Annotated in this window: 57 protein-coding genes, 1 tRNA gene and 1 pseudogene (1 of these 59 cut by a window edge); 28 read left to right on the top strand and 31 right to left on the bottom strand. The window is 62.8% G+C overall.

The window, feature by feature from the left end; genetic code table 11:
- The 6 genes from NKH37_RS30905 to NKH37_RS30880 form a co-directional block, all read right to left on the bottom strand.
- On the bottom strand, positions 1-265 hold the 5' end (the start) of the coding sequence (locus NKH37_RS30905; protein WP_352962090.1) for an NAD(P)-binding domain-containing protein. The gene continues 1,517 nt to the left of window position 1, outside the view; only the first 265 of its 1,782 coding nucleotides appear in the window; the start codon lies at positions 263-265; its stop codon lies beyond the left edge, outside the window.
- A 139-nt stretch (positions 266-404) separates the two neighbouring features.
- Positions 405-2,438: an aldo/keto reductase gene (locus NKH37_RS30900; RefSeq protein ID WP_353042185.1), complete on the bottom strand. Its 2,034-nt coding sequence runs from the start codon at positions 2,436-2,438 to the stop codon at positions 405-407.
- Between the two features lie 56 nt (positions 2,439-2,494).
- Positions 2,495-3,592, bottom strand: coding sequence for an ABC transporter ATP-binding protein (locus NKH37_RS30895; RefSeq protein WP_023720570.1), 1,098 nt, complete (start codon positions 3,590-3,592; stop codon positions 2,495-2,497).
- 8 nt (positions 3,593-3,600) lie between these two features.
- Positions 3,601-4,467 (bottom strand): carbohydrate ABC transporter permease, encoded by an 867-nt coding sequence (locus NKH37_RS30890; RefSeq protein WP_352481103.1) that lies wholly within the window; start codon positions 4,465-4,467, stop codon positions 3,601-3,603.
- Positions 4,464-5,324 (bottom strand): carbohydrate ABC transporter permease, encoded by an 861-nt coding sequence (locus NKH37_RS30885; RefSeq protein WP_352481102.1) that lies wholly within the window; start codon positions 5,322-5,324, stop codon positions 4,464-4,466. The genes NKH37_RS30890 and NKH37_RS30885 overlap by 4 nt, the downstream gene beginning before the upstream one ends.
- Positions 5,325-5,585: 261 nt before the next feature.
- A complete protein-coding gene (locus NKH37_RS30880) occupies positions 5,586-6,857 on the bottom strand; it encodes an extracellular solute-binding protein (protein WP_352496003.1) in 1,272 nt (423 codons plus the stop codon).
- Positions 6,858-6,963: 106 nt separating this feature from the next.
- Here NKH37_RS30880 and NKH37_RS30875 point away from each other — a divergent pair, with 106 nt between their 5' ends.
- Positions 6,964-7,836, top strand: coding sequence for a helix-turn-helix domain-containing protein (locus NKH37_RS30875; RefSeq protein ID WP_352919584.1), 873 nt, complete (start codon positions 6,964-6,966; stop codon positions 7,834-7,836).
- Positions 7,837-7,850: 14 nt separating this feature from the next.
- Here NKH37_RS30875 and NKH37_RS30870 read toward each other — a convergent pair whose 3' ends face one another.
- From NKH37_RS30870 to NKH37_RS30860, 3 genes are all read right to left on the bottom strand, one after another.
- A complete protein-coding gene (locus NKH37_RS30870; RefSeq protein WP_353004144.1) occupies positions 7,851-9,089 on the bottom strand; it encodes a M24 family metallopeptidase in 1,239 nt (412 codons plus the stop codon).
- A gap of 316 nt (positions 9,090-9,405) precedes the next feature.
- Positions 9,406-9,744, bottom strand: a complete 339-nt coding sequence (locus tag NKH37_RS30865) for a hypothetical protein (RefSeq protein ID WP_023720576.1) — start codon at positions 9,742-9,744, stop codon at positions 9,406-9,408.
- A gap of 278 nt (positions 9,745-10,022) precedes the next feature.
- Positions 10,023-10,097, bottom strand: a tRNA-Gly gene (locus NKH37_RS30860).
- 231 nt (positions 10,098-10,328) lie between these two features.
- Between NKH37_RS30860 and NKH37_RS30855 the strand changes: the two genes are divergently transcribed.
- The 4 genes from NKH37_RS30855 (at position 10,329) to NKH37_RS30840 (ending at position 13,182) form a co-directional block, all read left to right on the top strand.
- Positions 10,329-10,826, top strand: coding sequence for a prolyl-tRNA synthetase associated domain-containing protein (locus NKH37_RS30855; protein ID WP_352516121.1), 498 nt, complete (start codon positions 10,329-10,331; stop codon positions 10,824-10,826).
- Between the two features lie 86 nt (positions 10,827-10,912).
- Positions 10,913-11,905, top strand: coding sequence for a thioredoxin (gene trxA / locus NKH37_RS30850; RefSeq protein ID WP_353004142.1), 993 nt, complete (start codon positions 10,913-10,915; stop codon positions 11,903-11,905).
- A 163-nt stretch (positions 11,906-12,068) separates the two neighbouring features.
- Positions 12,069-12,740, top strand: coding sequence for an LON peptidase substrate-binding domain-containing protein (locus NKH37_RS30845; RefSeq protein WP_023720579.1), 672 nt, complete (start codon positions 12,069-12,071; stop codon positions 12,738-12,740).
- 205 nt (positions 12,741-12,945) lie between these two features.
- Positions 12,946-13,182: a Trm112 family protein gene (locus NKH37_RS30840; protein WP_023720580.1), complete on the top strand. Its 237-nt coding sequence runs from the start codon at positions 12,946-12,948 to the stop codon at positions 13,180-13,182.
- Between the two features lie 90 nt (positions 13,183-13,272).
- Here NKH37_RS30840 and NKH37_RS30835 read toward each other — a convergent pair whose 3' ends face one another.
- From NKH37_RS30835 to NKH37_RS30820, 4 genes are all read right to left on the bottom strand, one after another.
- Positions 13,273-16,575 carry an error-prone DNA polymerase gene (locus tag NKH37_RS30835; RefSeq protein WP_353004141.1) on the bottom strand — a complete coding sequence of 1,101 codons (3,303 nt, stop codon included), beginning with the start codon at positions 16,573-16,575 and terminating at the stop codon, positions 13,273-13,275.
- Entirely contained in the window at positions 16,572-18,050 is a 1,479-nt protein-coding gene (locus NKH37_RS30830; RefSeq protein WP_353042183.1) for a DUF6504 family protein, read from the bottom strand. The genes NKH37_RS30835 and NKH37_RS30830 overlap by 4 nt, the downstream gene beginning before the upstream one ends.
- On the bottom strand, positions 17,983-19,038 hold the full coding sequence (locus NKH37_RS30825) for an ImuA family protein (RefSeq protein ID WP_352641078.1): 1,056 nt from the start codon (positions 19,036-19,038) through the stop codon (positions 17,983-17,985). The genes NKH37_RS30830 and NKH37_RS30825 overlap by 68 nt, the downstream gene beginning before the upstream one ends.
- Positions 19,039-19,319: 281 nt before the next feature.
- Positions 19,320-19,694, bottom strand: coding sequence for a hypothetical protein (locus NKH37_RS30820; RefSeq protein ID WP_353004138.1), 375 nt, complete (start codon positions 19,692-19,694; stop codon positions 19,320-19,322).
- Between the two features lie 103 nt (positions 19,695-19,797).
- On the opposite strand from NKH37_RS30820, the gene NKH37_RS30815 reads away from it, so the two are divergent.
- Positions 19,798-19,968, top strand: a complete 171-nt coding sequence (locus NKH37_RS30815; protein WP_353004136.1) for a hypothetical protein — start codon at positions 19,798-19,800, stop codon at positions 19,966-19,968.
- 400 nt (positions 19,969-20,368) lie between these two features.
- Here the strand turns inward: NKH37_RS30815 and NKH37_RS30810 are convergent, their stop codons facing one another.
- A complete protein-coding gene (locus NKH37_RS30810) occupies positions 20,369-21,328 on the bottom strand; it encodes an IS1595 family transposase (RefSeq protein WP_353004134.1) in 960 nt (319 codons plus the stop codon).
- Positions 21,329-21,489: 161 nt separating this feature from the next.
- Between NKH37_RS30810 and NKH37_RS30805 the strand changes: the two genes are divergently transcribed.
- Complete coding sequence (locus tag NKH37_RS30805) at positions 21,490-21,912, top strand: metallopeptidase family protein (RefSeq protein ID WP_023721935.1); 423 nt, start codon at positions 21,490-21,492, stop codon at positions 21,910-21,912.
- 87 nt (positions 21,913-21,999) lie between these two features.
- On the opposite strand, the gene NKH37_RS30800 is transcribed toward NKH37_RS30805, so the two are convergent.
- Positions 22,000-22,206 carry a DUF1737 domain-containing protein gene (locus NKH37_RS30800; RefSeq protein ID WP_023721934.1) on the bottom strand — a complete coding sequence of 69 codons (207 nt, stop codon included), beginning with the start codon at positions 22,204-22,206 and terminating at the stop codon, positions 22,000-22,002.
- 24 nt (positions 22,207-22,230) lie between these two features.
- Positions 22,231-23,112 (bottom strand): HpcH/HpaI aldolase/citrate lyase family protein, encoded by an 882-nt coding sequence (locus NKH37_RS30795; RefSeq protein WP_352791707.1) that lies wholly within the window; start codon positions 23,110-23,112, stop codon positions 22,231-22,233.
- Positions 23,113-23,390: 278 nt separating this feature from the next.
- Here NKH37_RS30795 and NKH37_RS30790 point away from each other — a divergent pair, with 278 nt between their 5' ends.
- The 7 genes and pseudogenes from NKH37_RS30790 to NKH37_RS30760 form a co-directional block, all read left to right on the top strand.
- Positions 23,391-24,944: a DUF4153 domain-containing protein gene (locus NKH37_RS30790; protein WP_353042181.1), complete on the top strand. Its 1,554-nt coding sequence runs from the start codon at positions 23,391-23,393 to the stop codon at positions 24,942-24,944.
- 4 nt (positions 24,945-24,948) lie between these two features.
- Complete coding sequence (locus NKH37_RS30785) at positions 24,949-25,641, top strand: response regulator transcription factor (RefSeq protein ID WP_352481091.1); 693 nt, start codon at positions 24,949-24,951, stop codon at positions 25,639-25,641.
- Positions 25,642-25,715: 74 nt separating this feature from the next.
- Positions 25,716-27,215, top strand: a complete 1,500-nt coding sequence (locus tag NKH37_RS30780; RefSeq protein ID WP_502895842.1) for an ATP-binding protein — start codon at positions 25,716-25,718, stop codon at positions 27,213-27,215.
- 31 nt (positions 27,216-27,246) lie between these two features.
- A complete protein-coding gene (locus tag NKH37_RS30775) occupies positions 27,247-28,413 on the top strand; it encodes an NAD(P)/FAD-dependent oxidoreductase (RefSeq protein ID WP_353042179.1) in 1,167 nt (388 codons plus the stop codon).
- A 211-nt stretch (positions 28,414-28,624) separates the two neighbouring features.
- Positions 28,625-29,020, top strand: coding sequence for a hypothetical protein (locus NKH37_RS30770; protein ID WP_352481088.1), 396 nt, complete (start codon positions 28,625-28,627; stop codon positions 29,018-29,020).
- 235 nt (positions 29,021-29,255) lie between these two features.
- The gene (locus NKH37_RS30765; RefSeq protein ID WP_352481087.1) at positions 29,256-30,131 is read left to right on the top strand and encodes an MBL fold metallo-hydrolase; all 876 of its coding nucleotides are present in this window, start codon (positions 29,256-29,258) and stop codon (positions 30,129-30,131) included.
- Positions 30,132-30,189: 58 nt separating this feature from the next.
- Positions 30,190-30,355, top strand: a pseudogene (locus NKH37_RS30760) (IS630 family transposase); the annotation flags it as partial.
- Positions 30,356-30,371: 16 nt separating this feature from the next.
- Here the strand turns inward: NKH37_RS30760 and NKH37_RS30755 are convergent.
- Positions 30,372-30,797 carry a GNAT family N-acetyltransferase gene (locus NKH37_RS30755; protein ID WP_352496013.1) on the bottom strand — a complete coding sequence of 142 codons (426 nt, stop codon included), beginning with the start codon at positions 30,795-30,797 and terminating at the stop codon, positions 30,372-30,374.
- A 166-nt stretch (positions 30,798-30,963) separates the two neighbouring features.
- On the opposite strand from NKH37_RS30755, the gene leuD reads away from it, so the two are divergent.
- From leuD to leuB, 5 genes are all read left to right on the top strand, one after another.
- Complete coding sequence (gene leuD / locus NKH37_RS30750) at positions 30,964-31,569, top strand: 3-isopropylmalate dehydratase small subunit (protein ID WP_023721924.1); 606 nt, start codon at positions 30,964-30,966, stop codon at positions 31,567-31,569.
- Between the two features lie 60 nt (positions 31,570-31,629).
- Entirely contained in the window at positions 31,630-32,559 is a 930-nt protein-coding gene (locus NKH37_RS30745; RefSeq protein WP_353004129.1) for an Ivy family c-type lysozyme inhibitor, read from the top strand.
- A gap of 148 nt (positions 32,560-32,707) precedes the next feature.
- Positions 32,708-33,091, top strand: a complete 384-nt coding sequence (locus NKH37_RS30740) for a RidA family protein (protein WP_023721922.1) — start codon at positions 32,708-32,710, stop codon at positions 33,089-33,091.
- 51 nt (positions 33,092-33,142) lie between these two features.
- The gene (locus NKH37_RS30735; RefSeq protein WP_353004167.1) at positions 33,143-33,493 is read left to right on the top strand and encodes a VOC family protein; all 351 of its coding nucleotides are present in this window, start codon (positions 33,143-33,145) and stop codon (positions 33,491-33,493) included.
- A gap of 140 nt (positions 33,494-33,633) precedes the next feature.
- On the top strand, positions 33,634-34,737 hold the full coding sequence (gene leuB / locus NKH37_RS30730) for a 3-isopropylmalate dehydrogenase (RefSeq protein WP_352495996.1): 1,104 nt from the start codon (positions 33,634-33,636) through the stop codon (positions 34,735-34,737).
- Positions 34,738-34,795: 58 nt separating this feature from the next.
- Here leuB and NKH37_RS30725 read toward each other — a convergent pair whose 3' ends face one another.
- A complete protein-coding gene (locus NKH37_RS30725) occupies positions 34,796-35,509 on the bottom strand; it encodes a DUF805 domain-containing protein (protein WP_353004126.1) in 714 nt (237 codons plus the stop codon).
- 88 nt (positions 35,510-35,597) lie between these two features.
- Positions 35,598-37,430: a DEAD/DEAH box helicase gene (locus NKH37_RS30720; protein WP_353004124.1), complete on the bottom strand. Its 1,833-nt coding sequence runs from the start codon at positions 37,428-37,430 to the stop codon at positions 35,598-35,600.
- A 200-nt stretch (positions 37,431-37,630) separates the two neighbouring features.
- On the opposite strand from NKH37_RS30720, the gene NKH37_RS30715 reads away from it, so the two are divergent.
- From NKH37_RS30715 to NKH37_RS30705, 3 genes are all read left to right on the top strand, one after another.
- On the top strand, positions 37,631-37,780 hold the full coding sequence (locus NKH37_RS30715) for a hypothetical protein (RefSeq protein WP_023721917.1): 150 nt from the start codon (positions 37,631-37,633) through the stop codon (positions 37,778-37,780).
- A 104-nt stretch (positions 37,781-37,884) separates the two neighbouring features.
- Positions 37,885-38,919, top strand: a complete 1,035-nt coding sequence (locus tag NKH37_RS30710) for an aspartate-semialdehyde dehydrogenase (protein WP_023721916.1) — start codon at positions 37,885-37,887, stop codon at positions 38,917-38,919.
- A gap of 159 nt (positions 38,920-39,078) precedes the next feature.
- Positions 39,079-39,462: a GNAT family N-acetyltransferase gene (locus NKH37_RS30705; protein ID WP_352516117.1), complete on the top strand. Its 384-nt coding sequence runs from the start codon at positions 39,079-39,081 to the stop codon at positions 39,460-39,462.
- Between the two features lie 3 nt (positions 39,463-39,465).
- Here the strand turns inward: NKH37_RS30705 and NKH37_RS30700 are convergent, their stop codons facing one another.
- Positions 39,466-39,873 (bottom strand): ACT domain-containing protein, encoded by a 408-nt coding sequence (locus tag NKH37_RS30700; RefSeq protein ID WP_352481080.1) that lies wholly within the window; start codon positions 39,871-39,873, stop codon positions 39,466-39,468.
- Between the two features lie 259 nt (positions 39,874-40,132).
- Between NKH37_RS30700 and NKH37_RS30695 the strand changes: the two genes are divergently transcribed.
- Together NKH37_RS30695 and NKH37_RS30690 are read left to right on the top strand one after the other, a co-directional pair.
- Positions 40,133-40,543: a DoxX family protein gene (locus NKH37_RS30695; RefSeq protein ID WP_353004122.1), complete on the top strand. Its 411-nt coding sequence runs from the start codon at positions 40,133-40,135 to the stop codon at positions 40,541-40,543.
- Between the two features lie 192 nt (positions 40,544-40,735).
- Positions 40,736-40,999, top strand: a complete 264-nt coding sequence (locus tag NKH37_RS30690; protein ID WP_023680734.1) for a YMGG-like glycine zipper-containing protein — start codon at positions 40,736-40,738, stop codon at positions 40,997-40,999.
- Between the two features lie 93 nt (positions 41,000-41,092).
- On the opposite strand, the gene rpsP is transcribed toward NKH37_RS30690, so the two are convergent.
- The 7 genes from rpsP to NKH37_RS30655 all read right to left on the bottom strand — a co-directional run bounded on the left by rpsP (position 41,093) and on the right by NKH37_RS30655 (position 48,018).
- The gene (rpsP, locus tag NKH37_RS30685) at positions 41,093-41,494 is read right to left on the bottom strand and encodes a 30S ribosomal protein S16 (protein WP_023721913.1); all 402 of its coding nucleotides are present in this window, start codon (positions 41,492-41,494) and stop codon (positions 41,093-41,095) included.
- A gap of 51 nt (positions 41,495-41,545) precedes the next feature.
- Positions 41,546-41,872 carry a chorismate mutase gene (locus NKH37_RS30680; RefSeq protein ID WP_023721912.1) on the bottom strand — a complete coding sequence of 109 codons (327 nt, stop codon included), beginning with the start codon at positions 41,870-41,872 and terminating at the stop codon, positions 41,546-41,548.
- Between the two features lie 7 nt (positions 41,873-41,879).
- Complete coding sequence (ffh, locus tag NKH37_RS30675; protein ID WP_023721911.1) at positions 41,880-43,490, bottom strand: signal recognition particle protein; 1,611 nt, start codon at positions 43,488-43,490, stop codon at positions 41,880-41,882.
- Positions 43,491-43,801: 311 nt separating this feature from the next.
- On the bottom strand, positions 43,802-44,770 hold the full coding sequence (locus NKH37_RS30670) for a CPBP family intramembrane glutamic endopeptidase (RefSeq protein WP_023721910.1): 969 nt from the start codon (positions 44,768-44,770) through the stop codon (positions 43,802-43,804).
- Between the two features lie 147 nt (positions 44,771-44,917).
- Positions 44,918-45,520 carry a DUF1236 domain-containing protein gene (locus NKH37_RS30665; RefSeq protein ID WP_023721909.1) on the bottom strand — a complete coding sequence of 201 codons (603 nt, stop codon included), beginning with the start codon at positions 45,518-45,520 and terminating at the stop codon, positions 44,918-44,920.
- A 63-nt stretch (positions 45,521-45,583) separates the two neighbouring features.
- Entirely contained in the window at positions 45,584-46,681 is a 1,098-nt protein-coding gene (locus NKH37_RS30660; RefSeq protein WP_353004119.1) for a zinc-binding metallopeptidase family protein, read from the bottom strand.
- Between the two features lie 89 nt (positions 46,682-46,770).
- Positions 46,771-48,018, bottom strand: coding sequence for a flavin monoamine oxidase family protein (locus NKH37_RS30655; protein ID WP_353004116.1), 1,248 nt, complete (start codon positions 48,016-48,018; stop codon positions 46,771-46,773).
- Positions 48,019-48,203: 185 nt separating this feature from the next.
- Here NKH37_RS30655 and NKH37_RS30650 point away from each other — a divergent pair, with 185 nt between their 5' ends.
- Positions 48,204-49,004, top strand: a complete 801-nt coding sequence (locus tag NKH37_RS30650) for a lytic murein transglycosylase (RefSeq protein ID WP_023721906.1) — start codon at positions 48,204-48,206, stop codon at positions 49,002-49,004.
- Between the two features lie 58 nt (positions 49,005-49,062).
- Here NKH37_RS30650 and NKH37_RS30645 read toward each other — a convergent pair whose 3' ends face one another.
- The gene (locus NKH37_RS30645; protein WP_352495991.1) at positions 49,063-49,557 is read right to left on the bottom strand and encodes a hypothetical protein; all 495 of its coding nucleotides are present in this window, start codon (positions 49,555-49,557) and stop codon (positions 49,063-49,065) included.
- A 13-nt stretch (positions 49,558-49,570) separates the two neighbouring features.
- Between NKH37_RS30645 and NKH37_RS30640 the strand changes: the two genes are divergently transcribed.
- The gene (locus tag NKH37_RS30640; RefSeq protein WP_352516116.1) at positions 49,571-49,951 is read left to right on the top strand and encodes a hypothetical protein; all 381 of its coding nucleotides are present in this window, start codon (positions 49,571-49,573) and stop codon (positions 49,949-49,951) included.
- A gap of 99 nt (positions 49,952-50,050) precedes the next feature.
- On the opposite strand, the gene NKH37_RS30635 is transcribed toward NKH37_RS30640, so the two are convergent.
- Positions 50,051-51,274, bottom strand: a complete 1,224-nt coding sequence (locus NKH37_RS30635; RefSeq protein ID WP_352481074.1) for an argininosuccinate synthase — start codon at positions 51,272-51,274, stop codon at positions 50,051-50,053.
- Positions 51,275-51,452: 178 nt separating this feature from the next.
- Here NKH37_RS30635 and NKH37_RS30630 point away from each other — a divergent pair, with 178 nt between their 5' ends.
- Positions 51,453-52,094 (top strand): LysE family translocator, encoded by a 642-nt coding sequence (locus NKH37_RS30630; protein ID WP_353004112.1) that lies wholly within the window; start codon positions 51,453-51,455, stop codon positions 52,092-52,094.
- On the opposite strand, the gene NKH37_RS30625 is transcribed toward NKH37_RS30630, so the two are convergent.
- Positions 52,066-52,545: a hypothetical protein gene (locus tag NKH37_RS30625; protein ID WP_353004110.1), complete on the bottom strand. Its 480-nt coding sequence runs from the start codon at positions 52,543-52,545 to the stop codon at positions 52,066-52,068. The two genes, NKH37_RS30630 and NKH37_RS30625, sit on opposite strands and share 29 nt — an antisense overlap.
- The gene (rlmN, locus tag NKH37_RS30620; protein WP_352481073.1) at positions 52,542-53,774 is read right to left on the bottom strand and encodes a dual-specificity RNA methyltransferase RlmN; all 1,233 of its coding nucleotides are present in this window, start codon (positions 53,772-53,774) and stop codon (positions 52,542-52,544) included. The genes NKH37_RS30625 and rlmN overlap by 4 nt, the downstream gene beginning before the upstream one ends.
- A 179-nt stretch (positions 53,775-53,953) precedes the next feature.
- On the opposite strand from rlmN, the gene NKH37_RS30615 reads away from it, so the two are divergent.
- Entirely contained in the window at positions 53,954-54,940 is a 987-nt protein-coding gene (locus NKH37_RS30615; RefSeq protein WP_353004109.1) for an IS5 family transposase, read from the top strand.
- Positions 54,941-55,294: the final 354 nt, after the last annotated feature.

The raw sequence follows: 55,294 nt of genomic DNA, 5'->3' as shown, positions 1-55,294 counted from the left end.
CTTCGATGGTGCCTTCGTCCGAGGTGGCTTCGCCGCTGAGCTGCCATTGAGCAGGCCTTGTGGTTGCCAGCGTCGCCGCCAGCATCTCGCGGATCGCGGCCGCCCCCTCCATCGTCTTGATGTTCCAGGTGAAGGTCAAAAGATCGCGCCAGTAGCAATCCTCGACGAACAGATTGGTTGCGGCCTCGACGTCGCCCGCTTCGAGCGCTCGCGCAAAAGAACCGAGCCAGGTGGCCGCCTGTTTCGACGGTGAAATGTCGAGCATCTGTCTTCCCTATCTTCCAGTGACGTTTGCGCTGCCGCCATTCTTACCCTGTCCCGGTTCTTTGCGGGAGAGGGTGAGGGCAGCGCAAACAGTCCGGAAGCTATGGCGCAGCGCAAGGTTGAAGCGACTGCCGCTGCTGTCAGGCCCGCGCGCGGGCCTGATCCGAACCGCTATCCAGCCATGCAAGATCGTCCGGCGAAAGTGAGATGTCGAGCGCCTGGAGGCTGTCTTCCAATTCGTCGAGCGAGCGGGGCCCGATCAGCGGGACGGACGGGAAGGGCTGCGCCAGGACGTAGGCGAGCGCGACGTGGATCGGGCTTTTGTCCAGCCGCTTGGCGAGCTCGATGGCACGGTCGCGACGGCCGAAATTCTTGTCCGAGTACCAGACCCGGACCAACTCCTCATTGTCGCGCCGGTCGCGGCCGGCGCGGTCGGTGAAGAAGCCGCGGCCCTGGCTCGACCAGGCGAAATTCGGCATCTGCCGGGCGGTAAGCCAGGTCTTCCACGCGTCGCTGGAGGAGGTGACGCAGCCTGCCCAGATCGGCACCAGCATCTCGGCCAATGAGAAATTGTTGGAAAGTGCGCCGGGCTTCTGCTTGCCGGTGCGCTCGGCATAGGCAATCGCCTCGTCCATGCGTTCCATCGTCCAGTTCGAGCCGCCGAACGGACCGCGGATGCGGCCGGCCTTGACCTCGCGGTCCATTGCATCGACGAATTCGTCGACCGGCACATCCGGATTGTCGCGATGCATGAAATAGACGTCGATATGGTCCGTCTGCAACCGCTCGAGCGACTGGGTGAGCTGCTTGCCGATGACGTCGGGATAGCAGAGCGGCGAGTGCGCGCCCTTGCCAATAACCACCGATTGCTCGCGCACGCCGCGGTTCTTCAGCCATTGGCCAAGCAGCGTCTCGGTATAGCCGGAGCCATAGACGAAGGCGGTGTCGAACAGATTGCCGCCGGCTTCGAAATAGGCGTCGAGCAGGATGGCGCCCGACGAAAAGGTGCGGAAATCCTCGAAGCCGAGCGCCAGGCATGAGGCCGGCCGCGGCAGGCCCGGGATGCCGCGCTTGGGGATCGCGGTCCCGCCGGAGCGCAGCTTCCGTCCGGAGATCGTGTTGACGCGCTTTGCCGGTTTCTCGATGTCGTATTCGAGCCCGATTGCGGATCGCCATTTATCGAGCACGCGCAGATTGCCGAGACTGTCGGCCCAGTCCATGCCGGGCCAGGCGAACTCCTGCTTCCCGCCGAGAATGGCCTCGCCGGCGGCGTCGACCTCGAACGCGTAAAGCCAGCCGTCCTCCTTGACCTCGACCACCTCGGTGTTACCCGGACGGATGATGCGGATTTCGCCGGTGCCGCCTTGCTGGCCGCCGGCATACCAGAAGTCCGCCACCTCGATGCGGCCTTTGCTGCCGAGAATGCGCAAGACATTGTCCTGAGCGAGCGAGATGCTGCAGGAGACTTCCGCGACGATGCCGCCTGGAAAATGCAACAGCGCCGACGCCCATTCGTCGACACCGGATTGGCCGAGATGCGCAGTACCCACCACTTTGTCCGGCTCGGCGAAGGGCTTTCCCGCCGCGGCGCCGGCAATCAGCCGCGCCATCGACACGGGATAGCCGCCGACATCGAGGATGCCGCCGCCGGCAAGATCCTTGGCGTAAAGCCGGTGCTCCGGCATGAAGCCCGGCATGGCGAAGCCGAAGCTGGATTTGATCATCTTGATCTCGCCGATCGCGCCGGCACCGATCAGCTCGACCAGCTTGGCCGTCTGCGGATGCAGCCGGTACATGAAGGCTTCGCCGAGAAAGGTGCCGGCCTTGCGCGCCGCATGGATCATCGCGTCGGCCTCGAAGGCGGTCAGGCCAAGCGGCTTTTCGCAAAGCACATGCTTTCCGGCCTCGGCTGCCTTGATCGCCCATTCGGCATGGCTCGGATGCGGCGTCGAAATATAGATCGCGTCGACATCCGGATCGCCAAGCAAAGCCTCGTAGCCGTCGAGGATGCGGGCGCCGGGGAAAGCCTCGGTGAGCCCGGCCTTGCCGGGATTGCGCGCCCCTAAGGCGACCAAGGTGCCGGTGCGCGAATGGGCGACGCCGCCGGCAAAGGCCTTGGCGATGTTGCCGGGCCCGAGAATGCCCCAGCGAATTTTTTCTGGTTTGGAAGTCATGTCAAATCTCCGTGGGGTGGCCGCGAGCAATCGCGATCGGACAAAAGAAAGATGGGTTAGCGAATGCGTGCGCCGGTGGCGTCGAAGAGAAGCGAGCGGTCGGCCTTGATCGACACCACCAGGTCGTCGCCGTTGGCGCGATGCCGTGAGGCCTCGCGCTCGATGATCAGTTCTTCGCGCCCGCCCCCGGTCCCGGAATTGGCATAGACATAGCTCACCGATCCCAAGTGCTCGGCGACGTCGGCCTTGAGGGTAAGGTCGCAATCGCCCTGGCCGGCGTCGAAGAAATGCTCCGGCCGCACGCCAACCACGACATCGCCGCCTATCGCAGGCAAGGCATCGGAAAGCGGCTTGCGCAGTCGCACGCCGCGATGGTTGACCAGCTCCACGATCGCCGCGCTGTTGTCGGTTCCGACCACTTTCGCCGCCAGAAAATTCATCTTCGGCGAGCCGACGAAGCCGGCAACGAAGCGGTTGGCGGGGTCGTCGTAGAGATCGAGCGGCGCGCCGATCTGCTCGATATTACCGGCGTTGAGCACGACGATCCTGTCGGCCAGCGTCATCGCCTCGGTCTGGTCGTGCGTCACATAGACCATGGTAACGCCAAGCTCCTTGTGAAGGCGCGATATCTCGACGCGCATCTGCACCCGGAGCTCGGCATCGAGATTGCTGAGCGGTTCGTCGAACAGGAACACTTGCGGCTCGCGCACGATGGCGCGGCCGATGGCGACGCGCTGGCGCTGGCCGCCCGACAATTGCCGCGGCCGCCGCTTCATCAGCTCGGCGATGCGCAGGATTTCGGAAGCCCGCTTCACCCGCCGCTCGGTATCTGCCTTGGGGTTGCCGGTCATTCTCAGGCCGAAGCTCAGATTCTGCTCAACCGTCATGTGCGGATAGAGCGCGTAGGACTGGAACACCATGGCGATGCCGCGATCGGCCGCCTCGACGTCGTTCACCACCTTGCCGCCAATGGCGATCTCGCCGTCGCTGATGTCCTCGAGCCCGGCGATCATCCGGAGCAGCGTGGACTTGCCGCAGCCGGAAGGGCCGACGAAGACGACGAATTCGCCGTCATCGATATCGATATTGGCGCCGTGGACGATCTCGAAGACGCCGAAGCGCTTGATGACGTTTTTGAGTGTGACTGCCGCCATGCTGATCCTTACTTGATAGCGCCGGCGGCGATGCCGGCGACGAAATGGCGCTGCAGAAGCACGAACACGACGAGCATTGGCGCCGTCAGCATCACCGCGCCCGCCATGATGCCGCCCCAGGACACCTTGGTGAGACCGATCAGCGTGCCGAGCGCCACGGGCGCGGTCATTGCGCCCGGCTTGGAATTGATCAGCAGCGGCCAGAGATAGTTGTTCCAGGAGGCAAGGAACAGGATGATGGCGAGCGCTGCCAGCATCGGCCGCGCCAGAGGCAGTGCGACGAACAGGAATATCCGCCATTCCTTGACGCCCTCGACCTTGGCGGCGTCGAACAGTTCGTGCGGCATCATCGAAAAGCTCTGCCGCATGAAGAGCACGCCCAGCGAATTGAACAGCGGCGGCACGATCAGCGCCACCCAGGTGTTGGCGAGCTTGAAGTCGCGCGCCACCATGATGAATTGCGGGATCAGCACGACCGCATAGGGCAGCGTGATGGTGCCGAAGATGATGGCGACGACCATGCCCTTGCCGAAGAAGTTGTAACGCGCCAGCGCCCAGCCGGCCATCGAGGTCAGCATCACCGACAGGAAGGTGTAGGTCACCGCCACCGAGACGGAGATGCCGATGGCACCGATGAAATTGGTGCCGCGCTGCAGATTGCTGACATTGTCGAGGAAATTGCCGTGCGGCAAAAGCTCGATGTCGGGGCTGAAGATGCCGTTGTCGGGCATCGTGGAAAAGACCACCATCATCCACAGCGGAAACAGCCAGACCAGCGCCAGCGGCGTCAGGAACAGATGCAGCGCGATGCTGCGGCCCAATCTGGCCTGGGAACGGCCGACCCGGGAATGGCTGATTGGGGAGCGCGAGGTCATTTCGGTTCCCTCGTCAGCCATATCTGCACCAGCGAAATGGCAATCGCCAGTCCGGCCATGGTGTAGGCGATGGCCGAAGCGTAGCCGAAATTGAGCGACCGGAAGCCCTGGCGATAAAGCAGCAGCCCGAGCGTTTCGGTGCCGCCGCCCGGCCCGCCGCGCTCGGTGATTAGGAAGGGCTCGGTGAACAGCTGCATGGTGCCGATGATCGACAGCACGGCGCAGAACACGATGATCGGCTTGAGCAGCGGCAGCGTGATGTAGAAGAACTGTTTGACCTTGCTGACCCGGTCCAGGGTCGCCGCCTCGTAAACATCCTCGGGGATGGACTGCAGGCCGGCGAGCAGGATGATGGCGTTGTAGCCGGCCCAGCGCCACGTCACCGCCATCATGATGACCGCCATCGCCGGGGTGACGTTGGTAAACCAGTCGACGTTGGGCAGGCCGATGCTGTTCAGCAATTTGTTGATGATGCCGTAGTCCAGATTGAACATCAGCCGGAAAACCGCCGAATAGGCGACCTCGCCGACCACGACCGGCGCGAAGAAGGCAAAGCGGAACAGGCCACGCGCCTTGAGCAGCGGCGAGTTCAAAAGCACCGCCATCACAATCGCTAGCGAAATCATCACCGGCACCTGGATGACAAGGATCAGCAATGTGTTCTTCAAGGCATTGAAGAAGGCCGGATCGCCGATCAGCCGGCCCCAGTTGAAGGTCGGCGCGAACCGCCACGGCACGGTGCGCGTCGCCTGGAACGAGATCAGGAAGGAATCGATGATCGGCCACAGCCAGAAGATCGAGAAGATCAGCAGATAGGGCGCAAGGAAGCGATACGCCGTGGCGTTCTGGTAGCGCATCGTTCTCCTCCTTTCTGCTTTCGCCTGCTGGGGCGCGCGGTGTTGATGTTTCAGGTGATGCGGCGCCGCAAACGGCGGCTTGTTCGAAGGCCGGTGCCGCCCCTCATCCGCCTGCCGGCACCTTCTCCCCGTAAGTGACGGGGAGAAGGGGCTGGGCCGCAACGCTGGTGACCCCCTCTCCCCGTTCTTCACGGGGAGAGGGTAAGGGTGAGGGGCAGCGCAAGCGCCCGGTAACTGACTCTGGGATCATTCCGTGTCAGATCACGACTTGACCGGCAGGCCGGTCGCCGCGGCGATCTGGCTTGCGGCATCGTCGAGCGCTGCCTTGGCGTCGGGATAGCCCCCGGCCAGATATTTGGTCTGCACCGCGCGGATGATGATTTCGGCGTCGCTCTGGAACGGCGTACCGCGGCTGGGGACGACCTTGGGCAGGGTGCCGAGGATGTCCTTCCACACGGCTTGGCCACCCCAATAGGGCAGGCCCTCGGAGACATAAGGGTCGTTGAGCGCCGAAATCAGCGACGGCACCAGGCCGAAGCCTTTCAGCATGGTGATCTGGCCCTCATTCGTCCCTAGCGTGTATTTCAGATAGGCGTAGGCGGCTTCCTTGTTCTTCGACACCGAGGTGATGGCGAGCGAGGAGCCGCCGAGATTGGCGGCGCGCGGACCGTCGGCGGTCAGGCTCGGCATCAAATAGACGCCCCATTTGCCTGTCCCATCGGGCGATTCGGTGCGCACAGTGCCTTCATACCAGCCGCCATACATCTGCGTGGCGACCTTGCCGGCGGTGTTGTTGGTGATCTTGGTGCTCCAGTCGGCAGAGGAAATGATGCCGGCGTCCTTCATCTCCTTGATCTTGGTCATGGCATCGACGCATTTGGGCTGGTTGACCGTGATCGATTGACCATCGGCGGAGAAGTAGGCGCAGCCCTGCTCGTTGGAGATCATGCGGAAGAATTCGGAATCGCCGTTGAAATCGGCGTTGGTCATCGTGACGCCGGGATTGGCGGCCTGGATCTTCTTGGCGGCAGCGATGAAATCGTCCCAGGTCTTGATCGAGGACGGATCGACGCCGGCCTTCTCGTAGAAGTCGCGTCGGTAGAACATCGCCACCGGCCCCGAATCCCACGGCATCGCATAGGCCTTGTCGTCCACCTCGAGCTCGGTGCGCTTGAAGTCGGGGAATTTTGCCTGGTCTTCCGCGGTGTAGCCGAGCGTGTGCAGGTCGACGAAGCAATCCGGGAACTGGCTCCAGTAGTTTTCCGCTTCGCCGTTCTCGATCGTCACGATGTCCGGCAGGCCCTCGCCACCGGCGGCACAGCCGGCGATCGACTTGTCGTAGGTCGGCTGGTTGCCGAGGTCCTCGACCGTGACCTTGATGTCGGGAAACTGCTTGTTGAAGCCCGCTATGGTGGCCTTCAGCGACGAAGCGGCGATATTCCAGCTCCAGATCGTGATTTCACCGGACTGCGCAAAGGCCGGGCTGGAGCCCAAGGCAAGCGCGAGCGCGGCGCAGGTCAATTTTATGCGCATTGAAATCCTCCCATTTCAGTTGCTCTCTGTTTGCGAGCGTGGCTAGACTAGGCCTCGGGAAAGCCTTGTCCGCGACAAAGGGAATAAGAAATGAGCGGAAAGTAAGATGCCGGAAAGGCCGTTTTACCAGCCTGGCGCCAGCAGCGTGGAGGGCCTGCCGCTGCTGCTGCAGATGTTTCACACCCAGCCCCTGGTGATGCTCAAGCCGCATTGGCACGCCCAGGTCGAGGTGAATTTCATCGTGCGCGGGGCCGTGCATTACCGCATGGACGGGCACGAGCTTTCGCTCTCTGCTGGCGACATGTGTCTGTTCTGGGGTGGCCTGCCGCACCAGATGGACGAAGCCTCCGACGATGCCATCTATGCCGGCGCGCATCTGCCGCTGGTGCATTTCTTCCGGCTGCATTTGCCGGTCGACGTCCGCAACAGGCTGATGACGGGCGCGACGCTGGTAACCGACGCCACCGACCGGTCGGACGACCACAATTTCGAGCGCTGGAACCGCTATGCCCGCTCCGGCGACCCGGTCAAGGCCGAGCATGCCGTCAACGAGCTTTTGCTGCGGCTGGAGCGGGTGCGCTTCGAGCCTTACCGGCTCGTGCCCGAAACTCCGGTCGAACAGGAGATAGGCAGTCCCTTCGATCAGCAATCGCTGCGCAATGTCGGGCGCATGTGCGACTTCATCGCCGAGAATTTCCTCTACGAGATCGATTGCGTCGACATTGCCGCGGCGGCCGACATCCATCCCAAATACGCCATGAGCATCTTCAAGAAATCGACCGGCATGACGCTCAACGAATATGTGAATTTGCTGCGCCTCAGCTACGCGCAGGCGCTGCTGATGCATCAGGATGCCAATGTACTGCGCGTCGCCATGGAATCGGGTTTCGGCTCGCTCAGCGCCTTCAACAAGTCGTTCCGCAAGCTTTCCGGCATGTCGCCGTCGGATTTCCGCAGGGGCGTGGCCGGCGCCAGATAAGGGGCCGGCTGGATTCAGCCTACAGTCTCCAGGCGCCTCGGCAAGCGGTTCATCGGCAGCGGCCCGTTCGCGGTGATCAGGAACTGGTCTTCGAGATTGAAGCTGGCGAGACCGTCGATGTAGAGCGGGATCTCGAATGCCAGCACCATGCCGGCTTCGATCACGACATCGCTGTCGGCCGAGATGAACGGCCATTGCTCGGAAAACACGGAATGGCCGACGCTGTGGCCGAAATGGCCGCGGCGATAGGAACGCAGGCCCTGGCGCGCCAGGCTTTCGCTGGCGGCGCGATGAACGGCGGCGAACGACTTTCCGGGCATAAGCGCGGCAAGCCCATCGGCGAAGGCGCGTTCGGCTATCGCATGCAATTCGGCCTGTTCGGGCGACGGCGGCCCGAAGGTGAAATTCCGCGACATGTCCGAAGCATAGCCGTTCACGCTGCAGACCATGTCGGCCTTCAGCGGATCGCCGGCGGCGGCGACCGCATCGGCGCTTTTTGGGCGAGCGCCCAGCGTGACGTATTCGGCCGTCGCGATTTGTTGCGATAACCCGGCGGCTGCATCGGCGATGCCTTGCCGGTAGAGCGCGACCAGATCCGACTGACGCATGCCGACCGCTGCATGCTGCTGCAGCCGCGACAGGCCGGCTTCCGACAGGACGATGCCCTGCTGCAGAAGGTCGATCTCGCTTTGCGATTTGATTGCCCGCAGCCTGTCGAGGATCGGCGAGCCGTTGACCAGGGCCGTGCCGGGCAACATCGCCTGCATCGCGGACAAATCGCTGGCCGAGACAAAATCCAGCTCGATGCCGAGCGTTGCACGCTCCAGCCCGAATTCGGCGAGCATCGTCTTCAGCTCGCGGACAGAGCGGGCAAGCTCAAAGGTCGCTGGACGTGCAAAACCGGGGGCGCGGCCAACCAGGCCGGCCTCGATGCGCTGCGCAACGGGCCGGCCGGCCGTCGCCGGCTCAAGCGACGCGGATTCGATCCAGATCGGATGCGTGCGCACCACGGCATCCGCCACCGCCGCCCGGAGCTGGGCAGCCTGGAAATCGGCAACCACTACGCCGATCGGCAGGTCGTCTCGTCTCGGGATGACCACGAAACCGGCGCCGGCCCGGCGGAACAGGCCGGCCGGGCCGATCCAGGCGCCGGTGGCATATTGGAATGCCTCAGGCTCGCAAAGCACCAATGCCTCGATATTGGCACGCTGCATCAGGTCTGTTGCGCGTTCTCGGTCGACAAAGCCGGTCACGGGATCTCCTCGCATGCAATCGAATCCGACGCCGATGCGGCGGCGTTTGGCCTCAGCGTAGCTTCAGTGCCGCTGTGGAGCAGCTTTTTTCTGGAAGCGCTGTTGACCTGCCGACCCTAAAAGCGCGTTGCGTTCGACCGGCCTCATGCGACGCGCTTCAGGTTCTTGTTTCATGCATGTCGGTGTCGCAAAACCGCTGCACAGTTTTGCGCGACATGCATCAAAGGCCTTGAGAGTTCGAACGCCAGGCGGGGAAACGAAAAAAAGCCGCGGCGAACCACGGCTTTCAACGCGACAAGTTGTCAGTTTCGAATGCTTACTCGGTTTCGTCAGAGGTGTCGTCGGCAGTGTTTGCCGCGTCTTTCGCGGCCTTCCTATCCAGCGCTGCCTGCAAGGCCAGGGTGGCCTGCGGTGAGGCCGGTGTCGTGGCAACGACCGCCATTGCATGAGCAACTCCGGTCGTCGACTTGTCCTTGGCCGCGGCCGAGGTGGCGGCTCCGTGTCCCTGCGAGCCGGCCCCAGCCGAGTTTCCGCCGTTGCCGTGGCTGCCGCCATTGCCGTTCCCGCCGCCATTGCCGCCGGGGGCAGCGAGGACCGGAGACGCGACAAGGGTGAGAGCGGCCGCCGCTGCGAATAGATAGGTGCGCGTTTTCATAATTCCTCCTTCGAGTGGCCCTCCCGCCAGGATGGGTTCCAGTGAGAAACGTGAGGACTTTCCAAAGTGGAGCCCGCTGTCCAACAAGTTCCGTTCAAATAGAGCATTCTGCAAGACGGACCTTGGTCCGAGGACGACACGCAAAAGTCCTGAATTCTATCTGCAGCGTACTTGGCGCGACCGCAGCGCCTGCTGGCAAGTGCGTCCTGTGCCGCCCAAATGCGAAAAAGCCGCGGCGGACCGCGGCTTTTCGATGCTTGATTTCCCTTGAGAGAAACTGGAGCGGGTGAAGCGATTCGAACGCTCGACCCCAACCTTGGCAAGGTTGTGCTCTACCCCTGAGCTACACCCGCTCGCGCGGCTTTCGGGCCGCAAGCCGCGCCTATATGGCTGAAGAGCGCGGCGATTGCAACAGGGAATTCGCAGGCTTTTTGCTTCGCCGGCAATGCGGACAAGCCGTCCCGCGACACGTCGCAAGGCAATCACCCCTGCATTGCGCGACGGGCTTGTCTTGGCCGCATCATTGGCCGTAAACGGCGTAGGCCGAACAAGCCGTTGAAAGCGGGCCATCAGAAGAAAGACCGATGCCGAAGACCGAAGCCGACCTTTTCGCCTTTCTTGCCGGACTCGGGATCGAGGTATCGACACAGCGGCATCCGCCGCTGTTCACTGTCGCCGATTCGCAGGTGCTGCGCGGCGAGATCGCCGGCGGCCACACCAAGAACCTGTTCCTCAAGGACAAGAAAGATAATTTCTTCCTGGTCAGCGTCGGCGAGGAGGCGGTGGTCGATCTAAAGCAGATCCATCATCTGATCGGCGCCGCGGGCCGCGTGTCTTTCGGCCGGCCGGAGATGCTGATGGAGCTTCTCGGCGTCGTCCCGGGCGCGGTCACCGTTTTCGGGCTGATCAACGACACGGAGCGAAGGGTCAAGGTCGTTCTCGACGAGGAGCTGATGAGCCATGCTGTGGTCAACGCCCACCCGCTGACCAATGAGGCGACGACTTCCATCGCCGCCACGGACCTGGTCAAATTCGTCGAGGCAACCGGACATGATGCTGTTATCTTGAAAGTCTCGGCATGATCGCCACATGGGTGACTGAAACCGGGTTCTGAAGAAGGATGTTGCGCCTGTCCCTTGGCCGGCGGCGCGACCGAAAGGGCGACGAGATGAGCGATAGCAACCCCTTTGGCCGCCCATTTGGCAGCAATGGCGGTCAGTATGCCACCACCATGCAGTATGGCGGCACCGATGCCGCGCGTGAGAAGGTCGCACTTGCGGAGGTGCCGGCCGACGTCATCAAGGACACCACGACCGCTGGATTTGCCGCCGACGTCATCCAGGAATCGCGCCGCCAGCCGGTGCTGGTCGATTTCTGGGCGCCATGGTGCGGCCCCTGCAAGCAATTGACCCCGCTGCTGGAAAAGGCGGTGAAAGCCGCCGGCGGCAAGGTCAAGCTGGTCAAGATGAACATCGACGACCATCCATCGATCGCCGGCCAGCTCGGCATCCAGTCGATACCGGCGGTCATTGCCTTCAAGGACGGCCAGCCGGTCGACGGCTTCATGGGCGCCATTCCCGAGAGCCAGATCACGCAATTCATCCAGAAGGTCGGCGGCAAGGATGGTGGCGCACCGCAAGTGGCCGAGGCGCTGGCCGCGGCCGCCGAGGCGCGCGAGGCCGGTGACGTGCAGACCGCGGCCGACATCTACGACGCTATCCTGGAACAGGCGCCGGAGACGATCGAGGCGATCGCCGGCTTGGGCGATCTGCTGTTCGAGGCCGGCGATACCGAAGGTGCCGATGCGATGCTGGCGCGGGCGCCGGAGGCAAAGAAGGATGCGCCGCAGTTCGCCGCGCTGCGCGCCAAGATGGCGCTCGCCGCGCAAGCAGCAGTGCTCGGCAATCCGGCGGAACTGGAACGGCGGCTGGCCGAAAATCCCGGGGATCACCAGGCGCGGTTCGAGCTTGCGATGATCCAGAACGCCAAGGGTGATCGCATGGCGGCGGCCGACAATCTGCTGGCGATCATCAAGGCCGACCGCTCGTGGAACGACGATGGCGCCAGAACCCAGTTGCTGCAGCTCTTCGAGGCATGGGGCATGACCGACGAGGCAACGCTGTCGGCACGGCGCAAACTGTCGTCGCTGCTGTTTTCCTGAGCCGGCGCAGACTGTTTTGTCCGGCGGGCTTGCGGTCGGCGGCGGCTGCGCCAGATTAGGTTTTCGGACGGCATTCGATTTCGGGTTTCCGGTGTCGCGCCTTGTGCCGGCCGGGAGGAGACGGGTTTGGTGCGCTTCCTGACGAAGCGATCGGAGGATTGAGGTGCAGGCGGGAAACGCGCATTACCGACTCGCTGCGGACTTACCGTCGACCATGCCGATCTTTCCGCTTGAGGGCGCATTGCTGCTGCCGGGAGGCCGCATGCCGCTCAACATCTTCGAGCCGCGCTATCTGCAGATGGTCGATGAGGCGATCGCCGGGGCGCGGCTGATCGGCATGATCCAGCCCAGCCTCGACGGTGCGCTGCGTCCCGACGGCGAGCCGGAACTCTGCAATGTCGGCTGTGCCGGGCGCATCATCGCGCTGTCCGAGAGCGGCGACGGTCGTTATCTGATTTCGCTGCAGGGCGTGTGCCGGTTCCGCATTGTCCAGGAACTCACCGTCAGGACGCCGTTTCGCCAGTGCCGGTTGGCACCCTTTCTCACCGATCTCGACGACGACCAGGCGGAAGCCGAGATCGACCGGCCGGCGCTGCTCAAAGCGTTTCGCGCCTATCTGCAGGCCAACGATCTGGAGGCCGACTGGGAAAGCGTCAGCCGCGCCGAAAACGCCATGCTGGTCAACGCGCTGTCGATGATGGCGCCCTACGGGCCGGCCGAGAAACAGGCGCTGCTCGAAGCGGCCGATCTAAAGACACGTGCCGAAACGCTGATCGCCATCACCGAAATGGCGCTGGCGCGCGACAATGAGGATTTCGGTTCGAGTTTGCAGTAGGCTCTTGCCTTCTCCCCTTGTGGGAGAAGGTGGATCGGCGCGTAGCGCCGAGACGGTTGAGGGGTGCTGGACGGAGTGCCGTCGGTGCCAAGCTGGAACACCCCTCATCCGACCGAGATTCGCTCGGCCACCTTCTCCTACAAGGGGAGAAGGGAAGTCCGCGCGCGAAACCCCGAAGCGGTTGCCTTGTGGAAGGACGGATCGAATGGCGGATGGACGTGACGGGAACAGGACTGTCGATCCCAAGCTGCTGGAACTGCTGGCCTGCCCGCTGACCAAGGGGCCGCTTGCCTGGGATCCGGAGCGCGGCGAGCTTGTCTCGCGGGTGGCAAAGCTTGCCTATCCGGTGCGGGACGGCATTCCTATCATGCTGCCATCGGAGGCGCGGGTCATCGCCATAGACGATGCCATGCCACCGCCGCGCCTGGGTGGCTCGGAATAAGGGCCGCTCCGCAGCGATCCTTCGCGCCCCCCTCTGTCCTGCCGTCATCAAATTCCGCACCGCAGCAATGCTCTGACGAAGACAGGGGGCCTATTGAAAATTGCGTCCCTTGGGCATGACCTTCTCCGCCTTTCCCAATAATTCCGTTTGCGCGATGCTGCCCGGCCGAGCCTCGTCTGTACGGCTCGAAGGCTCAGGTCCTGCCTCTTCCAGCAGCACCGACAGCCACGGCGTCAGATCCTCGACCTTCTCGGCGACGATATGGATGACGTCCGATTCCGATTGCAGCTTGCCGGTGACGCGGATGAGACGTGCGCCCATGACGATGGGGCGGAAGCGGTCGAAAGTCCTTTCCCAGAAAATGATGTTGGCGACCGCATGCTCGTCTTCCAGCGTCAGGAAAATCGCCTTGCCATTGCCGGGCCGCTGCCGCACCAGCACGAGGCCGGCGACCGAAACGCGCCGGCCGTCCCGCACCTGGCCGAGCCGCGCATTGGGCGTGACGCCGGACCGATCCAGCCTTTGACGCAGGAAGGCGACCGGGTGCGCCTTCAGCGACAGGCCGAGCGAGCGGTAGTCGTGGACGACGTGCTCGCCGAGCGGCATTGTCGGGAGCCGGGTTTCAGGCTCGAGATCGCGCAAGCGGATCGCCGGCTGATCGAACAGCGGCAGCTTTTCGGCGGCACTCTTGCCGTCGAGCGCGCGGACCGCCCATAGAGCGTCGCGGCGGTTCAATCCAAGCGAGCGGAAGGCGTCGGCATGCGCCAGCTTTTCGATCTCGTCGACGTTGAGGCCCGAGCGCAGCCAGACATCGCGCACGGATGTGTAGCCGTCGCCGCGCCTCACCACAAATGCTTCCATGCGCTCCTTCGACAGGCCTTTGACCTGGCGAAAGCCAAGCCGGACGGCATGGCTTGTCCGGATGACACCGCGCATTTGGATATGGCGGTCGAGAATGCGGGCCAGATCGAAAGGCGATTGCTCCAAGGCGCAATCCCAACCGGAAAAGTTGACGTCGACCTCTCGGATCTCGACGCCATGATCATGCGCGTCGCGGACAAGCTGAGCCGGCTGGTAAAAACCCATCGGCTGGGAATTCAGAATCCCGGCGCAGAACACGTCGGGATAGAAGGTCTTGAACCAGCAGGAGGCATAGACCAGCAGGGCGAAGGAGGCGGCATGGCTTTCGGGAAAGCCGTATTCGCCAAAGCCCTCGATCTGCTTGAAGCAGCGCTCGGCGAAGTCTTTTTCGTAGCCCTTGGCAACCATGCCGTCGACCATCCTCTTGCGGTAATTGCCGATCGTGCCGGTGCGCTTGAAGGTGGCCATGGCGCGGCGCAATTCATCGGCCTCGCCCGGCCTGAAGCCGCCGGCAACGATGGCAATCTTCATTGCCTGTTCCTGGAACAGCGGCACGCCCAGCGTCCTGCCGAGTATTTTTTCCAGTTCCGGCTTCGGGTATTCGGGCTTTTCCTTGCCTTGCCGGCGGCGCAGATAAGGGTGGACCATGTCACCCTGGATCGGGCCGGGCCGCACGATTGCCACCTCGATGACGAGATCGTAGAAGTTTTTCGGCCGCAGCCGCGGCAGCATCGACATCTGCGCGCGCGATTCGATCTGGAAGACGCCGATCGTGTCGGCGCGGCAGATCATGTCGTAGACATGTTTGTCCTCGGCCGGGAGAGTGGCCAACACATAGGGTTGGCCATATGCGTCCCGCGCCTCGGGATAATGATCCTGGAGCAGGGTGAAGGCGCGCTGCAGACAGGTCAGCATGCCGAGCGCCAGCACGTCCACTTTAAGGATTTTCACCGCGTCGAGGTCGTCCTTGTCCCACTCGACCATCTTGCGCTCGTCCATCGCCGTCTTGACGATGGGTACGATCTCGTCGAGCCGGTCCCTTGTGATGACGAAACCGCCGACATGCTGCGACAAATGGCGGGGAAAGCCCATGATCTCGTTGGCGCATTCGATCACATGCCTTGTCGAGGGATCGGTCTGATCGAGGCCGCCGGCTTTTGTCTCCTTTTCGCCGAGCTCCGAGGTCGACCAGCCCCAGATCGAACTGGACAGCGCGCTCCGGACGTCGTCCGACAGGCCCATCGCCTTGGCCACTTCGCGCATTGCCGAGCGGCCGCGGTAGCTGACGACGGCGGCGGCCAGCGCGGTGCGCTTGGTGCTGTATTTGGAATAGATGTACTGGATGACCTCCTCGCGCTTTTCATGCTCGAAATCGACGTCGATGTCGGGCGGCTCGTTTCTTTCTTCGGAAATGAAGCGCTCGAAAAGCGTGTCGATCTTGTCCGGGCCAACTTCGGTGATGCCGATGCAGAAGCAGACGATCGAGTTGGCGGCGGAGCCGCGCCCCTGGCAGAGAATGTTCTGGTTGCGGGCGAATTTGACGATGTCGTAGACAGTCAGGAAATAGCGCGCGTAGTTCAGGCGCTCGATCAGAGCGAGCTCCTCCTCGATGCGCTGCGTCACAAAAGCGGGCACGCCCGAGGGGTAGCGGATGGCGGCCCCCTCCTTGGCCAGCCTTTCCAGCTCGGCCTGTGGCCCGAGGCCCGATTCCGTCGGCTCGTCGGGGTAGTTGTATTGCAGGTCACTGAGCGAGAAGCTCAGCTCGCCGGCAAAACGCAGCGTTTCCGCCAGCGCTTGCGGATGCCTGCGGAAAAGCCGTGCCATCTCCAGCGGTAGCTTTAAATGACGCTCGGCATTGGCCGCCAGTTCCAGCCCCACCTCGGCGACGGGCACATTGAGGCGGATCGCCGTCAGCACGTCCTGCAGCGGGCGCCGTTCCGACGTATGGTAGAGCACATCGTTGGTCGCCATCAGCGGGATGCCGGCCAGTTCGGCCATCGCCGCCGCCTGCTCGATACGGAAGCGGTCGCTGCCGCGGTAATCCGGCGAAACCGCAAACCGCAGGCTTTCGCCGAAGCGATCCCTGAGCCGGCTAAGCACAGCAAGGCTATCGGCCGCGCCCGTCGACACATCCGGCAGGATGGCCAGCGACAAGAGATCGCCCCATTCGAGAAGATCGCTTTGTTTGAGAAGCGTTGCTCCCTTTTCGTTTTCGTCGCGCAAATTGGCCTGCGTCAGCATGCGGCAGAGATGGCCCCAGCCCTTGCGGTTCTGCGGGTAAGCGAGAATGTCCGGCGTGCCGTCGCAAAATACCAGGCGGCAGCCGGGATGATAGGAAACACCCTCCACCTTGGCCTGCTGCCAGGCGCGCACGACGCCCGCCACCGTATTGCGGTCGGCGAGCCCGATCGCTGAAAACCCCATGAATTTCGCCGCGACCACCAGCTCCTCCGGTTTCGAGGCGCCGCGCAGGAACGAGAAGTTCGACTGGATGCCGAATTCGGCATAGGGAACGGCTGTCAGCGCATTCATGCGAAGACTCCATGCATGAACCAGCGCGGAGCGGGCTGCGAGGCGCCGTAGAGGCCTTGGCGGTAAAGCCAGTAACGGCGGCCGTCGGCATCCTCGATGCGGAAATAGTCCCGGGTCGGCGCATCTTCCCGTCCCGCCGCCTCTCGCCACCATTCAGGCGCAATGCGCTCCGGCCCTTCGGCGCGCGCGACCCGGTAGAGCGCGCGCCGCCAGCGGAAGTTCAAAGGTGGGCCTTCCGGCATTTCGGTGGCCGGCACCTCGATCGGCTCGGGCGAACGGAAAAGCCGGATCGGCCGTTCCGGCTGGAAGACGGTCGTGGGAGCATCCTTCACCTTGTCCGGCTGCTTCGGCGGCGAGCTTCTCTGCGGCGCTTCGGCGAAGGGAATGGCGGCGACGGCGCGCTCCGGCAGATGGCTCTCGACGGCGACCGGCTTCAAGACCGCGCCTTCGCCGAGCCGGGCGCGGATGCGGTCGGCAAAAAGCGCGATGTCGGCGCCCCCGTCGTTCGTCTCGCCGGCAAGGTCTGCCTGCTGCATGTCGAAGGCGGCGGCGGTCAGCACCGAGAGGCGCACGAGATCGAAACCATAGCCGGCGTCGATATCCTGTTCGAGCGCGGCAAGCCTTTCGTGAAACAATTTCTGGATCAGCAGCGGCTCGCGCAAAGGTCGCGAGGTGCCGACGGCGATGCGGCTGACGCCGCCATCGACGCGAAAGAGCAGCAGCGCCAGCCGCCTTGCGCCCTCGCCGCGACGCTCGAGGTCCTTCTTCAATGTGGCCGCCAGCATGCCTGTCAGCCGCTCGATGTCCTCGGTCAGCATGATCGGCTCGGCGAGGTGGCGTTCGACCGAAAGCGGCGCGACCGGCAGGCGCGGCGACACGGCTTCGTCGAGGCGGCCGAGCGCCTGGTCGAGGCGCAATAGCAGCGATGCGCCGAAGCGGCGGGCCAGCGGCGCGCGCGGTGCCGCCATGACGGCGCCCGCCGTGCGCAGGCCGACGCTTTCGAGGCTGGCGCGGACCTCTGGATCGATGCGCAGTGCCGCCAACGGCAAGGGCGCGAGAAGCGCTTCCTCCTCACCATCGGGAACGATGCGGTCGCCGGCAAACCGCGCCGCCGCCCAGGCCGAGCCCGGCGTGGCGGCAAGCCCGGTGCGGACATCGAAGCCCTGATGGAAAAAACGCGACAGGATGTCGTCCAGCATCGAGCGTTCGCCGCCGAAAAGATGGGTGCAGCCGGTGACGTCGAGATAGAGGCCATCGGCCCCGTCGAGCGCCATCAGCGGGGTATAGCGGTCGCACCAGTCGGCGAGGCCTTCGAGCAGGCGCCGGTCGGCTTCCGGATCGGCCTCCACGATGTCGATCGAGGGATGCATGGCGCGTGCATCGGCTATGCCCATGCCGCGTTTCAGGTTAAGCGCCTCGGCCCGCTCGTCGAGGGCGGCGATGCGCTGGGCGTTCCGGTCGCGGTGACTGATCACCAGCGGCAGGTGATCCGACGGCCGGGAACGCCAGGACCGCCCCAGGCGCTGCCGCAGGATCCTCTCGGCGGCGAGATGTGGAAACCACAGGGACAGGATTCTTTGCCCATTCCTCGCCCCGTCTTTCTTCGAATATGCGTTCATCGGGGTTCCACTCCAGTGTGAATTTTCCGGGCAAGGCAGTGCGGCTCTTGCCGATGGTGATGGTGAAGGCGGGCCGGCCGATCGAGCCGGCGAGCGGCCCGGCGATCGTCTCGCGCGCTGCCGCCGGTGCCGCCGACAGGATGAGGCGGACGGGCGCTGCCGTCGGCTCGGGCTCGCCGGCCTGGCGCAGCAGGAACAGCGGCCGGCCGGCACTCTGCGCCCGGGCGTGCAGCCGCCGCGTCGCGGTGAGATCCAGCCGCTGCGGGTTGCCACGGATTTCGAGGATGACTGCGGCCAGCGCCGTCATCCTGGCGGCCTCCTCGGCGACCCACAGCGCATCGAGCAGCCTTGGCGCCTCGGAAAACAGCAATTGCTCCGGCTCGATGCCGAAGAAGGCGTGAAGCCCCCCGGCATAGGGAAAGCCGGCCTCGCGGAAAACCTCGGATGTGCCGATCCACAGCACCGGCAGTCGCGGCCCCTGGCTGAGGATCAGGCTGATGAGCGACAGGACAAAACCGGCGACTGCTCCGGCATCGCGGGTCGCGGCGCCATGAAACTCGCTCAGCGCCGCCTTCGGCAGGCCGCCGCTCAGCGCAGCATCGAGGCGCTCGGCACCGGTGCGCAAAAACGCATCGGGCGGCGCCACGGCGAGGCCGCGACGGACAATCGTCAGATTCCGAGCGGGTGTCGGATTCCGAGAGGATGCCAGACTCTGGCGAGGCACATCCGCGTCAAACGACGAACCGGCCGGCGCTTCCAGGCGCTCGGACAAGGTCCCTTCGATCTTCGCGATCTGGCGGCGCAGGGCAAAAACAGTCTCCCGCGCCACGGCGCTTGTCGCCATGACGGTCAGCTTCCACTCACAATTGTTCCTGTTATGTTCCTATAGATTCCAGAGGGCGGCCAAAGAGTCAAGCGGAGTCATGGGGAATTTATTCCCAATTATATACTTGAGAAAGTATGGGAATATGTCCTATGATTCGAGCCGACAGGCCGGCACTGAAAAGACTGAGGAAATTGAGGTCACGCCCGCTATGATTAAGGCGGGTGAAGAGGAGTTCCGTAGGTTTTGGGCCTCTGGCGGCCCTGACGAAGTTAGCAGCACCGACTTTATCGTGACACTGTTCAGAACGATGTCACGTGCTGGATATAACCGTACCGTTTGATATGCTTTAGGAGCACGGCATTCACATTCCCGATCCTATCGCGCAATGCAGTCAGAGCCGGCTCAGAGCGCGAGGGTGGTAGGTTCTGATGTTTGCCTCGGAAGACGATGGTATCGGTCGCCGCACCGAACGGCGTCTCGGAAACTGCGAGTGAGTGCAGGTAAACATTCCTGAGTGCTAAGATTTCCGGGATCTCGGCAAGCGCCTTGGCAAGTTCTTCGTCTTGGGCTGCTTTGATACAGCGTTCGGTCTTCCGGCGCGTGTCTTCGGGCAGGACGTTTTTGGTGACCTCATCATAGGGTAAGCTACGGTTGCTGCCGTCCAGAATACTCACAAAAAAGTCTAGGGCCGCACATTCCAATGCGATTACCCCAGTGAAATATATGATCCGCTCTGGCAATCCTGGGTGTATGAATGCGGGGTCCAAGGAGCTTTGCATGGCTGACAATCCAAACGTGGACGAAAAGAAATTCAACGAGACTCTGAAGCGGATGCTGAAGACGCCGCCCGACCCTCATACTAAGTCTAAGGACACGCACGGGAACGCGGCTGAGAAAAATAAATCCCCTAAATCAGAACGAAACGGGGACGAAACGGTTTGCAAATAATGGCGAATACGGCCAAGATTCGTTTGTCAAAAAAAGACCCCGCAAGAGCGGGGCCAGTTGGCACTTGGGAGGTTTCCGCCTTAGAAGGACGGATAGCTCCTGCAATGCTCGCGGACGAACTCTAGTCGTCCAAAACGTATACGCACATAGAAGGTGACGTATACGGACTTCGGCCATGAACATGTGACCATGTTCGTGTCCTCCGCCGGGATGGTCCCCGGTTAACCGGAACGCGGGATAGCGCCCCGCCCGTTCAGGGCGCGTCCCGCAGCCGGTCTGGAGTTAGACCGAATCAGACATTAGTTGATCCGAATACGCGCGACGACTCCTACAAGCCGCCATGCCCGGTTTTCACAGGGGCTTCTTCCTTCGCTTCCGAAGTAGCTTTTGCGCCTTTTGCTTAAGCGTTCGGGCTTTCACCAATCCGCCGATAGGTAAGGCGCTTGCCTTCGATCTTGGCAAGCAACTGATCATGACGTTCCGTATCCGAAACGTTCAAGGCAGTACGGCGGTTATAGCGGAAATCGAACTCGGCAAGATAGCGATGCAGATGAGCCTCGCCGCAGTGCTGATAAGTTCCGACCATGCCGCGTTTGAAGACTGAGAACACGCTTTCGATGGTGTTCGTATGCACGTCGCCGCGAGCGTATTCGCCGGCGGAATGCTTCACGGTATCGTGCTTGGAGAACTCGCGGCGAGTAACTGGATAGAGGGCGCTTTCGTCGGTGTAGAGCGTCGATTGACGGTCGGCGTTGCGGACCAAAATATCGCGCACGGCGACCTTGGTAGCGTGCTGGACATGGAACATGCGAGCCTTGCCGCCACGCTCGACCAGACCGATGACGGCATTCTTCATGGGCTTCTTGCGCTTCAGATAAGGACGGCCTTTGCGCTCCGGCGAAACATAGCCATCTTCGCGGCGTCCATAGTATGTTTCGTCGGCTTCGACGGTCTTGCCTTCGCCGCCCAACGGGCCAGATGACTGAACGTCCTCGTTCATGGCCTCGCGAATGCGGTGCGCCATGAACCAAGCCGTCTTATAGGTGACGCCAAGCATACGGTGCAGCTGGTGAGCGCTCATGCCCTTCTTTGACGAAGCCATAAGGAACGTCGCCAGAAGCCACTTGTTCAAGGCGATCTTGGAGCGCTCGAACACGGTGCCGACAGTGACGGTGAACTGCTCACGGCATTCCATGCAGTTGTACAGGCCGGGACGATGAGCCTTGCCTTCCATCTTGGTGATGCGGTCGGGATTGGCATTGCCGCAATGCGGGCAGTTCGGGCCATACGGCCAGCGCTGCGCTTCCAGATGGATGCGGGCGGCGTCGGCGTCTTGGAAGATCGGGCTGTCGAGGCGCATTGGGCTAACTCCTTGGAATCATTTATCCCAAGAGGCGCTTACTTTGTCAAGTATATAATTAGGAATTTATTCCTGCCTTGATGGCATGGTCCGGGCGCTCCAGCCCGACCATTTGCCGAGTCCGGCCCGAAAGCCTATATGCCGGGATCAAAGGACAAAGCATGGCTCGCATCTACCAAACACGCATCTGGCACGACCAGCTTTCGCCAACGATGGAGGAAATCGAGCTCCTGGCGCTGGAGGCCTATGCCCATCTGCCGGAGGAGTTTCGCAAGCTGACCGGCGAGATCGTCATTCAGATCGCCGAATTCCCGACCGACGAGATCATGGACGACCTTTCGCTGGAAACGCCCTTCGACCTGCTCGGCCTGTTCGAGGGGCGCGGCATCGCCGAGCGCTGGAATCCGCAGACCGGCGAAGGCCCGAACCGGATCACGCTCTACCGCCGCGCCATCCTCGACTACTGGGCCGAGAACGAGGAGACGCTGGGCGACATCGTCACCCATGTGCTGATCCATGAGATCGGTCACCATTTCGGCCTGTCGGACGATGATATGGAGAAGATCGAAGAGGCAGCGGAGTGACGTCGTTTTGACTGGAGAGCGCAGCGTTCCTTCGCGCCAGCGTCCAGAAATGTCCCGCATTCGCGGGCACCCGAAGCGATGTCAGCGCTACCAGTCGCTGAGCTTGGTGTCGGGGCCGTATTCCTGGCCTTCGATGTCCTTCACCACCGCCTGGCCGCAGCGCATGGTCTTGGCATTCTTGTCATAGGCATAGGTCGGCGAGCCGAACAGGTGCCAGCCCTTGTTGAGCGCCGCCGTCACCTTGTGGCAGAAGCTGGCGTCGTCCGGGCCGGACAAAAAGCGGTAGAGTTTCATTTTCAATCCCGTCGTGAGTTGCAATCATGCGCGAACAGCGGCGGCCTTCGCCAGCAGTTTTTCGGCCTGCGCCAAATGCAGCTGCTCGACCATCTTTCCGTTCAGCGCAATCACCGCCTTGCCGGTATTTTCGGCAAGCGCGAAGGCATCCTTGATCGCGCCCGCCTCGGCTATCGCTTCAGGCGACGGCGCAAAGGCCCGGTTTGCGGCCTCGATCTGGGCCGGATGGATCAGCGATTTGCCGTCGAAGCCCATGGCGGCCGCTTCCGTGCACTCGCGCGCAAACCCGTCCATATCGCTAAAATCATTGAAGACGCCGTCGAGCAGGTCGAGGCTGCCGGCGCGCGCGGCGAGCACCATCTGCATCAGCCACGGCACGAGATAGCGCCGGTCGGGCGTGGTGAGAATTCCGGTGTCCTTGACCAGATCATTCGTTCCGGCAACGAAACAAACCAGTCGAGAGGCTGGGTCGCGGCCAAGCTCGGCGATCGGGCCGATGTTGAGCAGCGCCTTGGGTGTCTCCATCATCGCCCATAGCTTGACCTCGTCCGGCGCAAAATTGTCGTCGAGAACGTCACCGGCCTCGAGAATGTCGCGCGGCGTGTCGACCTTGGGCAGCAGGATGGCGTCGGGAGCGCATTTTGCCGCAGCCAGCAGATCGTCGGCGCCCCATTCGCTCGACAGCGCATTGATGCGCACAACCATCTCGCAGCGCCGGTTGGAACGGCCGGCGAAAATCCCCGCCAGTTTTTCGCGCGCGGAAAGCTTGTCGGCCGGGGCGACGGCGTCCTCGAGATCGATGACGACGGCATCGCAGGCCAGCGACCGGATCTTGGCCAATGCCTTGTCGTTCGAAGCCGGGACGTAAAGCACCGAGCGGCGCGGGCGGGAGGGTTCGGCAGTCATGTCCGATCTATGCCGCCTGCAGACGGCCGAGGCAAGCCGTGCATAAAAACTGCACGCAATTTCGGAAAATCTCCTCGTCTCCGCCCCGCTTGCCACCCGACAGAATGCGACAAGGGCGGCATGCAAGAGCAAACAAATTGCCGTTGGTCCCTGCCATACCGGCTTCGCCGCGACAGCTGGTGGCTTGTCGATCCGCCCCCGGCAAACCTCCTCCCTTTCGTCCGCAAATCCCCGCCCAGATATTCCGGCCGCATCAAAGCGGCCGAGAAAGCCCGATCATGACAGCGTTCCTCACGCCGGCGCCGAGCTATTGCAGCCGCTTCGGCGTTGCCGTCCTGCTCGTCGCGCTGGCCGATTTTTTCTTCTATAGCCAACCGGCCGGCATCACGCTTTTCCTGTTCGGCGTTGCGATTGCCACCACGAGCATGGCTGTCCATCCTCTCGGCTCCTTCAATGATGGCAGGCCCTGGTTCAAGCCAGTTGCGCTGCTTGTGGCGCTGCTGCCGGTCGCGGAAAATGTCAGTGCGCTGTCCGTCTCGATCGGGCTGGCGGCGCTGGCCGTCTTCGCGCTTTCGCTGGCCGGGCGGTTGAACCACGGGGTTGCCCGCATTGCCGGCCAACTCTCGCTATTCCTGCTTGCAACGCCCTTTCGGTTCGTCCTGGATTTCTTTCGCTGGCGCAAGGCGGCCCGGCAGCTTGGCCGACGGCGCGTGCGCCTTGCGACGATTGCCGTCTGGGTCATGCCGCTAAGCCTCGGCGCGGTGTTTCTCGCGCTGTTCGGCGCCGCCAATCCGGTCGTCGAATACTGGCTGTCGCTGATCGACCTAATGGCACTGCTCGAGCTCATCCAGCTGCCGCGTCTCGCCTTCTGGCTGTTCGTGCTGGTCGGCGTCTGGGCCTTTCTGCGCCCGCGCCTACCGCGCTTTCTCCGCTCCATTCCGCGTGTGCTGTCGCCTGTGCCTGTCGGCCGGGCGACGACAAAACCCGCCAAGGCGATCGAGGACATCATCTTCGGCAAGGCCGCGATTCTTCGTGCGCTGGTCGTCTTCAACATCCTTTTCGCGATGCAGACCGCGCTCGACGCCACCTATCTGTGGGGCGGCATCGCGCTTCCCGACGGGCTGACCTACGCCGCCTATGCGCATCGCGGCGCCTATCCCTTGATCATCACAGCGCTGCTCGCAGCTGGCTTCGTCCTAGCGGCGCTGCGGCCGGGCAGCACGACCTCCAGCGATCCGCTCATCCGCCGGCTGGTCTACGTCTGGGTGGCGCAGAACATCGTGCTGGTCATCTCGTCGATCCTGCGGCTCGACCTCTATATCGGCATCTACGCGCTGACCTACTGGCGCATCGCCGCCTTCGTCTGGATGGGACTGGTGGCGGCGGGCCTTGCCCTGATCATCGCCCGCATCGCGTTCGAAAAATCCAATGAATGGCTGCTTTCCGCCAATCTTCTGACGCTTTCAATGACGCTCTATGCCTGCTGCTTCGTGAACTTCGCGGCGCTGATCGCCAACTACAATGTCGAGCACTCATTCGAAATGACCGGCCAAGGCACCGAACTCGATTTCTGGTATCTGCGTACGCTCGGTCCCAGCGCCTGGCCGGCGCTCGACCGTTTCCTCGAGCATCAGGGCAGGACGAATGCGGCCAGCGTTTCCTCGTACCGCGAACTCGCCCGTTTGCTTGGGCAGGACGAGGCCCGCTACCGCGTCGGCCTAGAAAACTGGCGCGCCTGGAGCTTTCGCGACTGGCGGCGCCTTCGTGCTCTCGACACACGTATCCCGTTCGTGGTTCCTCCGATGTCCGAACCCTTCATGCCGGGCCGCTGATTTGATGCCGCACCACATACTGGTCGCCGACGACGATCCGCACATTCGCGAAATCATCTGCTTCGCGCTCGAAAAGGCCGGCATGAAGACGCTGGCGGTGCCGGACGGCGCGGCTGCCTTGCAGGCGATCGAACGCCGCGCGCCCGATCTCGTCGTGCTCGACATCGGCATGCCGGAAATGGACGGGCTGGAAGTGTGCCGGCGGCTGCGCCACACATCCGACGTGCCGGTGCTGTTCCTGTCAGCGCGGGATGAAGAGATCGACCGCATCCTCGGGCTGGAAATGGGCGGCGACGACTATGTCACCAAGCCGTTCAGCCCGCGCGAGCTGGTCGCCCGCGTCAACGTCATCCTGCGCCGCGCCCGGCCTGCGCCCGAACATGCCGACGATCGGCAATTCTCGCATGGCAGACTGGCCTTAGTGCCGGCAAGCCATACAGCCAGCTTCGACGGCAAGCCGCTGGTGCTGACGGGCATCGAATTCGCGATCCTGAAAGGGTTTTTGGCGCGTCCCGCGCATGTGCTCGGCCGCGACATGGTGATGGCTAATGCCTATGCTGCCAATATCCACGTCGCCGACCGCACCGTCGACAGCCATGTCCGCAACATCCGCGCCAAGCTGGCGGCGGTCGGCTGCGTCGATGCAATCGAGACCGTGCATGGCGTCGGCTTCCGGCTCGGCAAATGCGGCGCGTGAGCGCCCAAGAACGGATTGGCAGCAAATGGCGGCCACGGCTTGCCACGGTCGTCATTGCCATCCTGATCATGGTGATGGCACTGCCGCTGGCCGGCCTGTTCTTCTTCCGGCTGTACGAGAACCAGCTGATCCGCCAGACCGAGGCCGAGCTGATCGCGCAAGGTGCCGCCCTTGCCGCGATCTATGCGCTAGAGGTCCGTGAGGCCGGCCTTGCCCCGGAAAAGCTCGGCACACCCATGCCTCCACCCAGTACAAGGGATCGGGCTTCTGCCTACCAGCCGATCGAACCGCGCCTCGATCTTGCGTCCGACAGGATACTGCCGACCCGGCCCGCGGCCACAGCGGCCAGCGTCGATCCTGCCTTCGCGGCAATCGGCGCGCGGCTGTCGGGCATTCTTGCCGAGACGCAGAAAACCACGCTGGCCGGCTTTCGGCTGCTCGATCCCAGCGGCGTGGTCATTGCCGGCCGCGAGGAGGCCGGCCTGTCGCTCGCCGCGGTCGAAGAGGTTCGCGCAGCGCTTGCCGGCCGCTACGCCAGCGCGCTCAGGCTGCGGGTTCCCGACCAGCCATCGCCGCCGCTCTATTCGGTCAGCCGCGGCACCAAAGTCCGCGTCTTCGTCGCCATACCAGTTGCGGTCTCCGGCAAGGTCGCCGGCGTGGTCTATCTGTCGCGGACGCCGAACAACATCGTCAAGCATCTCTTTGGCGAGCGCGGCAAGGTGGCGCTGGCGGCAATCGCCATCCTCGGCGGCACGCTGCTGATCGGGCTGGTCTTCCTGCGCACCGTCAGCCGGCCGATCTATGCACTGATCGAGCGCACCGAGCGCATCGCCGCCGGCGACCGTGAGGCGATCAGGCCGCTTGATCACCACGGCACGCGCGAAATGGCGGCGCTCTCCGCGGCCTTCCTCGACATGGCCGAAAAGCTGCATGCGCGCTCCGACAGCATCCAGACCTTCGCCACCCACGTCTCGCACGAACTCAAATCGCCGCTGACGGCGATCCAGGGGGCAGCCGAACTGCTGCGCGATTCGGGCGGCGCGATGGACGAGGCCGAGCGGCGGCGTTTTTCAGACAATATCGTCACCGATGCCGGCCGGCTCAATCTGCTGGTGCGCCGCCTGCTTGACCTTGCGCGTGCCGAAAATCTCGAGCCCAGCGGCCAAGGCACATCACTCGCTCCGGCACTGGCGCTGCTGCCGGCCGACCACAGGCTGGCGGTGCGCCTCGAGGCGGGCGCCGATATCGGCCTGCGCATATCGGCCGAAAACGCCGCGATCGTGTTGGCCAATCTCATCGACAATTCGGCGCGACACGGCGCGACGCTGGTCTCGGTCACGGCAGCAAGCGCGGACGGCAAGGCCACCATTGTGGTGGACGATGACGGCGCCGGCATTTCGCCCAGCAACCGAGGCCGCATCTTCGAGCCGTTCTTCACCACGCGCCGCGATTCCGGCGGCACCGGCATGGGCCTCGGCATCGTGCTGGCCCTCCTGAAAGCGCATGATGGCACGATCCGGCTGGTTGACTCGGCGAGCGGCACGCGCTTCGAGATCATCCTGCCGGCGGCGTGACTCGGCGGTTCAGACCGGAAGGGCGAAAAAGGTGCATTACGACATCATCATCATCGGCGGAGCCATCGTCGGCTCCTCGGTCGCCTATTATCTGCGCGAGGAAGGGTTTTCGGGCCCGATCGCGGTTGTCGAGCGCGACCCGCAATTTTCCCATGCGGCGACAACGCTGTCCTGCGCCTCCATCCGCCAGCAGTTCTCGATCCCTGAAAACATCCGGCTGTCGCAGTTCACGCTGAAACTGTTCCGGCGGTTGAAGGAAGAATTCGGGGCGGACGCCGATATCGGCTTTCGCGAAGGCGGCTATCTGATCCTTGCCGGCGAAAACGGGCTGCCTATCCTGCAGGCCAACCACGAGGCGCAGATGGCCGAGGGCGCCGACATCGTGCTCGAGGATGCCGAGGCGCTTGTTCGTCGGTTTCCGTGGCTATCGGCCGAAGGTATCACTGCCGGGGCCTACGGCCGCAGCGGCGAGGGCTGGTTCGACGCGCATGCGATGCTGATGCTGTTCCGCAAGGCGCTGCGGACGAAGGATATCGACTTCATCACGGCGTCGGTGACCGGCATCGAGCGGCAAGGCGGCCGCGTCACCGGTGTGACCCTCGAAAATGGCGAGCGGCTTGAGGCCGGCATCGTCGTCAATGCTGCCGGGCCGAATGCCGGCAAGGTGGCAGCAATGGCCGGGCTGGCGCTGCCGGCGGAGCCGCGCAAGCGCAATGTCTTCGTCTTCGAGGCGCGCGAAAAATATGACGACATGCCGCTGCTGGTCGACCCGAGCGGCATCTATGTCCGGCCGGAAGGTTCGGTCTACATCACCGGCGGCGCCGAGCCGGAAGAGGGCGAAGGCCCCGCCGACCCCACAGATTTCGAACCCGACTGGCCGCTGTTCGAAGAGGTGATCTGGCCGGTGCTGGCGACCCGCATTCCAGCCTTCGAGGCGATCAAGCCGACGCGCGCCTGGGTCGGCCATTACGACTACAACACGCTCGACCAGAACGCGGTGATCGGTTCGCATCCCGAGGTCGGCAATTTCTTCTTCGCCAACGGTTTTTCCGGCCACGGCTTGCAGCAGGCGCCGGCGGTCGGCAAAGCGCTGGCCGAACTGATCGTCCATGGCGGCTATCGCACGGTGGATTGCTCGGCGTTTGGGTATAGCCGTGTCGCTGAGGGGCGGGCGTTTCGTGAATTGAACGTGATTTGAGGGAAGGCCGCCCAGAATAAGCCGCTCTGTCGAGTTCCCGCCCACCCCCTCTGTCCTGCCGGACAGAGGGGAGGCTGTCCCGCCGATATCAAAAGTCCGCACGCTAGTAGTCAAAACCTGACGCTTGGTACCCGAAACGGAATACCGCTGCCGACTCATTTCGGACATCTAGGGCAGATACTTAAAGAGCCATGGAAAGCAGGAATTTGACTTGACCTCCACTAGTTGGAAAGCACTTTCAGTGTTGATGTTCGCAATTATCCCATTCTCTGGATGCAGCAACGACCCTGAGTCACCGGAGAACAAACGTATATACTCTGTTCTCCAGCATCAGGAGTTTGAATTACGTCAGCAGAATAATCGTGCCAATTATTTTTTTGGCAAGCGAGTAATGGATACTGAAATCAATACTATCGCCTTCCCTCTCGCCGGTGAGGCGAAAGGCTATGTAGTGTTTTATGCCACGCCCGAAGAGGGTGGGTTAATTCTGTCGGTTCCGCAGCAATATGACGATATCAGTCTGACGAAGCAGACGCTTGAAGCCATCGTTGATAAAGGCCTCATCTCAAAGCCGCTTGAAATTCACCTTGCGTCACGCGCGCACTGAGCGCTTTGCCAAAAAGTACATGGTAGCGTCCGCTTTCCACCCTGAGCGGGCTTACGGCCCCGGAACCAAGCGTGAGATTTCGACCACTAGTGGTTAAGTTCTAACGCTTGGTACCCGATCGTGAGCGCGGCCACATCGCGAGCGCTCCTTCTCCTACAGGCAGAAATGTCTGACGCCATCTGGCCGCAAATGTTATCTCTAGCGATCCGTCCTCGATCGAAGAAGGATGCAGTCAGTGGATGACTGGAGAATCGGGAATATCTGGATAACCAGAATTCTGGAGATGTGCGACCCTCTGCGGACGCCGTCGGAATGGTTTCCCGACTGCACCGATGAAGCGCTCGAACCGCATCTTCATTGGCTCACGCCGCGATTAATATCGCCTGCAACCGGCCGGCTTATTCTTCCCATCCAGAGTTTTCTTGTTCGTACCGGACACCACACCATTCTGGTCGACAGTTGCGTCGGCAACGATAAGACGTTCGCATACTTCCCCCATTGGCATCGCCGCAATGACGGCACCTTTTTGGAGCGCCTGGCAAATGCAGGTGTTGCTCCCGAGCAGATCGACTATGTGCTGTGCACCCATCTTCATGTCGACCATTGCGGTTGGAACACACGATTGGTGGACGGGCGTTGGATACCGACATTCCCGAACGCCCGCTACATCATGGCGCGGCGCGAGTTCGAGGCCGCACAGGCGGCCTCCGGTGATGACGAAGATCGGACCTATGAGGACAATGTGTTGCCAATCGTCGAGGCTGGTCGGGCTGTGCTTGTCGATATGGATTATGAACTCGATGGCGAAGTGTGGCTGGAACCGACGCCGGGCCACACCCCGGGGCACGTAGCCATCGGCCTGAAATCTCGAGGCGTAGGGGCAGTGTTTTCCGGCGATCTTATGCATTGGCCGATGCAATGCATATACCCTGACTGGAGCTTTCGGTACGACACGGACCCTGACCAGGCACGTCGGACGAGATGGGCATTCCTGGAGGCTTGCTCGGACAATGGCCGCATCGTAATGACGTCGCATTTTCCCTTGCCGTCGGTGGGAACCATCTCGCGACGCCAGTCATCATTCTGGTTCGAGGATCAGCAGCCGCCGTAATCGCCGAGGACGCCGACTGGGCGATCGCCCTCGGCCACCCGCACTTGTCGAAGCGCCGCTCAAGCGCGGCGTCTTTCACTCGGTGGTCGACCTCCAGGGCGGCAATCTACCCCTTCCTCGCCGAGCACAACCAGCAGCCCAGACCCTTCATCTGGACCGCCGACCCCGACAGGATCGCCGCCGCGGTCAAACGCGGGCACCAAACGTTAGATTCGATCCACTAGCTGGCAAGGCAACGCGTCAGCGCTTGCGGTCGAACCAGAACGCGTCCGACACGCGCTTCATGCCGATGCGCTCATAAAAGCCGACGGCGTCGGGCATGGAAATCAGGCTTATGGCAACGGAAGGCCCGAGTTGCCGGCGCGCTTCATCAAGCAGGCCCTTGCCGATGCCGAGCCCTTGCGCCGATTTGCAAACGGCGAGCTCGGAAACGTAACAGACCCACGAGAAATCGGTAACACCGCGGGCAACACCGACCAGCGGCTTGCCTTCTGTATCGAGACGCGCGGTGAGCACCAAATTGGCCCCTGACAGCATCGCGTTCAATCGGGTGTCGTCATCGACGGGGCGATTGGCGCCGAGGCCGGATTCCACCAGAACGCGGCGGAACTCGGCGATGCCGAGACCCGGTTCGCTGGCGTAGAGGACCTTGGATCGCGTTGTCATGTCGACAAAAGTGCACCATGGGCCGGTGGTTTTGAAGCTGTTTTGTACCGATCTTGCGTTTCGATCGACGACGGAGGTCCAAAAACAGCCGCCTTTTATTTGCCCGCGGCTTTGTGTAAACCGGGCGCCAGCAATTTCCCGCAACAAGAAGAAGACGGGCAAGGACATGGAAAAATTCACCAAGCTCACCGGCGTCGCCGCGCCGATGCCGATCGTCAATGTCGACACCGACATGATCATCCCCAAGGATTATCTCAAGACGATCAAGCGCACCGGACTCGGCACCGGCCTGTTCGCCGAAATGCGCTACAAGGACGATGGTTCGGAAAACCCGGACTTCGTGCTCAACAAGCCGGCCTACCGCAAGGCGCAGATCCTGGTCGCCGGCGATAATTTCGGCTGCGGCTCGAGCCGGGAACATGCGCCGTGGGCGCTGCTCGATTTCGGCATCCGTTGCGTCATCTCGACCTCGTTCGCCGACATTTTCTACAACAATTGCTTCAAGAACGGCATCCTGCCGATCACCGTCAGCCCGGAAGATCTTGAGAAACTGATGGACGATGCTTCGCGCGGTTCGAACGCGACGCTGTCGGTCGATCTGGAGGCCAAGGAAATCCGTGGGCCTGACGGCGGCGTGGTCAAGTTCGACCTCGACGAGTTCAAGCGCCATTGCCTGCTCAACGGGCTCGACGATATCGGCCTGACCATGGAAAAAGCCGGCGCCATCGCTTCGTTCGAGAAGAGGAACGCCGCTGAGCGCCCCTGGGCCTGAGCGGTACGATGCCCCGGCCGCGACAGGCCGGGTTCGTGGCGGCTGAACGGAGCGACAGTCATGACACGTTCGCTTCTTGTCGGCGCCTGCGCGCTGGCGTGGATTCTGATGCCGGTGGCTGGCGCGCATGCCCAGACCGACATGGTGCTCGTGCCGGCTGACGATGCGCCCGGCAGGGCCGCCGACCAGGGCGCGTTGAGCAATGCGGCCCTAGCCGACAATGACAAACAGGCGCCGATCCCGTTCGAGGGCGGCCAACTGACCATCACCCAGGAGGAGGAGTACGGGGAACGGGTGCTCGCCTTCGACGGCAAGGAACTGGCGCGCAATTACGACGTCTTCTTCGACAAGATCGTCGAGGTCGGCGGCGTCAAGGTGGCGCTGGTCGATGTCGGCGACGGCGGCAATCAATGCGGCCCGGCCAAGGTGATCGTGTGGAAGCCGGAAGGCGGCACGATCCAGACGGTCACGGTCGAGCAGGACGAATGCGGCGCGCCGCCGGCCGCGATCTCCGACAGCGCCATCTATTTCGTACCCTATCTTTTGCCGGGCGATTCCAAGCCGGCGCTGCAATGGTCGCCGACGGCCGGGCTGACGACCTCGGGCAATCTCACCTATATGCCGGAGCCGGGCACCGACTGGAAGGACGTCGATCCGTCGAAATACGACAACATCATCGATGCCTTTCACAACGAGGCTGTCTACAGGCTAGCCGAGACGCTGCTCGGCAAGGACATGCCCGACATGGCGACTAGCCTGCTGGTCGGCGGCGGAACTGAGAAGACCGCTTCGGGCGCCTTTTTTGCCAGCGGCTGCGTGCCGCATGATTGCGGCGGCAATGACGGCTTCATGGCGGTCGACCCGGTCAAGCACAAGCTCTATTTCGCCCGCCGCGGCGACAAGCCCGAGCCGGACGCGTGGCCAGCGGTGAGTACATGGCCGGCCGACGTCAAGGAAGCGCTGGACAAGGCGCTGGGGTCGGCGAATTAGGTACTTTTGCAAAGCGCAGTGACCACCACGCCTTGGACGAGAGGGCTTTGTCGAGGCGGGAGACTCATAACAACCGTCAGTTCTATCTGGCCCATGGCGGGATCGGCTCGTTCCCTGCAAGATATCCGCGACGATTTGCGGAGGACCCATGCGAAAACTGATCTCCACCGGTTCGCCCTTCGAAAAGACCGCCGGCTATTCGCGCGCCGTGGTGCAGGGCGACTGGTGTTTCGTGTCCGGAACGACCGGCTACGATTATGCGACCATGTCGATGCCGGAGACCGTGGAGGCACAAACGCGCAATTGCCTGACGACGATCGCCAAGGCGTTGCGAGATGGCGGCTTCGAAATGGCTGACGTGGTGCGGGCACATTACTACATCACCGATGCGGCTTTCGTAGATGTGGTGTTCCCGATCCTCGGCGAGGCGTTTGGCGAGATCAGGCCGGCAGCAACGATGATCGTGTGCCAGCTCAACAAGCCGGAAATGAAGGTCGAGATCGAGGTGACGGCGCTGCGGCGCACAGCCTGATGCCTGTCACAGTTGCGACAACGACACGGTTAGCACGAGGATCGGCCCATGGTGAAGGTCAGACGCATCGTTGCAAACATAGACACGCAGGATATCGCGGCGGCAAAACCCTTCTATCAGGATGTGCTCGGCCTCGATCTCAAGATGGATATGGGCTGGATCGCTACCTATGGCTCGCAAGAGACGATGTCCGTGCAGGTCAGTTTCATGGCCGAAGGGGGATCAGGAACGCCGGTGCCGGACATCTCTATCGAAGTCAACGACGTCGATGCCTCGCTTGAAAGCATGAGGACGGCCGGCTTTATCATCGAGTACGGTCCGGCAGACGAACCCTGGGGCGTGCGGCGCTTCTTCGTGCGCGACCCGTTCGGCAGGCTGGTGAATATCCTTTCGCATCTGTAGACGTTTTGTCTTGAGCATCGGATTTTCCCAAAACCGGTTGCCACTTTTGGGTCCGATGCTCTGAACCGCAGGCTTGCGCGTCGGTCGCTTGGCGTTTAGCAAGGCCGCGTTCATGCGCTAAAATAATCGGGACGGTTCTCATGGCTTCGAAAAATCTTCTCCTGCTTGCCGGCGATGGCATCGGCCCCGAGGCGATGGCCGAGGTGAAGAAGCTGATCGCCGCGATGAACGACAAGCTCGGCAGCGATTTCGTCACCGATGAGGGCCTTGTCGGCGGCTGCGCTTACGACGCACATGGCGCGGCGATTTCCGATGCCGACATGGCCAAGGCAATGGCGGCGGACGCGGTGCTGTTTGGCGCCGTCGGCGGACCGAAATGGGATGCCGTGCCTTACGAGGTGCGCCCGGAGGCGGGTCTGCTGCGGCTGCGCAAGGACATGGAGCTGTTCGCCAATCTTCGACCCGCCATTTGCTATCCCGCGCTGGCGGCGTCCTCCTCGCTCAAGCAGGAGGTGGTCGAGGGGCTCGATATCCTCATCGTGCGCGAGCTCACCGGCGGCGTCTATTTCGGTGAGCCGAAGCAGATCATCGATCTCGGCAACGGCCAGAAGCGCGGTATCGACACCCAGGTCTACGATACTTTCGAGATCGAGCGCATTTCGGGCGTTGCCTTCGAATTGGCACGCACGCGCAAGAACCACGTCACCTCGATGGAAAAGCGCAATGTGATGAAATCGGGCGTGCTGTGGAACGAGGTCGTCAGCCAGACGCAAAAGGCCAGGTATGCCGACGTCAAGCTCGACCATATGCTCGCCGATGCCGGCGGCATGCAGCTGGTACGCTGGCCCAAGCAGTTCGATGTCATCGTCACCGACAATCTGTTCGGCGACATGCTGTCCGACATCGCCGCCATGCTGACCGGCTCGATCGGCATGCTGCCGTCGGCCTCGCTCGGCGCGCCGGATGCGAAGACAAAAAAGCGCAAGGCGCTCTACGAGCCGGTGCATGGCTCGGCGCCCGACATCGCCGGCAAGGGCATCGCCAATCCGATCGCCATGATCGCCTCTTTCGCCATGTGCATGCGCTATTCCTTCGGCATGGTGACTGAAGCCGACAAGCTCGAAGGTGCGATCGCCGCCGTGCTCGACGACGGCCTGCGCACCAGGGATATTCATTCGCCGGGGATGACCGAGGTCGGCACCGCTGAGATGGGCGACGCGATCATCGCCAAGTTCCTGGGCTGATCCTGTGTAGGTCGACGTCCGCTGGGCGACTGCCGCCGATGCGGCGGCACTCCCGCGGTTAGATTTGGACACCCGCCGGCACCGGACCCCACTGGTTTTCACGCGGCTGGGTCGGGATCAGCGCAAAGATCAGGATGATCACGGTGCCGAAGGTCGGGATCAGGAAAAGCAGGAAGAGCCAGCCGGTCAGGCCGATATCGTGCAGGCGGCGCACGTTGAGCCCGAACCACGGCAGCGCTGTCGCCAGCAGGAAGAGGCCGCAAAGGCCGACCGTCACTGCCGGCAATTCACTGTTGTCGAGATTGCCCATGGCGTCGTCGATGAAGACGCCGAGTCCTATCGCCACAATCAGCGCGATCGTCCAGAACAGGCAATAGCCCCAATATTCCTTGCGGCGAGCACGACCGGCGAAGTTGAAATAATTCTCGGTCAGGCCCAGCCAGAAATAGCTCCACAGGCCGGCGGATCCGGCGGGACTGTTTTCAGCGGACCGGCCGAAATGTTGCGGTTGGCGTTCCGCGGGCGCATTGCCGGCCTGAGATGGGGCGGCGGTTGCAGCGGAGGCGTCGGCGGGTGCACTGGCAGGTTGGGCGTGGATCGAAAAAACATCGCGTGCCCGTCCGCCAGCCGGCTGGAATTCGACGGTCGTGCCTCCGGCAACCGACGCTTGGCGGCGCAAGTCCTCGCGCGCGAAGCTGTAGCGGTTGCCATCGGCCCCGGTAATGAAACCGAAGGCCTGGTCCTCGTCATAGTGAAGAACTTCGCCGCGCATGTCCTGCCCACCCCATTGCCCTGCCCCAGACTGTGCAAAGTTCCGGTAGACCGCAAGGGGCGTGCGCGAAATGGAAGGGGCAGGCTATTCACCCCGGCCGTTTCTTCGATTTCTTGTGTTTCGCCGGTCCGCCTTCGAATTTCGCCTTGGCCGGTTTGCCGGCCCAGGGCTTTGCCTCGAATGCCGGGCGCTGGTCAGCCGGTGCGCGCTTCTCGAATTTGGGCGCGTTCTGACCGAATGTCCGCTTGCCGCGGTGCGGCTTCTTGTCGGGGCGCGGCTCCTGATAGCCGGCCCGCGACAGATCGGGCGTGCCGTCCAGCCGCTTGACCGCAATGTTGCCCTGCAGCTTGCGGTCGGGGCCGATCGCGGCGAGGAAGCGCTCGGCCCAGTCCGCCGCGATCTGCACGAAGGTTTCTTCCGGCTGCATCTTGATGGCGCCGATCTCGCGCTTGGAGATGCCGCCTGTCCGGCACAGCATCGGGATCAGCCAGCGCGGCTCGGCATTCTGCCGGCGTCCGACCGACAGCGAGAACCAGACGCTGTCGCCGAAATCGTCGCGGCGGCTCGGTGCCTCGTCCCGGCGCGCAAATTTTTCGCCCGACGGCGTGAACGGTGCGACGTCGAGAAGGTCCTCCGGCGCCGAGCGGCTGGAGCGGCACATCCGTACGAAGGCTGCGGCGACCTGTTCCGGCCCGTGCTGATCGAGAAGCGCCTGGACGAAGCCGCGCTCCTCATCCTTCATAGGCTCGCTGAGGACCGGGTCGGCGAGAATGCGCTCGTCATCGCGCCGTATCACGTCGTCGGCCGAGGGCGGGCTCGCCCAGGTCGCCGCAAGGCCGGCACTCTGCAGCAGCCGCTCGGTGCGCTTGCGGGCATTGTTCGGCACGATCAGCGCGCTGACGCCCTTGCGCCCCGCCCGTCCCGTTCGCCCGCTTCGGTGCAGAAGCGTCTCCGGGTTGGTCGGCAAGTCGGCATGGATGACCAGCTCGAGATTGGGCAGGTCGATGCCACGCGCCGCGACGTCAGTGGCGATGCAGACTTTGGCGCGGCCGTCGCGCATCGCCTGCAGCGCGTGGCTGCGCTCGTTTTGGCTCAGCTCGCCGGACAGTGCCACGACGGAAAAGTTGCGGTTGTTGAAGCGTGCTGTCAGGTGATTGACGGCGGCACGCGTGTTGCAGAACACCAGCGCGTTCTTCGCCTCATAGTACCGCAGCACGTTGATGATGGCGTTTTCGCGGTCGGCCTGCGCGACGCCCAGCGCCCGGTATTCGATGTCGAGATGCTGCTTCTCCTCGCCCGAGGCCGAGATGCGCACGGCATCGCGCTGGTAGCCCTTGGCCAGCGTGGCGATGGAGCGCGGCACGGTCGCGGAAAACATCAACGTGCGGCGCTCGGCAGGGGCGGCGTCGAGGATGAATTCCAGGTCCTCGCGAAAGCCGAGATCGAGCATCTCGTCGGCCTCGTCGAGCACGACTGCCTTGAGCGCCGACATGTCGAGAGAATTGCGGGTGATGTGGTCGCGCAGGCGGCCGGGCGTGCCGACGACGATATGGGCGCCACGCTCCAGCGCGCGTCGCTCGGTGCGCATGTCCATGCCGCCGACGCAGGACGACACCGTGGCGCCTGTCAGCTCGTAGAGCCATTCCAGCTCGCGCGTCACCTGCAGGGCCAACTCCCGCGTCGGCGCCACGGCCAGCGCCAGGGGTGCCGCCGCGTGGGAAAAGCGCTCGGCGCCGTCGAGCAGCGTCGGCGCCAAGGCCAGTCCGAAAGCGACGGTCTTGCCGGAGCCGGTCTGGGCTGAAACCAGCGCATCGGCCTGACCGAGCTCAAGAACCGCTTTCTGCACCGGTGTCAGCTCGACATAGCCGCGTTTTTCCAGCGCCTTTGCCAGCGCGGGGACAATAGCTTCGAAGTTGGACATATGCTTCTTTCGAAATTCGGATTCTTAAATGCCCGGCGACGGGTCTGATGTCGGCAAGCGCCACGACGGGCGCCACGAGCCAAACGATGCCCGTTCGTACTTCGTGCCGCCCTCATTGTACAGGGCGGGCGATCCGCCTGGTTGCGATTGACTCCTTACGCAAACCGCGTAAAAGCCGGCACTGAACGGGATAGTTTTCGATGCGCGGCCTTTTGATGGCGCTTCTTGCCTTCGACATCCCCGGCCCCAATGCGAACCATTGGGCTGGACGTCTCGGTGCGCCTTTCCGTTCCAGCAAAACCACGTTCTTGGTCAAAAAAACCGGTAAAACGACCACCAAAACGGTCTGATTCCCTTGGCCTAACCACCCTCTCCCGGGTCCGGCCCGGGGTGAAACCCGCATTGGCCGGCGGGTTTTCTCCAGAAACCGAGCGGAGAGGGACAGGAGATTTCGATGAGTTTCAAGGTTGCGATCGTCGGCGCCACGGGCAATGTGGGCCGGGAAATGCTCAACATACTTGAAGAGCGCGGCTTTCCGGTGAGCGAGGTGGTGGCGCTGGCCTCGCGGCGCAGCCAGGGCACGGAAGTGTCGTTCGGCGACCGCACGCTGAAGGTCCGGACGCTCGACCAATATGATTTTTCCGACACCGACATCTGCATCATGTCGGCCGGCGGCAACGTCTCCAAGGAATGGTCGCCGAAGATCGGCAAGCAGGGCTGCGTCGTCATCGATAATTCATCGGCCTTCCGCTACGACCAGGACGTGCCGCTGATCGTTCCCGAAGTGAACCCGGATGCGATTTCGCTGTTCACACGCAAGAACATCATTGCCAACCCGAACTGCTCGACGGCGCAGCTGGTCGTGGCGCTGAAGCCGCTGCATGACTTCGCCACCATAAAGCGCGTCGTCGTCGCCACCTACCAGTCGGTCTCCGGCGCCGGTAAGGAAGGCATGGACGAACTGTTCACGCAGACGCGGGCGGTGTTCGTCGCCGATTCCGTCGACGTCAAGAAGTTCACCAAGCGCATCGCCTTCAACGTCATCCCGCATATCGACGTCTTCCTCGACGACGGCTTCACCAAGGAAGAATGGAAGATGGTGGCCGAGACCAAGAAGATGCTCGATCCCAAGATCAAGCTGACGGCGACCTGCGTGCGGGTGCCGGTGTTCATCGGCCATTCGGAAGCGGTCAACATTGAGTTCGAGAAGCCGATCACCGCCGATGAGGCGCGCGAGATCCTGCGCGAGGCGCCGGGCTGCCAGGTCATCGACAAGCGCGAGGACGGCGGCTACATCACGCCGCTGGAATCGGCTGGCGAGGACGCCACCTTCATCTCGCGCATCCGCGAGGATTCGACCATCGACAACGGCCTGTCGATGTGGATCGTCTCCGACAATCTGCGCAAAGGCGCGGCACTCAACGCGGTTCAGATCGCGGAGCTGCTGGTCGAGCGCGGGCTGATCCAGCCAAAGAAGAAGGCGGCATAACTTCTCGCTCACGGGCCGCATCGCCGCTTCGCGGCTGGCCCTCCGCGGGGGCGCCGGACGGCCGGCGGCCCGCGGTCGCAGGCTTGTGAGATGAGCATTGCGACTAAAATCGCGCTGCGTCCGGCTAACGGGTCGGACGCAGGCGCAATTGCCAGGATCATGCGCGCAGCGCTTTCGTCGTTCGACTGGATGCCGGTCCTGCATACACCGGATGAGGATATGGCCTTCATCAGCGGCACCGTGCTGGCGCAGCAGCACGTGACGGTCGCCGAAATCGACGCGGCCATTGTTGGCTTTGTCGCCGTTGCAGGAGAATGGGTCGAGCAGCTCTATCTGGATCCTGCCTGGACCGGCCAAGGCATCGGCGCCCGGCTGCTGACACAAGCAACCGCGAATTTGCCGGTTGTGAAATTGCATTGCTTTCAGTCGAACTCAGGCGCTCGGCGCTTCTACGAGCGCCATGGCTTTCGCGCGGAAGCTTTGGGCAACGGCACGAACAATGAAGAGCGATTGCCCGACATTTTGTACGTCCGAAGGCATTGATCCTTATCGTGCGGCGTCCGCAGCGAGTTTCTGCAAAACATCCAGCGCCTCCTCCGCCCGGTCGGCGGGCACGAACAGGTGATCGTGGTAGAAGGCCGAGACCGGATTGACGCCGATGCCGGCGGTGGCCAGCCGCGCGGTGATGGCGGCGAGGAAGCCGACCGCTTCCAGCGACGAATGGACGTTCAGCGTCAGCATCCGGCAGCGGAACACGGTTTTCAGGCCAGCGGTCTTGGCCTGGTCTTCAAGCACGATCAGCGTCATGCCCTCGTGCTCGCGAAACAGCATTACCGGATCGAGCTGGTCGGGAACGGCCGCATCAGGTGGCAACGTGGTGAAGACATGAACGCCGGCAAGCAACTCCGGCGTCATTGCCGCCAGCAACTTTTTCAGGTCGGTCTCTCCGGCCATCGCTTACTTTCGTTGTGCGATTAGGCGGCTGCTGCCGTCGAGCGCTCGGGAGATACCCTTACGGATTTCCAATAACGCCCTCCACCTCACCTCGCAAGGTGGACTTGGCCAGGTTGGTTGCTGGCTGAACTTGCACATCCAAGGTCGCCGTCCCCGGAGTGAAAAAGCACTGGAGGCATGTCGGATGGCCGTCATGGGACGCGTCCTTGGTTCGAGTTGGCAGAAAAGCCAGTGCTCGCAACGACCGGAGGGAACATCAATGACCAAGTCTCAGGCAGCATCCGTCTCACCGCGCGCCCTCTGGGCCGGTCGCGTGCTCAGCGCCGTCATCGTGCTGTTCATGATCTTCGACGGCATCATCAAGCTACCGCCGCTCGAAATCGTCACCCAGACCATGGTGCAGCTCGGCTGGCCAGCCGATGCCAATGTCTCGCGCATGCTCGGCATCATTGGATTGGTCTCGACAGCACTTTATGTACTGCCGCGCACCTCGGTGCTCGGCGCCATCCTGCTCACCGCCTATCTCGGCGGCGCCATCGCCACGCATGTGCGTATCGGCAGCCCTTTGTTCTCGCATATGCTGTTCGGCGTCTACCTCGGCGCCATCCTCTGGGGCGGCCTGTATCTGCGCGATCCAAGGGTGCGCGCGCTGATCCCGTTCAGCCAATAGCAGCGACTTCCAAAGCCGTTCGATGGCGGCCACGCCGCCAGAGAGGGCGCTGTCTGCCGCCGCCTTTCTTCTCTTTGGATCAAATCGAGCGCCGCCCGGTCTGCTGCCGATCTTCTTCTTTGGATCAAATTGGCTGGTTGCGAGTTAGGGGGCGCAGCGGCGAGGACGGCACCCTGTTGGAGAGGAACGACAATGAAAAAGGTGATGATCTTGATGGCCCTGCTGGTGCCGCTCGGTGCCTGCTCCCGTACTGAGCAAGGCGCGGCCGTTGGTGGCCTGGGCGGTGCGGCGGTCGGCGCCGCAGTGGCCGGCAACCCGACCAAGGGCGCGGTGATCGGCGGTGCGGCCGGCGCCTTGGCCGGTGCGCTGATCGGCCGTGCCAGCGAAAGCGGCCAGTGCCGTTATCGCGATCGCAATGGCCGTGTCTACGTTGCGAGTTGCCCGGAAGGCTATTGATCGGGCCGCATCATACGGATGGACAGCAAAACGGCGGGCAAAGGCCCGCCGTTTTGTGACTGGTCAGCCGTTTTGTGAAGGGCAATCGATGACTTATTCGGCGCTGGCGGCTTCCGCCTCGGCCGGCGCGGCGGAAGCGGCGGCAACAGCGGCTGCAGCTTCCTCCTGCGCCTTCTTCAGCAGGGCTGCGCGCTCTTGCGCCTTCTTGCCGGGCTCGGCCTTCTTCGGGTTGGCGCGGGCTTCGCGCTTGGCGAGGCCGGCCTCGTCGAGGAAGCGCAGCACGCGGTCGGTCGGCTGGGCGCCGTGCGACAGCCAATGCTTGACGCGCTCGGCGTCAACCTTGACGCGTTCGCCGTCCTTGGGCAGCAGCGGGTTCCACGAGCCAAGCGACTCGATGAAACGGCCGTCGCGCGGCGAACGGGCATCGGCGACGACGACGTGGTAATAGGGACGCTTCTTCGAGCCCGCACGGGCCAGTCGGATTTTCAGTGGCATTTCTTTTCTCCTAAAAAGCTCTGATTTGGTTGATCGGTTGGTGGCTGGTCCTCAGCCGGTTTTCGTTATGCCGTTGGATGCGGCGATCTGCTCGTGATGGCGGATCACTTCGCGGACGACGAAGTTCAGGAATTTTTCCGCGAAATCCGGGTCGAGATGGGCGTCCTTCGCCAGTTGGCGAAGACGGGCGATCTGCTGCTGCTCGCGTGCCGGATCGGCAGGCGGCAGGCCATGCTCCGCCTTCAGCACGCCGACCGCCTTGGTGCAGCGGAAGCGCTCGGCCAGCATGTGGATCAGCGCCGCGTCGATGTTGTCGATCGAGGCGCGATAATTGACCAGCGCCGCGCGCGCGTCAGCCATGTCCTTTTCTTCGTTCATGGCGCCCTCATTTCTTCTTGCCGAGGCCAGGCAGCCCGCCGCCGGATCCCGGCAAACCAGGGAGCTTCATGCCGCCGGGCAAGCCAGGCAGGCCACCGCCAGCGGGAAAGCCGCCGGGCAGGCCCTTCATGCCGCCGAGCCCGGCCGCCTGTGCCTGCTTCTGCAAGGCCTCGAGCTGCTTGGGGTCCATCTTGGACAGATCGGGCATGCCGCCGCCCATCATGCCGCCTTGGCCGCCCATGCCGGGCATCATGCCGCCGAGCCCCATCTTGGAAGCGAGGCCGCCCATCATGCCGCGCATCAGGCCGCCACCTTTGCCCTTGCCGCCCATCGCCTTCATCATGTCGGCCATGCCGCGATGCATCTTCAACAGCTTGTTGATTTCGGCCGCGTCGGTGCCCGAGCCGGCGGCGATGCGCTTCTTGCGCGAGTGCTTCAGAATATCGGGATTGGCGCGCTCGGCCTTGGTCATCGACGAGATGATGGCGAGCTGGCGGCCGAACATCTTGTCGTCGAGACCGGCGGCGGCCATCTGGTCCTTCATCTTGCCCATGCCCGGCATCATGCCCATGATGCCGCCCATGCCACCCATTTTCGACATTTGCTGAAGCTGGCCGGCGAGGTCGTTCAGGTCGAACTTGCCCGACTGCATCTTCTTGGCCATCGCCGCCGCCTGCTCGGCGTCGATGTTCTCGGCTGCCTTTTCGACGAGGCTGACGATGTCGCCCATGCCGAGGATGCGGTCGGCGATGCGCTTGGGGTGGAATTCCTCCAGCGCGTCCATTTTTTCGCCGATGCCGATCAGCTTGATCGGCTTGCCGGTGACGGCGCGCATCGAGAGTGCTGCGCCACCGCGACCGTCGCCGTCCATGCGGGTCAGCACGAGGCCGGTGATGCCAACACGCTCATCGAAGCTTTTCGCCAGATTGACGGCGTCCTGGCCGGTCAGCGAATCGGCAACCAGCAGGATCTCGTGCGGCGACGACACCTTCTTGATGTCGGCCATCTCGACCATCAACGGCTCGTCGATGTGCGTACGGCCGGCGGTGTCGAGGATGACGATGTCGTGGCCGCCGAGCTTTGCCGCCTGCACGGCGCGGCGGGCGATGTCGACTGGCGTCTGGCCGGCGACGATCGGCAGCGTCGCGACCTTGACCTGCTCGCCGAGCTGACGGAGCTGCTCTTGCGCGGCGGGACGCCGCGTGTCGAGCGAGGCCATCAAGACCTTCTTGTTCTGGCGCTCGGCCAACCGCTTGGCGATCTTGGCCGAGGTCGTCGTCTTGCCGGAACCTTGCAGGCCGACCATCATGATGACGACCGGAGCCGGCGCATTGAGGTCGATGGCGACGCCCTCGGCGCCGAGCATCTCGACCAGCTCGTCATGGACGATCTTGACGACCATCTGGCCGGGCTTGATCGACTTGACCACGGCGGCGCCGACGGCCTTCTCGCGCACCTTGTCGGTGAAGGAACGCACCACTTCCAGCGCCACGTCGGCCTCGAGCAGCGCGCGGCGCACCTCGCGCAGCGCCGCCGAGACATCCGCCTCCGACAAGGCGCCGCGGCCGGTGAGGCCGTTCAGGATCGAACCAAGACGTTCCTGTAGCGATTCAAACATTCTTTTTCCTTTTCCCTGGCACCCGGATGATGCCCGAGAGGTAATGCGTTCGCGCCAGCTGTCCAAGCAAAAGCCGGTCCGGGCAAAAGCCCAAAGCCAAAAAGCACCCGGGGGCGCACAGCGCTGCCGGGTGTTGGCCTCCGGGATCGATTTACAGCACTTCACCTCAAAGAGGTTTCGGCGTCCCGGTCGGTTTGCTCGGAGGAATACTCGTCGCGGAATTTCGCGGCGTGTAACAGGAAATCGGCCGCGGAGTCAAGCTTTGGTCAGGCTTTGCGCCAAATATGCTCAGGACCACCAGGCAAGGCGCATCAGCGCACGCTGCTGGCGCGCGCCATATCCGGCTCGACCTTCAGCGGGGAGCGCGGATGCAAAAGCAGCAGAACGGTCAACAGGCTGCTGACGATGCCGATCGCGGCGATGAGGACGGCGTCTGAAGTCGTCCAGCCGGCGGCTTCGAGCGGCTTGGCGTTGAACAGGGCGAAGGAATTATAGCTTTGCTGGTGCGAAATCAGCAGGAAGCCGGTCAGATTGTTGCCGAGATGGGCGCCGAAGCCGGCACCGAGATTGCCGGTTGCATAGACCAGAAGCGTCAGCAGCAGCGCAAAGGCGGCGATCGAGGCCAGCACGCAGGCATTGATCGCGGCGCTCGAGCCTGGGCTCCAATGTAGCGAGGTGAACAGCAATCCCGGCAGCAGCGCCCAGATGAAAGGGTTCTGGAACCGGCTCGCCAGGCCCCTGAGCAGATAACCGCGAAACAGCATCTCCTCCGACGAGGTCTGCAGAAAGGTCAGCGCAGCGATCGGGATCAGGAACAAAAGCCACGAGGACAGGCCGATCGTACCGCGCGCAATATCGGGCTGCAGGCCGTAAAGCAGGATCTCGGAAAGCAGCGAGGTGATCAGCACGGCGGCCAGCCCTTTCAGGAACCCCGACCATGAAATGCGCCGGCTGACGCCGATCAGGGCCGTCAGCTTCTCGCGATGGATCCAGCGCATGGCAGCCCAAAGGCCGAGCCAGATTCCGGCAAACGAAGCCAGCGCCGCGAGGATGCCCGCTGGAGAGGCCATGAAATCCTGCACCGCTCCTCCACCTGGCGGGGCGGTGCCAGACGACGCCTGCCAAACGGCAAAGGCATAGGTGCCGCCGAACAGCACGGCGGCAGTGATTCCGAGCCAGAACAGGATGACGACGACCGTTCCAAGCAGAAGGCGCGGCAAAGTGGTCTTCTCGTTGGCGGTGTGCCGGTACTGTTGGAAGGCGGTCGGGTCGATCGTCACGCGGGCTCGCTGGCTGGTGCTTCGGCTCGCATGATCTAGAGCATCGGACGCAAAAGTGGAAACCGGTATTGCAGCGGCAATGCCGGCTTGTGGCAATGTCGGGGTGTGAGCGGCCGCCATTACAGGGCGACCGCCCTGTTTTGCGCGTCAGCGCACGACGTACACGATACGCCGGCTGCTCGGATCGACCAGCGCCGGCTGGCCGTTCACATAGACGTAGCGATAATCATAATCGGGTATCTCGCGCAGCTCGACGGTGTCGGGCAACATCGCGCCGGTAACCACCTCGCCTTCGAGATAGACCGGATCGAGCCGGTTCGTTTCGACATAGGTGCGGATTTCCGCCGGCGGCCGCCGGATGGGCTCGATCGCCTCGCCGGCAACGATCGCTCCGGTATAGCTGTCGGAATATTCGGCGCTATCGGCAGGCGGTGTCACGACGGCAATGTCGGCGCCGGCCGGACGCTGTGTCAGGACCACACGGCTGCCGCCGAAATCGGCCGTCACATAGTCGGAATAGACCCAGCCCTGGCCGTTGGCCTCGGCGATGGTGCACCATTTGCTGTTGGCGATGCAGCCGTCGAGCGTCGCCGACTGGCCGGCCGCGAGTACCCCGATGACCGGATATTGCGGGCCGGGGCCGGCGCGTACATTGAGATCGGTGATGGCCGAGACGGCGGTTTCGGCCAAAGCAGAGCCCGACATCGCTATGAGCGCTCCGGCCACCGCCGGAAACAATATGCGTTTCATGGTTTTCTCTCCGTTTCACAGTCCCTCGGGACCGAAAACGAAGCAAAGCGGCATGCGTTCCGGCTAAAAAGCCTCCGCCGGCTCACGATTTGTTCCAATAGTTTTCGGCAGGTCAGTCAAAAGCTCGTGAACAAAAGCAAGCTTTTGCGCCGCCACGTCGGAGATTACGAAGGGATACAGATCGGGCAGGCCCATGCAGCGGTTGATCGAGTTGGAAGCTTCCGACAGCACCAGCCAGCGGTCGAGGATCTTTTCGAAAGGCTCCGGCCTGGTGGCGGGTTCCGATGGTGCCGGCTGCAGCTCGCCGCCGGTATCGGCGCGCGGCAGCTCGTTGGCTTCGACGGTCTCCAGCCGGCCGAGCGGGAAATTCAGCGCATGCACCATCTCCAGCGTGTCGGTGATGTGCATGTGATGCGCCCATGTCTCGGCCCAGTCCTCCCACGGGTGCGACGTCGCATAGGCCGAGATATGGCGCTGCTGCCAGTCGGGCGGCGCGCCATCGGCGTAATAGGTCTTCAGCGCTTGTTCGTAGCCGGCGCGTTCGTCGCCGAACAAAGCGCGAAAACCGGCAAGCTTTTGCGGATCGTCACGGATCAGGCGGTCCCAATAGTAATGGCCGAGCTCATGGCGGAAATGGCCGAGCAGCGTGCGGTAGTTCTCGCCCATCTCGACGCGCCGCCGCTCGCGCTCAGCCGAGTCCGCCTCGGCGACGTTGAGCGTGATCAGGCCGTTGTCATGGCCGGTCAGGATACGCTCGCCACCGGGACCGCCACCGATAGGATCGGCAAGAAAATCGAAAGCGAGGCCGATCTCGTCGCCGGGATTCTGCTTGGATGCGACCGGCAGGCCGAAGGCGAGCAGCGAATAGACGGCACGCTTCTTTGCCGCCTCGACACGGATCCAGCGGCGGCGATTGCCGTCGACCGACAGATCCGGGATCAGCTGGTTCAGCGTGCAGGCGCGGCAGAAGGCGTGGCCAGGCTCCGCCATCCAGTTGCAGGCGCATCCGTCGGCGTTGGTGCATTGGAAGATGTCGTCGATGCCGGACAGCACAAAACGCGCATGCTCGGGATCATAGAGCACGAGGCTGGCGCAGTTCAGGCATTGCGCGTTCTCGAAATAGAGACGGTGGCCGCAATGCGGGCAGTCGAAAAGCTTCATTGGCGTCTCAAATCATTCGAATGCGGAGGACGAGGCGAACAGGACAAGGCCAAACGCCTGTCACCGGCCCACGTTCCTGCCGGCCGATGCTATTTTGCCGCAAGCTGGGCCACGACCTCCCTGGCCACTGCCTCGCCCGACAATCTGGCGCCGCCGCAGGTCTGCATCAGCGGACCGGCCAAATGCTCGCCGGCGAAGAAGATCTTTTCCGCCACCGGCTGCATCAGCGTGGCGCGCGCTTGCGAGCGGCCGGGCCGCGCCGCCGCATAGGCGCCGCGCACAAACCGCTCAGCGCCCCAATTGGTCATCATTGCGCGTCCGACATGCTTTCGTACGTCGCCGCCAAAGATGCCGCAGAGCCGGTCGACGACGAAGTCGATGCCGGCCGCCTCGCCCGCCGTCGACATCTCCCAAGCGAAATCGCCGCCGACGAAACCGACCATCAAATCGAAGTCGAAGGGAAAGCAGAGGAAGTAGATGTCGTGCCGGGCCAGCCGCTCGATCAGCAAATCGTCGAACGGCTCCAAGCCAAGCCTCGTGCCGGATATTTCGACCGGCAGCTTGGTCAGCATGCCCATCGGCAGATCGAAGAAGGCAGCGAAATGCCCATCGGGGAGTGCGGGCGAGAACGCAATCTCCTCGAAGGCGAGCACTGCCGGCGAGGCGGTGACGATGACAGCCTTGGCGCGGATGGTACCGCGATCCGTGACGCAGGCTACGCCCGGCCCATCCCAGAGGATCTTGCGCACCGGCGTCGACAGCTCCACCGGCACGTCGGCGCCGAAGCGCGCAACCAGCGTGCCGAAGCCTTCCCTGGTGAAATAGTTCGGATCGAGATCGGCGGCGGCCTGAAAGTCGCGGATCGATATCTCGTCCTCGTCGGCGCCGAAATCCATCGGCCCCGCGAAGGTTGCGGCGGCGCGCGGCGCGTGGCCTTTGGCGAGCAATGCCGAAAGGCGGTCATCGTCGCCTTCCCTCACCTGACGTGCCGCCACCAGTTCGAGCAGTCTTGCGTCGGCCACCTTCATCGCGGCCTCTTCGGCTTCGCTTGCCTTTCGCTCGCGGTAGTAGAGATGATCGACATTCATGTCGTGGTGATGAAGCGTCCAGGCGGCGGCTTTCGCCTCGGGAAAGTAGGGATTGCGGTCTGCCGCATGCAGCCAGGCGCAGCCGATGTCGAACGGCACGCCGAAATGCTGGTCGCTGGTCCAGGCGCGGCCGCCGACGCGGTTCATCGCTTCTAACAATTTGAAGGAAAAACCGGCGGCGCGCAGGGTCTTGGCAGCCGAAAGTCCGGCCGAACCGGCGCCGACGATCACGACATCAACGTCTTTCATGCTTATTCTGTCCCCGCCACAATAATTACTTGATCGTAGGCAAATTCCCGGGCATCCGCCAGTGTGGTGGATTTGAAGTTCCTGCTGTATTGAGTGCATCGGCGCAGCGCCGGGACAGTGACAAGCAGGTGTTTCGCTGGCAAATTCGCAATTGGGAACGTGATTCAGGCAACCAGGAGAGCAGCATGGCATTTCTTGCCAAGGGGAAGATGTTTGTAGTGGCCACGGTGGTGGCGGTGCTTGCGCTGGCGACGGGCGCGCAGGCGGCGGCCAGTTGTGGCAAAAACGGCGCCGGCTTCGAGGCGTGGAAACCGGAGTTTGCCGCGGAGGCCAAGGCCGACGGTGTCGGCTCGAAGGGTCTGGCCGCTCTGGCTCGCGCAACCTACGCGACAAAGACGATCTCCGTCGACCGCGCCATCCATAAGGCTTTCAGCGGCTCGGTCGAAGCTTTCATGAAGCGCCGTGGCGCGTCCGCGATCATTGCCAGGGGCCGTGCGCTGAAGAAGGCCAATGCGGCGCTGTTCGACAAGATCGAACGGAATTACGGCGTGTCGCCGGGTGTGTTGATCGCCATCTGGGGTATGGAGACGGGCTTCGGTTCCGCCATGGGCAACCAGAATACGGTCTCTGCCATTTTAACGCTCGCCTATGATTGCCGCCGTCCGGAGTTCTTCTATCCCCATGCCATTGCAGCCCTGAAGCTGGTCGATCGCGGAGCGTTGAGCGCCTCGTCGGTCGGTGCCGCACATGGCGAGATCGGCCACACGCAGTTCCTGCCCGGAAATGTTTTGACGTATGGCGTCGGCAACAAAAATCTGCGCGACAAGAGCACTGCGTTGGCTTCCACGGCCAACTTCCTCAAGGGCCATGGTTGGCGGGCCGGAGCGAGCGCGCAGGCGAATATGGGCGCAATCGCTGGCTGGAATTCCGCTAGCGTCTATCAACAGGCCATCGCCCGCATGGCCACAGCCATCGATGCCGACTGACAGAAATCTCTATTCGATAGAATGATTCGACAGAAAGCCCGGCCATGCGCCGGGCTTTCTATTTCACGTCGAGCGCGTAGGAGCAGCCGGCGAGAACCTTGCCGGGATGTGAATTAACGGTTGAGACATTGAGCGCAATGTGCGTGGAAAATGTCATGCCGTCGGCTTCCTCGCTGCTTTCGACGAGCACCTTCTCGCCAAGGAATTTGTCCGGTGTCGAGATTTGCGCTGTGACGCCGAGCGCTCGAGCGAGATCGGGCGCGGAAACATCGTCAAACACCGCCATCGGCCCGGTCGCGGTAAGGACGACGGCCGCCGTTTCGCGCCCGAAGACGCCGACCGTGGCCGGCAGCTCGTATTGCCTGAGGAAAGGATTGCCGGCGGTGACTTCCTTCCAGCCAAGTTTTTCCGCCGCGCCGGGCTCACCGCTCAGCCACAAGGCGAATCCGTTATAGGCCGGCACGTCGGCCCTGCATTCAATCAGCGCGGCGAGGTCGAGCGAGGTGGGATCGAATTCCTCCGCTCCGGCTGCTGCCAGGCCCGCCAGCAACATCAGCGGAAGTCGCGTGGCGCGTCGCAAACTAACCATCGCCGACCTGTCACTTGCCTTTGATGACCTTCCAGATGTCGGTGGATTGGTCGAGCTGAAGGCTGTTTATGTCGGAGAAGCCAATTCGGCCGCTGCGCACCGCATCGCCCAAGCGCCGGCAGAAGAGGCTCGGCATGCGTTCCTGAGAAACGCCCATGAAGGCTGCGATCTCATGTTTGAACGTAATGGTCCATGTAGCGACAGCGGCGATGCATCCCGCCTGGGGATCCTTCTTCGTGATGTCCTGTCCGGTCTGGCAGCCCGCCAGAATGCCGATCATCGCCGTCAAAATCAAAAGACCAAGTCGCATTATTACAGCCCCATTGCCCAAAAAAACAATTGGACAATCCGGCCATGAGGTCAAGCAAGAAAAGCTCTGCAGCTGTCATTAGAAACAACTACATTAGCTCACTAAGAGTATGGATCCAGGCTAAGCAGGATTTTCATGAATATATACTTAGCCTTTACGACCACGCGCCGCCAGCGTGCGCAGCCTCAGCGCATTGAGGCGGATGAAACCTTCGGCATCTTTCTGGTCGTAGGCGCCGCGGTCGTCCTCGAAGGTGACCAGCGCGTCGGAATAGAGCGTCTTCCTCGACTTGCGGCCGGTGACAATGACGTTGCCCTTGTAGAGCTTCAGCCGCACGATGCCTTCGACGTCTTCCTGGCTGTTGTCGATCATCGCCTGCAGCATCAGCCGCTCGGGCGCGAACCAGAAGCCGTTATAGATCAGCTCGGCATAACGCGGCATGAACTCGTCCTTGAGATGGGCGGCACCGCGGTCCAGCGTGATCGATTCGATCGCCCGGTGGGCCGATATCAGGATGGTGCCGCCGGGGGTCTCGTAGACGCCGCGCGATTTCATGCCGACGAAACGGTTCTCGACCAGATCGAGCCGGCCGATGCCATTGTCGCGGCCGAGATCGTTCAGCGCCGCCAGCATCGTTGCCGGCGACAGTTTCTTGCCGTTGAGCGCGACGGGATCGCCCTTGAGGAATTCGATTTCGATCTCTGTGACCTCATCCGGCGCATCCATCGGCGAGATGGTGCGCTGGTGGACGAATTCCGGCGGCTCGCTCCACGGGTCTTCCAGCACCTTGCCCTCGGAGGAGGAATGCAGCAGGTTGGCGTCGACCGAGAACGGCGCATCGCCCTTCTTGTCCTTCGGCACCGGAATCTGGTGCTGCTCGGCGAAATTGATCAGATCGGTGCGCGACTTGAACGACCAGTCGCGCCAGGGCGCGATGACCTTGATGTCGGGGTTGAGCGCATAGGCCGAGAGTTCGAAACGCACCTGATCGTTGCCCTTGCCGGTGGCGCCATGGGCGATCGCATCGGCGCCGGTCTCCCTGGCGATCTCGACAAGATGTTTCGAGATCAGTGGCCGGGCGATCGAGGTGCCGAGCAGATAGGTGCCTTCATAGACAGCGTTGGCGCGGAACATCGGAAAGACGAAATCGGATACGAACTCCTCGCGGACATCGACGATGCGAATATCCTTGATGCCCATCATCTCGGCCTTGCGCCTAGCCGGCTCCAGTTCGCCACCCTGGCCTAGATCGGCGGTGAAGGTCACGACCTCGGCGCCGAGCTCGGTCTGCAGCCATTTCAGGATGATCGAGGTGTCAAGGCCGCCAGAATAGGCGAGCACGACTTTCTTGACGGCTTTTGCTTTCGACATGGTGGGCGGTTCCGCGACAGGATTCTTGCGGGCGAGGTATCACGGCGTTTCGGGGCTGCGCAAGGGAGGAACAGGCGCCTGGGAGCCGCAAGCGCTGGACCAGACGCCGTGGCGGCGAGATGCTGGCGTCGGCGAGGCGCCTGCGCTATAGGCTGCGCCTTCTTGTCCGAGGCCGCCAATGTCCTTCATTCCCGACAACGCTACGCTTATCCAATTCGCCATCGCGACGGTGATCCTGGCGATTACGCCTGGGCCGGACATGACGCTGTTCGTGTCGCGCACGCTGAGCCAGGGCCGCGCCACCGGCTTCGCCTCGATGGCCGGCGCGCTGTGCGGCACGCTGATCCACACCACGTTGGTGGTGGTCGGCGTCTCGGCGCTGATCGTCGCCTCGCCGATGGCGTTCTTCGTGCTGAAGATTTTCGGCGCCGGCTATCTGGTCTTCCTGGCCTGGCAGGCGATCACAAAAGGGTCGGCGTTTTCACCGGAGAAGAAGAGCGGGCCGCAGATATCGCTGGTTCGCAGCTGGGCGGCGGGGCTCGGCGTCAATCTGCTCAATCCGAAGATCATCCTGTTCTTCATGACCTTCCTGCCGCAATTCGTCTCCGCGCATGATCCCAATGCGCCGGGAAAGCTGTTCTTCCTCGGCGCGATGTTCGTCGTGCTGTCGGTCCCGGTGACAGCGCCGATGGTGCTGGCGGCGGAAAAATTCTCGGCGGCGATGAAAGCCAGCCCGCGCGTGACGCGCGTCGTCGACTATCTGTTTGCCGGAGTTTTTTCGGCCTTCGCGCTCAAGATGCTGACGGCCCAGGCGAAATAGGGCGTCCGATTTGACGCCAGCTCCCAGCCGAGCGGCCGGCGCTCAGCCAGTAGAAAATACCGCCGACCATGCCGCAGCCGATCACCGCCAGCATGACGCTTGTGTTGGTAACCTCGAAATTGGCGTCGTTCGTCTGGTGGACGAAGCCGAGGAAGACCGCCGCCACCGCCGCGCCCGCCAGTGCATAGAACAGCCAGTCGCGCCGGCCGAGGATTTCGGAAACCAGGATGGCGATCGCCGCCGGCATGAAAGCGAAATAGGCGACGAACAGCGCGACGAAGGGGACGGAAAAATAGAGGGAAGCCGTCGCCGCCGGCGGTGCCTGCTCCGGCGTGTAGCCCAGGGACGCCAGAAACATGATATTGAGAAATGCGCTGGCCGCCAGCGAGGCGACGCCATAACCGATCAGGATGACGGCGAAGCGGATCAGATAGGCGACGACGCGATTCACGCCTCGCCGTGCCCTGCGATCATCATCGCTTCCAGCGCCAGCCGGTCGACTTTGCGCATGCGCTCGGAGTCCGATTTGAGCTGGCCGCAGGCGGCGAGGATGTCGCGGCCGCGCGGCGTGCGGATCGGCGAGGCATAGCCGGCATTGTTGATGTAGTCGGCGAATTTCTCGATCGTCTCCCAGTCCGAGCACTGGTAGTTGGTGCCCGGCCACGGATTGAACGGGATCAGATTGATCTTGGCCGGGATGCCCTTGAGCAGCTTGATCAGCGCCTTGGCGTCCTCGATGGAATCATTGACGTCCTTTAGCATCACATATTCGAAGGTGATGCGCTTGGCGTTGGACAGGCCGGGATAGGCACGGCAGGCAGCGATCAGCTCGTTGAGCGGATACTTCTTGTTGATCGGTACCAAAAGGTCACGCAGATCGTCATTGGTAGCGTGCAGCGAGATTGCCAGCATGACGCCGATCTCTTCGCCGGTGCGGAAGATTTCGGGCACGACGCCCGAGGTCGACAGCGTGATGCGCCTCTTCGACAGGGAAAGCCCGTCGCCGTCGGATGCAATCAGCAGCGCCTTCTTCACCGCCTCGAAATTGTAGAGCGGCTCACCCATGCCCATCATGACGACGTTGGACACTTTCCGGCCCTCGGCCGGCACGATGGCGCCGTCGGGCGTGTCGCGGTCGGGGAAATCGCCGAGCCGGTCGCGAGCTGTCAAAAGCTGGGCGAGGATTTCTTCCGCCGTCAGGTTGCGCACCAGCTTTTGCGTGCCGGTGTGGCAGAAGGAGCAGGTCAGGGTGCAGCCGACCTGCGAGGAGATGCAGAGCGTGCCGCGGCCTTCTTCGGGAATGTAGACGGTCTCGATCTCGACCGGCCGGCCGGCGCCGCGCGGCGGAAAGCGGAACAGCCATTTGCGCGTGCCGTCGGAGGAAATCTGCTCCTCGACGATCTCGGGCCTGGCAACGGTGAAATGCCTGTCCAGTGCGGCGCGCAAATCCTTGGAGATGTTGAACATGCCGGCAAAATCGGAAACGCCGCGCACATAGATCCAGTGCCAGAGCTGCTGGGCGCGCATCTTCGCCTGGCGCTCCGGCACGATGCCGGCGGCGACGAGGGCGGCCCCGAGTTCGGCGCGCGTCAAGCCGATCAGCGACGGCTTTTCAGGCGTCGTGCGGGTGCGCAACGCGTCACGCGCGCCTTCGGCGGTAAGATCGAATGAAAGGGTCATTGTTGCGCCAATATAAGCGATTTGCGGCCGATTACAGCATCGTGCCCGAAATGAAGCGCGGCGCATAGCACAGGTTGATGGCGGAGTCATGCAGGGGGTTCTTCCTTCTCCCCTTGTGAGGCCTTTGCACAGAATCGGATTGGTGATTCTGTGGCGTGGTCGCTACGGGAGATTCGCGGATGGTTGATCGTGTGCTTGGTCAATTGAGCTTGGCGAACGGCCTTGCGGTGTCGGATGAGACGATCTTCGATCTTGTTGCGAAGGAGATCGACTGGGGTCCGATCGACGGGCTTTTGGGCGCACGCAGCGGAGCCGGGCCGGGCACGGCCAGCTATCCGGCGCCAGTGCTGATGCGCTGCCTTTTGTTGGGCGCATGGCATGGGCTGAGCGATCCAGCGCTTGAGGCACAGATCCGCGACCGGCTGTCGTTCCGCCGCTTTGCCGGCTTCAGCCTTTCGGACCGCACGCCCGACCATTCGACGCTGTGGCGCTTCCGCGAGGAGCTGACGCGCGAGCGGCTGATCGACAAGGTGTTCGAGGAGATCAACCGCCAGCTTGAGGACAAGGGCCTGATCGTCAAGCGCGGCACGCTGGTCGATGCCTCGTTCCTGCAAGCTCGCGGCCGCCCGCCGAAACAGCCCAAGAAGGGCCACCAGGGCCCGGTCAAGCCATCGGCGGACAAGGATGCGCGCTGGGGTAAGAAGGGCAAGAAGAGCACCTTCGGCTACAAGATGCACATCGGCGTCGACCAGGATCATACGCTGATCCGGCGCGTCGAGGTGAGCGACGCTTCGGTCACCGACACCGAGCCGGCCGACGCACTGATCAGCGGCGATGAAAGGGCGGTCTATGGCGATCAGGCTTATTATACCCACGCCAGACATGCCCGGCTGGTCGAGGCAGGCATCAAGGACCGCCTGATGCGGCGGCCCAACAAACATCATCCCGAGTTGCCGCCGCGCCAGAAGCGGCGCAACCAGCTGATCGCCAAGGTGCGGGCGGCGGTCGAGCGACCCTTCGCCGTGTTCAAGGAGAGCTATGCCATGCGGCGCCTGCGCTTCTTCAACCTCGCCGCCAACCGAACGCAGTGCATGCTGGCGGCCTGCGCCTACAACCTGCGCCGCATGGTCAGCACCCTCCATCCGCCTGGCGAGAAGCCGGCATAAGCAGGAGTCCGTCCGTAATCGGCCGGATGAGCCGATTATCCTGAAAAATGCCGCGCTGAACGGCCAAGCAGCGCTCTCCGACGCTCAAAAAAGCATATATGCCTCAAATCGCATATCTATGCGCCTTCTCTGCAAAGGCGCCCTTGTGGGAGAAGGTGGCCGAGCGAAGCTCGGTCGGATGAGGGGTGTTCCAGCTTGGCATCCCCTGCACTCCGTCCAGCACCCCCCAACCGTCTTGGCGCTGCGCGCCAATCCACCTTCTCCCACAAGGGACCTGTTGCGCAGTCATGAGCAAAAGCTTGCGGCGGCGGGGTTGCGGCGGTTGTTCGCTTGTTTGCGGGGGATTTGACGTCT

The sequence above is a fragment of the Mesorhizobium sp. M1217 genome, assembly GCF_040318275.1.
Taxonomy (GTDB): domain Bacteria; phylum Pseudomonadota; class Alphaproteobacteria; order Rhizobiales; family Rhizobiaceae; genus Mesorhizobium.
This window is presented reverse-complemented; position numbering and strand designations above follow the sequence as displayed.

Excerpts from the sequence above, each read along its gene's own strand:
- NKH37_RS30695 (WP_353004122.1), top strand. The coding sequence starts at position 40,133 with ATGACCAAGTCTCAGGCAGCATCCGTCTCACCGCGCGCCCTCTGGGCC.
- NKH37_RS30875 (WP_352919584.1), top strand. The coding sequence starts at position 6,964 with ATGCCGGAAAGGCCGTTTTACCAGCCTGGCGCCAGCAGCGTGGAGGGC.
- NKH37_RS30635 (WP_352481074.1), bottom strand. The coding sequence starts at position 51,274 with ATGTCGAAAGCAAAAGCCGTCAAGAAAGTCGTGCTCGCCTATTCTGGC.
- NKH37_RS30800 (WP_023721934.1), bottom strand. The coding sequence starts at position 22,206 with ATGAAACTCTACCGCTTTTTGTCCGGCCCGGACGACGCCAGCTTCTGC.
- NKH37_RS30630 (WP_353004112.1), top strand. The coding sequence starts at position 51,453 with ATGTCCTTCATTCCCGACAACGCTACGCTTATCCAATTCGCCATCGCG.
- NKH37_RS30795 (WP_352791707.1), bottom strand. The coding sequence starts at position 23,112 with ATGACTGCCGAACCCTCCCGCCCGCGCCGCTCGGTGCTTTACGTCCCG.
- NKH37_RS30805 (WP_023721935.1), top strand. The coding sequence starts at position 21,490 with ATGGCTCGCATCTACCAAACACGCATCTGGCACGACCAGCTTTCGCCA.
- NKH37_RS30700 (WP_352481080.1), bottom strand. The coding sequence starts at position 39,873 with ATGGCCGGAGAGACCGACCTGAAAAAGTTGCTGGCGGCAATGACGCCG.
- NKH37_RS30790 (WP_353042181.1), top strand. The coding sequence starts at position 23,391 with ATGACAGCGTTCCTCACGCCGGCGCCGAGCTATTGCAGCCGCTTCGGC.
- leuB (WP_352495996.1), top strand. The coding sequence starts at position 33,634 with ATGGCTTCGAAAAATCTTCTCCTGCTTGCCGGCGATGGCATCGGCCCC.
- NKH37_RS30710 (WP_023721916.1), top strand. The coding sequence starts at position 37,885 with ATGAGTTTCAAGGTTGCGATCGTCGGCGCCACGGGCAATGTGGGCCGG.
- NKH37_RS30715 (WP_023721917.1), top strand. The coding sequence starts at position 37,631 with ATGCGCGGCCTTTTGATGGCGCTTCTTGCCTTCGACATCCCCGGCCCC.
- NKH37_RS30725 (WP_353004126.1), bottom strand. The coding sequence starts at position 35,509 with ATGCGCGGCGAAGTTCTTCACTATGACGAGGACCAGGCCTTCGGTTTC.
- NKH37_RS30785 (WP_352481091.1), top strand. The coding sequence starts at position 24,949 with ATGCCGCACCACATACTGGTCGCCGACGACGATCCGCACATTCGCGAA.
- NKH37_RS30900 (WP_353042185.1), bottom strand. The coding sequence starts at position 2,438 with ATGACTTCCAAACCAGAAAAAATTCGCTGGGGCATTCTCGGGCCCGGC.
- trxA (WP_353004142.1), top strand. The coding sequence starts at position 10,913 with ATGAGCGATAGCAACCCCTTTGGCCGCCCATTTGGCAGCAATGGCGGT.
- NKH37_RS30755 (WP_352496013.1), bottom strand. The coding sequence starts at position 30,797 with ATGACAACGCGATCCAAGGTCCTCTACGCCAGCGAACCGGGTCTCGGC.
- NKH37_RS30740 (WP_023721922.1), top strand. The coding sequence starts at position 32,708 with ATGCGAAAACTGATCTCCACCGGTTCGCCCTTCGAAAAGACCGCCGGC.
- NKH37_RS30780 (WP_502895842.1), top strand. The coding sequence starts at position 25,716 with ATGGCACTGCCGCTGGCCGGCCTGTTCTTCTTCCGGCTGTACGAGAAC.
- NKH37_RS30840 (WP_023720580.1), top strand. The coding sequence starts at position 12,946 with ATGGCGGATGGACGTGACGGGAACAGGACTGTCGATCCCAAGCTGCTG.
- rlmN (WP_352481073.1), bottom strand. The coding sequence starts at position 53,774 with ATGACCCTTTCATTCGATCTTACCGCCGAAGGCGCGCGTGACGCGTTG.
- NKH37_RS30745 (WP_353004129.1), top strand. The coding sequence starts at position 31,630 with ATGACACGTTCGCTTCTTGTCGGCGCCTGCGCGCTGGCGTGGATTCTG.
- NKH37_RS30680 (WP_023721912.1), bottom strand. The coding sequence starts at position 41,872 with ATGAACGAAGAAAAGGACATGGCTGACGCGCGCGCGGCGCTGGTCAAT.
- NKH37_RS30615 (WP_353004109.1), top strand. The coding sequence starts at position 53,954 with ATGGTTGATCGTGTGCTTGGTCAATTGAGCTTGGCGAACGGCCTTGCG.
- NKH37_RS30835 (WP_353004141.1), bottom strand. The coding sequence starts at position 16,575 with ATGAATGCGCTGACAGCCGTTCCCTATGCCGAATTCGGCATCCAGTCG.
- NKH37_RS30890 (WP_352481103.1), bottom strand. The coding sequence starts at position 4,467 with ATGACCTCGCGCTCCCCAATCAGCCATTCCCGGGTCGGCCGTTCCCAG.
- NKH37_RS30665 (WP_023721909.1), bottom strand. The coding sequence starts at position 45,520 with ATGAAACGCATATTGTTTCCGGCGGTGGCCGGAGCGCTCATAGCGATG.
- NKH37_RS30810 (WP_353004134.1), bottom strand. The coding sequence starts at position 21,328 with ATGCGCCTCGACAGCCCGATCTTCCAAGACGCCGACGCCGCCCGCATC.
- ffh (WP_023721911.1), bottom strand. The coding sequence starts at position 43,490 with ATGTTTGAATCGCTACAGGAACGTCTTGGTTCGATCCTGAACGGCCTC.
- rpsP (WP_023721913.1), bottom strand. The coding sequence starts at position 41,494 with ATGCCACTGAAAATCCGACTGGCCCGTGCGGGCTCGAAGAAGCGTCCC.
- NKH37_RS30815 (WP_353004136.1), top strand. The coding sequence starts at position 19,798 with ATGGCTGACAATCCAAACGTGGACGAAAAGAAATTCAACGAGACTCTG.
- NKH37_RS30885 (WP_352481102.1), bottom strand. The coding sequence starts at position 5,324 with ATGCGCTACCAGAACGCCACGGCGTATCGCTTCCTTGCGCCCTATCTG.
- NKH37_RS30825 (WP_352641078.1), bottom strand. The coding sequence starts at position 19,038 with ATGGCGACAAGCGCCGTGGCGCGGGAGACTGTTTTTGCCCTGCGCCGC.
- NKH37_RS30895 (WP_023720570.1), bottom strand. The coding sequence starts at position 3,592 with ATGGCGGCAGTCACACTCAAAAACGTCATCAAGCGCTTCGGCGTCTTC.
- leuD (WP_023721924.1), top strand. The coding sequence starts at position 30,964 with ATGGAAAAATTCACCAAGCTCACCGGCGTCGCCGCGCCGATGCCGATC.
- NKH37_RS30880 (WP_352496003.1), bottom strand. The coding sequence starts at position 6,857 with ATGCGCATAAAATTGACCTGCGCCGCGCTCGCGCTTGCCTTGGGCTCC.
- NKH37_RS30645 (WP_352495991.1), bottom strand. The coding sequence starts at position 49,557 with ATGTTGCTGGCGGGCCTGGCAGCAGCCGGAGCGGAGGAATTCGATCCC.
- NKH37_RS30705 (WP_352516117.1), top strand. The coding sequence starts at position 39,079 with ATGCGCGCAGCGCTTTCGTCGTTCGACTGGATGCCGGTCCTGCATACA.
- NKH37_RS30720 (WP_353004124.1), bottom strand. The coding sequence starts at position 37,430 with ATGTCCAACTTCGAAGCTATTGTCCCCGCGCTGGCAAAGGCGCTGGAA.
- NKH37_RS30865 (WP_023720576.1), bottom strand. The coding sequence starts at position 9,744 with ATGAAAACGCGCACCTATCTATTCGCAGCGGCGGCCGCTCTCACCCTT.
- NKH37_RS30690 (WP_023680734.1), top strand. The coding sequence starts at position 40,736 with ATGAAAAAGGTGATGATCTTGATGGCCCTGCTGGTGCCGCTCGGTGCC.
- NKH37_RS30655 (WP_353004116.1), bottom strand. The coding sequence starts at position 48,018 with ATGAAAGACGTTGATGTCGTGATCGTCGGCGCCGGTTCGGCCGGACTT.
- NKH37_RS30650 (WP_023721906.1), top strand. The coding sequence starts at position 48,204 with ATGGCATTTCTTGCCAAGGGGAAGATGTTTGTAGTGGCCACGGTGGTG.
- NKH37_RS30855 (WP_352516121.1), top strand. The coding sequence starts at position 10,329 with ATGCCGAAGACCGAAGCCGACCTTTTCGCCTTTCTTGCCGGACTCGGG.
- NKH37_RS30660 (WP_353004119.1), bottom strand. The coding sequence starts at position 46,681 with ATGAAGCTTTTCGACTGCCCGCATTGCGGCCACCGTCTCTATTTCGAG.